This window comes from Parageobacillus sp. NEAU-HV-2, from assembly GCF_059115485.1.
In genome coordinates this window covers 115,344-173,014 of sequence record NZ_JBXUJJ010000007.1, presented here as the reverse complement: position 1 = coordinate 173,014, position 57,671 = coordinate 115,344, and the positions used below count along the sequence as shown (strand labels likewise).

At 47.5% G+C, this 57,671-nt stretch carries 58 protein-coding genes (2 of these 58 cut by a window edge); 3 read left to right on the top strand and 55 right to left on the bottom strand.

The genetic code is table 11. The features are described 5' to 3' along the window. The 34 genes from AC1WMD_RS12865 to prfA form a co-directional block, all read right to left on the bottom strand. Positions 1-319, bottom strand: partial view of a YwmB family TATA-box binding protein gene (locus AC1WMD_RS12865; protein WP_494257497.1) — the 5' end (the start) only. The gene continues 434 nt to the left of window position 1, outside the view; only the first 319 of its 753 coding nucleotides appear in the window; it begins with the start codon at positions 317-319; its stop codon lies beyond the left edge, outside the window. A 121-nt stretch (positions 320-440) separates the two neighbouring features. Continuing rightward, a complete protein-coding gene (locus AC1WMD_RS12860; RefSeq protein ID WP_043906238.1) occupies positions 441-683 on the bottom strand; it encodes a DUF1146 family protein in 243 nt (80 codons plus the stop codon). A gap of 84 nt (positions 684-767) precedes the next feature. Next, the gene (gene nuoN, locus AC1WMD_RS12855; RefSeq protein WP_494257495.1) at positions 768-2,276 is read right to left on the bottom strand and encodes an NADH-quinone oxidoreductase subunit NuoN; all 1,509 of its coding nucleotides are present in this window, start codon (positions 2,274-2,276) and stop codon (positions 768-770) included. A gap of 5 nt (positions 2,277-2,281) precedes the next feature. Next, positions 2,282-3,808 carry an NADH-quinone oxidoreductase subunit M gene (locus AC1WMD_RS12850; protein WP_494257494.1) on the bottom strand — a complete coding sequence of 509 codons (1,527 nt, stop codon included), beginning with the start codon at positions 3,806-3,808 and terminating at the stop codon, positions 2,282-2,284. Further along, the gene (gene nuoL / locus AC1WMD_RS12845; RefSeq protein WP_494257492.1) at positions 3,808-5,661 is read right to left on the bottom strand and encodes an NADH-quinone oxidoreductase subunit L; all 1,854 of its coding nucleotides are present in this window, start codon (positions 5,659-5,661) and stop codon (positions 3,808-3,810) included. Before nuoL ends, AC1WMD_RS12850 begins: the two co-directional genes overlap by 1 nt. A gap of 67 nt (positions 5,662-5,728) precedes the next feature. Then, entirely contained in the window at positions 5,729-6,043 is a 315-nt protein-coding gene (nuoK, locus tag AC1WMD_RS12840) for an NADH-quinone oxidoreductase subunit NuoK (protein ID WP_043906242.1), read from the bottom strand. Continuing rightward, the gene (locus AC1WMD_RS12835) at positions 6,040-6,558 is read right to left on the bottom strand and encodes an NADH-quinone oxidoreductase subunit J (protein WP_043906243.1); all 519 of its coding nucleotides are present in this window, start codon (positions 6,556-6,558) and stop codon (positions 6,040-6,042) included. The genes nuoK and AC1WMD_RS12835 overlap by 4 nt, the downstream gene beginning before the upstream one ends. Further along, positions 6,555-6,974, bottom strand: coding sequence for an NADH-quinone oxidoreductase subunit NuoI (nuoI, locus tag AC1WMD_RS12830; RefSeq protein ID WP_043906244.1), 420 nt, complete (start codon positions 6,972-6,974; stop codon positions 6,555-6,557). The genes AC1WMD_RS12835 and nuoI overlap by 4 nt, the downstream gene beginning before the upstream one ends. Positions 6,975-6,993: 19 nt before the next feature. Continuing rightward, positions 6,994-7,995, bottom strand: coding sequence for an NADH-quinone oxidoreductase subunit NuoH (gene nuoH, locus AC1WMD_RS12825; RefSeq protein ID WP_494257540.1), 1,002 nt, complete (start codon positions 7,993-7,995; stop codon positions 6,994-6,996). Beyond that, positions 7,992-9,092 (bottom strand): NADH-quinone oxidoreductase subunit D, encoded by a 1,101-nt coding sequence (locus AC1WMD_RS12820; protein WP_494257491.1) that lies wholly within the window; start codon positions 9,090-9,092, stop codon positions 7,992-7,994. Before AC1WMD_RS12820 ends, nuoH begins: the two co-directional genes overlap by 4 nt. 3 nt (positions 9,093-9,095) lie before the next feature. Then, entirely contained in the window at positions 9,096-10,631 is a 1,536-nt protein-coding gene (locus AC1WMD_RS12815) for an NADH-quinone oxidoreductase subunit C (protein ID WP_494257489.1), read from the bottom strand. Between the two features lie 3 nt (positions 10,632-10,634). Then, positions 10,635-11,147, bottom strand: a complete 513-nt coding sequence (locus tag AC1WMD_RS12810; protein ID WP_494257487.1) for a NuoB/complex I 20 kDa subunit family protein — start codon at positions 11,145-11,147, stop codon at positions 10,635-10,637. Next, the gene (locus tag AC1WMD_RS12805) at positions 11,138-11,506 is read right to left on the bottom strand and encodes an NADH-quinone oxidoreductase subunit A (RefSeq protein WP_043906249.1); all 369 of its coding nucleotides are present in this window, start codon (positions 11,504-11,506) and stop codon (positions 11,138-11,140) included. The genes AC1WMD_RS12810 and AC1WMD_RS12805 overlap by 10 nt, the downstream gene beginning before the upstream one ends. Positions 11,507-11,681: 175 nt before the next feature. Then, positions 11,682-12,083, bottom strand: coding sequence for a F0F1 ATP synthase subunit epsilon (locus AC1WMD_RS12800; protein WP_494257539.1), 402 nt, complete (start codon positions 12,081-12,083; stop codon positions 11,682-11,684). A gap of 25 nt (positions 12,084-12,108) precedes the next feature. Beyond that, on the bottom strand, positions 12,109-13,530 hold the full coding sequence (gene atpD, locus AC1WMD_RS12795; RefSeq protein WP_494257485.1) for a F0F1 ATP synthase subunit beta: 1,422 nt from the start codon (positions 13,528-13,530) through the stop codon (positions 12,109-12,111). Between the two features lie 283 nt (positions 13,531-13,813). Continuing rightward, positions 13,814-14,671 carry a F0F1 ATP synthase subunit gamma gene (locus tag AC1WMD_RS12790; RefSeq protein ID WP_043906252.1) on the bottom strand — a complete coding sequence of 286 codons (858 nt, stop codon included), beginning with the start codon at positions 14,669-14,671 and terminating at the stop codon, positions 13,814-13,816. 80 nt (positions 14,672-14,751) lie between these two features. Next, positions 14,752-16,260, bottom strand: coding sequence for a F0F1 ATP synthase subunit alpha (gene atpA / locus AC1WMD_RS12785; RefSeq protein ID WP_043906253.1), 1,509 nt, complete (start codon positions 16,258-16,260; stop codon positions 14,752-14,754). Positions 16,261-16,285: 25 nt separating this feature from the next. Continuing rightward, positions 16,286-16,822 (bottom strand): F0F1 ATP synthase subunit delta, encoded by a 537-nt coding sequence (locus tag AC1WMD_RS12780; protein WP_494257484.1) that lies wholly within the window; start codon positions 16,820-16,822, stop codon positions 16,286-16,288. Next, positions 16,819-17,352: a F0F1 ATP synthase subunit B gene (atpF, locus tag AC1WMD_RS12775; protein ID WP_494257482.1), complete on the bottom strand. Its 534-nt coding sequence runs from the start codon at positions 17,350-17,352 to the stop codon at positions 16,819-16,821. Before atpF ends, AC1WMD_RS12780 begins: the two co-directional genes overlap by 4 nt. 319 nt (positions 17,353-17,671) lie before the next feature. Further along, positions 17,672-17,884 (bottom strand): F0F1 ATP synthase subunit C, encoded by a 213-nt coding sequence (gene atpE, locus AC1WMD_RS12770; RefSeq protein WP_017436872.1) that lies wholly within the window; start codon positions 17,882-17,884, stop codon positions 17,672-17,674. A gap of 52 nt (positions 17,885-17,936) precedes the next feature. Then, entirely contained in the window at positions 17,937-18,650 is a 714-nt protein-coding gene (gene atpB, locus AC1WMD_RS12765; RefSeq protein ID WP_043906256.1) for a F0F1 ATP synthase subunit A, read from the bottom strand. Between the two features lie 18 nt (positions 18,651-18,668). Continuing rightward, positions 18,669-19,052: an ATP synthase subunit I gene (locus AC1WMD_RS12760; protein WP_043906257.1), complete on the bottom strand. Its 384-nt coding sequence runs from the start codon at positions 19,050-19,052 to the stop codon at positions 18,669-18,671. Between the two features lie 4 nt (positions 19,053-19,056). Then, positions 19,057-19,278 carry an AtpZ/AtpI family protein gene (locus AC1WMD_RS12755; RefSeq protein ID WP_043906258.1) on the bottom strand — a complete coding sequence of 74 codons (222 nt, stop codon included), beginning with the start codon at positions 19,276-19,278 and terminating at the stop codon, positions 19,057-19,059. A gap of 276 nt (positions 19,279-19,554) precedes the next feature. Next, positions 19,555-20,184, bottom strand: coding sequence for a uracil phosphoribosyltransferase (gene upp / locus AC1WMD_RS12750; protein WP_043906259.1), 630 nt, complete (start codon positions 20,182-20,184; stop codon positions 19,555-19,557). 122 nt (positions 20,185-20,306) lie between these two features. Then, positions 20,307-21,545 carry a serine hydroxymethyltransferase gene (gene glyA / locus AC1WMD_RS12745; RefSeq protein WP_494257481.1) on the bottom strand — a complete coding sequence of 413 codons (1,239 nt, stop codon included), beginning with the start codon at positions 21,543-21,545 and terminating at the stop codon, positions 20,307-20,309. A gap of 92 nt (positions 21,546-21,637) precedes the next feature. Further along, on the bottom strand, positions 21,638-22,216 hold the full coding sequence (locus AC1WMD_RS12740; protein ID WP_494257480.1) for a TIGR01440 family protein: 579 nt from the start codon (positions 22,214-22,216) through the stop codon (positions 21,638-21,640). An 18-nt stretch (positions 22,217-22,234) separates the two neighbouring features. Then, positions 22,235-22,681, bottom strand: coding sequence for a ribose 5-phosphate isomerase B (rpiB, locus tag AC1WMD_RS12735; protein ID WP_043906262.1), 447 nt, complete (start codon positions 22,679-22,681; stop codon positions 22,235-22,237). A gap of 94 nt (positions 22,682-22,775) precedes the next feature. Further along, positions 22,776-24,071 (bottom strand): methyl-accepting chemotaxis protein, encoded by a 1,296-nt coding sequence (locus tag AC1WMD_RS12730; RefSeq protein WP_494257478.1) that lies wholly within the window; start codon positions 24,069-24,071, stop codon positions 22,776-22,778. Positions 24,072-24,082: 11 nt separating this feature from the next. Then, complete coding sequence (locus AC1WMD_RS12725) at positions 24,083-24,529, bottom strand: low molecular weight protein arginine phosphatase (RefSeq protein ID WP_494257477.1); 447 nt, start codon at positions 24,527-24,529, stop codon at positions 24,083-24,085. Between the two features lie 141 nt (positions 24,530-24,670). Then, complete coding sequence (locus AC1WMD_RS12720) at positions 24,671-25,225, bottom strand: manganese efflux pump MntP (RefSeq protein WP_043906265.1); 555 nt, start codon at positions 25,223-25,225, stop codon at positions 24,671-24,673. A 55-nt stretch (positions 25,226-25,280) separates the two neighbouring features. Next, positions 25,281-26,357: an L-threonylcarbamoyladenylate synthase gene (locus AC1WMD_RS12715; RefSeq protein ID WP_494257476.1), complete on the bottom strand. Its 1,077-nt coding sequence runs from the start codon at positions 26,355-26,357 to the stop codon at positions 25,281-25,283. A 158-nt stretch (positions 26,358-26,515) separates the two neighbouring features. Then, complete coding sequence (gene spoIIR / locus AC1WMD_RS12710) at positions 26,516-27,289, bottom strand: stage II sporulation protein R (protein WP_043906267.1); 774 nt, start codon at positions 27,287-27,289, stop codon at positions 26,516-26,518. Between the two features lie 159 nt (positions 27,290-27,448). Next, complete coding sequence (gene prmC / locus AC1WMD_RS12705; protein WP_043906268.1) at positions 27,449-28,312, bottom strand: peptide chain release factor N(5)-glutamine methyltransferase; 864 nt, start codon at positions 28,310-28,312, stop codon at positions 27,449-27,451. After that, on the bottom strand, positions 28,302-29,378 hold the full coding sequence (gene prfA, locus AC1WMD_RS12700; protein WP_043906697.1) for a peptide chain release factor 1: 1,077 nt from the start codon (positions 29,376-29,378) through the stop codon (positions 28,302-28,304). Before prfA ends, prmC begins: the two co-directional genes overlap by 11 nt. A gap of 271 nt (positions 29,379-29,649) precedes the next feature. Here prfA and adhP point away from each other — a divergent pair, with 271 nt between their 5' ends. Together adhP and adh are read left to right on the top strand one after the other, a co-directional pair. Beyond that, positions 29,650-30,672 (top strand): alcohol dehydrogenase AdhP, encoded by a 1,023-nt coding sequence (gene adhP, locus AC1WMD_RS12695; protein ID WP_494257475.1) that lies wholly within the window; start codon positions 29,650-29,652, stop codon positions 30,670-30,672. A 77-nt stretch (positions 30,673-30,749) separates the two neighbouring features. Next, positions 30,750-32,267 (top strand): aldehyde dehydrogenase, encoded by a 1,518-nt coding sequence (adh, locus tag AC1WMD_RS12690; protein ID WP_494257474.1) that lies wholly within the window; start codon positions 30,750-30,752, stop codon positions 32,265-32,267. 27 nt (positions 32,268-32,294) lie between these two features. Here the strand turns inward: adh and AC1WMD_RS12685 are convergent, their stop codons facing one another. From AC1WMD_RS12685 to AC1WMD_RS12630, 12 genes are all read right to left on the bottom strand, one after another. Further along, the gene (locus AC1WMD_RS12685) at positions 32,295-33,749 is read right to left on the bottom strand and encodes a sigma-54-dependent transcriptional regulator (protein ID WP_494257473.1); all 1,455 of its coding nucleotides are present in this window, start codon (positions 33,747-33,749) and stop codon (positions 32,295-32,297) included. A gap of 22 nt (positions 33,750-33,771) precedes the next feature. Next, positions 33,772-35,424 (bottom strand): sensor histidine kinase, encoded by a 1,653-nt coding sequence (locus AC1WMD_RS12680; protein WP_494257471.1) that lies wholly within the window; start codon positions 35,422-35,424, stop codon positions 33,772-33,774. A gap of 2 nt (positions 35,425-35,426) precedes the next feature. Beyond that, entirely contained in the window at positions 35,427-36,575 is a 1,149-nt protein-coding gene (locus tag AC1WMD_RS12675) for an iron-containing alcohol dehydrogenase (protein WP_043906273.1), read from the bottom strand. Positions 36,576-36,772: 197 nt separating this feature from the next. Then, positions 36,773-37,213, bottom strand: coding sequence for a hypothetical protein (locus AC1WMD_RS12670; RefSeq protein ID WP_043906274.1), 441 nt, complete (start codon positions 37,211-37,213; stop codon positions 36,773-36,775). 67 nt (positions 37,214-37,280) lie between these two features. Further along, positions 37,281-37,898, bottom strand: coding sequence for a thymidine kinase (locus tag AC1WMD_RS12665; RefSeq protein ID WP_043906275.1), 618 nt, complete (start codon positions 37,896-37,898; stop codon positions 37,281-37,283). 170 nt (positions 37,899-38,068) lie between these two features. Beyond that, positions 38,069-38,269, bottom strand: a complete 201-nt coding sequence (rpmE, locus tag AC1WMD_RS12660) for a 50S ribosomal protein L31 (RefSeq protein WP_043906276.1) — start codon at positions 38,267-38,269, stop codon at positions 38,069-38,071. A 184-nt stretch (positions 38,270-38,453) separates the two neighbouring features. Beyond that, positions 38,454-39,728 carry a transcription termination factor Rho gene (gene rho, locus AC1WMD_RS12655; RefSeq protein WP_043906698.1) on the bottom strand — a complete coding sequence of 425 codons (1,275 nt, stop codon included), beginning with the start codon at positions 39,726-39,728 and terminating at the stop codon, positions 38,454-38,456. A 271-nt stretch (positions 39,729-39,999) separates the two neighbouring features. Beyond that, positions 40,000-40,962, bottom strand: a complete 963-nt coding sequence (glpX, locus tag AC1WMD_RS12650; RefSeq protein WP_043906277.1) for a class II fructose-bisphosphatase — start codon at positions 40,960-40,962, stop codon at positions 40,000-40,002. Between the two features lie 33 nt (positions 40,963-40,995). Continuing rightward, on the bottom strand, positions 40,996-42,282 hold the full coding sequence (gene murA, locus AC1WMD_RS12645; protein WP_494257468.1) for a UDP-N-acetylglucosamine 1-carboxyvinyltransferase: 1,287 nt from the start codon (positions 42,280-42,282) through the stop codon (positions 40,996-40,998). Positions 42,283-42,579: 297 nt separating this feature from the next. Then, entirely contained in the window at positions 42,580-43,227 is a 648-nt protein-coding gene (gene fsa, locus AC1WMD_RS12640) for a fructose-6-phosphate aldolase (protein WP_494257467.1), read from the bottom strand. An 85-nt stretch (positions 43,228-43,312) separates the two neighbouring features. Next, complete coding sequence (locus AC1WMD_RS12635) at positions 43,313-44,176, bottom strand: class II fructose-bisphosphate aldolase (RefSeq protein WP_494257466.1); 864 nt, start codon at positions 44,174-44,176, stop codon at positions 43,313-43,315. Between the two features lie 167 nt (positions 44,177-44,343). Further along, a complete protein-coding gene (locus tag AC1WMD_RS12630) occupies positions 44,344-44,706 on the bottom strand; it encodes a response regulator (protein WP_043906281.1) in 363 nt (120 codons plus the stop codon). Between the two features lie 149 nt (positions 44,707-44,855). Between AC1WMD_RS12630 and AC1WMD_RS12625 the strand changes: the two genes are divergently transcribed. Further along, complete coding sequence (locus AC1WMD_RS12625; RefSeq protein WP_494257465.1) at positions 44,856-45,389, top strand: DUF2529 domain-containing protein; 534 nt, start codon at positions 44,856-44,858, stop codon at positions 45,387-45,389. A gap of 53 nt (positions 45,390-45,442) precedes the next feature. Here the strand turns inward: AC1WMD_RS12625 and pyrG are convergent, their stop codons facing one another. The 9 genes from pyrG to AC1WMD_RS12580 all read right to left on the bottom strand — a co-directional run. Continuing rightward, on the bottom strand, positions 45,443-47,038 hold the full coding sequence (gene pyrG, locus AC1WMD_RS12620; RefSeq protein ID WP_494257463.1) for a CTP synthase: 1,596 nt from the start codon (positions 47,036-47,038) through the stop codon (positions 45,443-45,445). Positions 47,039-47,205: 167 nt separating this feature from the next. Then, entirely contained in the window at positions 47,206-47,769 is a 564-nt protein-coding gene (gene rpoE, locus AC1WMD_RS12615) for a DNA-directed RNA polymerase subunit delta (protein ID WP_043906284.1), read from the bottom strand. Between the two features lie 227 nt (positions 47,770-47,996). Then, positions 47,997-51,254, bottom strand: coding sequence for a fused isobutyryl-CoA mutase/GTPase IcmF (gene icmF, locus AC1WMD_RS12610; RefSeq protein WP_494257462.1), 3,258 nt, complete (start codon positions 51,252-51,254; stop codon positions 47,997-47,999). 18 nt (positions 51,255-51,272) lie between these two features. Beyond that, complete coding sequence (locus AC1WMD_RS12605; protein ID WP_494257461.1) at positions 51,273-51,905, bottom strand: TetR/AcrR family transcriptional regulator; 633 nt, start codon at positions 51,903-51,905, stop codon at positions 51,273-51,275. A 27-nt stretch (positions 51,906-51,932) separates the two neighbouring features. Continuing rightward, positions 51,933-53,072, bottom strand: a complete 1,140-nt coding sequence (locus AC1WMD_RS12600) for an acyl-CoA dehydrogenase (protein ID WP_494257459.1) — start codon at positions 53,070-53,072, stop codon at positions 51,933-51,935. Between the two features lie 175 nt (positions 53,073-53,247). Next, entirely contained in the window at positions 53,248-54,390 is a 1,143-nt protein-coding gene (locus AC1WMD_RS12595; protein WP_043906288.1) for an acyl-CoA dehydrogenase, read from the bottom strand. A gap of 21 nt (positions 54,391-54,411) precedes the next feature. Further along, positions 54,412-55,263 carry a 3-hydroxybutyryl-CoA dehydrogenase gene (locus AC1WMD_RS12590; RefSeq protein WP_043906289.1) on the bottom strand — a complete coding sequence of 284 codons (852 nt, stop codon included), beginning with the start codon at positions 55,261-55,263 and terminating at the stop codon, positions 54,412-54,414. A 120-nt stretch (positions 55,264-55,383) separates the two neighbouring features. After that, entirely contained in the window at positions 55,384-56,562 is a 1,179-nt protein-coding gene (gene mmgA, locus AC1WMD_RS12585) for an acetyl-CoA C-acetyltransferase (protein ID WP_494257457.1), read from the bottom strand. A gap of 181 nt (positions 56,563-56,743) precedes the next feature. Continuing rightward, positions 56,744-57,671, bottom strand: the 3' end of a protein-coding gene (locus tag AC1WMD_RS12580) for a heterodisulfide reductase-related iron-sulfur binding cluster (protein WP_494257456.1). 1,172 nt of this gene lie beyond the right edge of the window; the window shows 928 of its 2,100 coding nt (coding positions 1,173-2,100); its start codon lies beyond the right edge, outside the window; it ends in the stop codon at positions 56,744-56,746.

Below are 57,671 nucleotides of genomic sequence, written 5' to 3'. Positions count from 1 at the left end.
AGGGGTGTTGGTGTGTGCCAATCGCTTTTTTCAGATGGTGGTTGGTGTCGAAAGACCAGTGAAAAGCGCGGTTTTCTTTCTTCAATTCCGCTAGCTTTTTGAAAAATGCTGCATCATTTTTAATATCGTGGGCATACTCTCTTGTGTAAACGGTCCATTGTTGAATAGTAACATCATTATTCTTGAGGACGCGTGCGATCGTTTCTAACGGATGAAGCGGCCCGTTCCCCATTGCTTCTCCCGATTTGTATTGGCACATGCCGACGATGACGAACAACGCCAATAAAAAAGCGAAGGCGTAGGCTTGTCCTTTTTTCATATCCGTTTCACTTCCTCTCCTTACCTGTTATTGTTGCCAGATCGGAAGTGAACATACATAAAAAAAATCGACAAAATCAAAATTGTAAGCGTTATCAAAAGGTAAAAAAAGGCGAGTAATTTTACTCGCCTCGAAAGAGAAACGGAAGTTGTGTCGACCATGATAAATAGTCGAGAAAAAAGTTGGCGACTGTCGAACCGATCGCAATCGTCAATAAAATGTAAAGCAGACGTCCTTGAAAGACGCGGTTTGGCTTGATTATCGCCTCGAGCCGCACCCCTTGCAGCGTCCACCATGTAATGGCGATAAAAGCAAGATGGACAATAATGCTCACTAGCGCTTGCTGGCCTAGTATTGGCATCATCGCTTTTCACCTCTTTCTACCGCCAAATTAGCGGCCTAGTCGTCGATAAAAAAAGAAGGGGAAGTTTCCCCTTCTATTGTAACGTTATTGCAGGAAATCGCCAAAATGCTGGAACTGGGCGAGAACCTGGTACGCCAAGCTCGGGAAAATGCCAAGCAGCAGGGTGCCAAGCGCGCAAAGCACAACGGTGACTGTCAGCCCGACTGGCAGTTTGACCGATGCTGCTTCGTCGGCGGGACGGAAGAAAATTTGCACAAACACGCCGAAGTAGTAGACGTAGGATACGACCGTGGTCGCGATCATCACCGCAGCGAGCACGTAATGGCCGGGTTCGGTCATCAATGCGCCGAGGAAAATGTTCAGCTTGCCGATGAAACCGGCCGTACCCGGAATGCCGGCCAGCGACAGCAGAAAAATCCCCATCGCTACCGCGAGCAGCGGATTGCGTCGATACAGGCCGGCAAAATGGCTCATATCGTCGGAGTCCGCTTCATCCGACAGGCGCTGAATGACAGCAAACGCGCCAACATTCATCAGTACATAGGCGAGCAAATAAAACCAGATCGAGTCGATCATCACCCATGACATCGCGGCAAACCCGACAAGGAGATAGCCGGCGTGGGCGATGCTCGAATACGCGAACAGACGCTTCATGCTCCGCTGTCTTAATGCGACCGTATTGCCGATGATCATCGTAAGGCCGGCTAACACGGCGATATAATCTTGCATCGACAACAAAAGCGAAGACGAATCTTTTCCGTGCGAAGGCGCGGCGGCAAAAATCGTGATCATCAACCGCAGCAGGATGACAAAACCGGCTGTTTTCGAGACAACGCTTAAAAATGCGGTCACCGGCGTTGGCGCCCCTTGATAGACGTCCGGCGTCCACATATGGAACGGGACGGACGAAATTTTAAACGACAATCCGACGAGCAGCAGGAGAAAAGCAAGGGCCAGCAGGTATTGGTAGTTGCTGTCTGCCAGCTTTTGCACTTCGAGCGCAATCTCTTTCAAATTCGTCGTGCCGGTTAAACCGAAAATATAGCTCATGCCAAACAGCGTGATCGCTGTCGCAATACCGCCGTTAATGACGTATTTTAGCGCTGATTCGTTGGATTGCGCCGATGTTTTGCGGATTCCCGCCAAAATATACGAAGAAACGGATAACAGCTCCAGTCCGACAAACAACGTAATCAAATCGCCGCTTGAAGCCATGATCATCGCGCCGAGCAGCGCGCAAAGGAGCAAATAGTAAAATTCGCCGCGGTGTGAGAGCCCTTCTTTTGGACGGTAATCGAGCGCAAGCAGGAGGCAAAGCGCCCCTCCAGCCAGTATCAGCAGCTTAAACGCCTTGCTGAAGGCATCAAGGCGGAACGTATCGTACAAAATCGACACTGGTTTTGCCGGAATGAGCCCTGCGGTCGCGATAAGCGCAAGGGCGACGCCGACCACCGCGATCCATGCAAGCGGGCGCCGGTTTTTATCATTTGGCATCAATAAATCGGCCAGCGAGAGAATGAGCGCCGTGATCAAAACGATAAACTCCGGTGTCATCATGCCCCATTTGTATTGCAATAATGTATGCATGCTCATCTCTCTCACCCTCCTAACCCGTTCATCATCATTTCAATCGCCGCCTGCAACGGCTTCGCTAACATGTACGGATAAACGCCGACGGCGACAATGAGCGCGAGCAAAATGAACGCCGGAACCGCTTCGCCCGCGCTCATATCCAGCGCTTGTACGCCATCGCGCCTAGACGGGCCAAACGTCATATTCAATACGGCGCGCAGCATGTAAACGGCGGTCATAATGATGCCAAGCGTGCCAATCGCAGCGACAACCGGCCTCACTTGGAACAGCCCTAAAAAGGCAGTAAATTCGCTGATAAATCCCGACATTCCCGGCAGGCCGAGCGATGCCATCGCACCGGCAAGCAAACACCCTGCTGTCAGCGGCATCGCTTTTGCGAGTCCGCCTAAACGGTCGATCGCCGTCGTATTCGTCCGTTCGTATAAAATGCTGACGAGCAGGAACAGGAACGCGGCAATCAACCCGTGGGAAACCGCCTGGAAGATGGCGCCTTGAATACCCGCTTCATTGAGCGCACCTAATCCGATCAATATAATCCCCATATGCGAAACGCTCGAATAGGCGAGCACCATTTTGAATTCCTCTTGCACGAACGCTAAAAATGCTCCATACAATAGGTTGACGATCCCTAGCACGGCAATCCAAAAGGCAAAATGGCGAAACTGATCAGGAAACAGCCCGATGCCGAAGCGAATGAGACCGTACGCCCCTATTTTCAAGAGCACGCCGGCGTGCAGCATGACGATCGATGGCGGCGCTTCGACATGGACGCGCAGCATCCAGCGGTGGAACGGCACGATCGGCAGTTTAATGCCAAAGGCGATAAACAAAGCGACAAACAGCCATAACCGAAGTTCCTTAGAAAGCGGCGCAATCAGCTGCACCTGTGCCACCGGATTGTGCAGCATTTCTTTTAACAACACGAGATTCGACGTTCCGGCACGGGCGAATAAAACGAGGATGACGATGAGCAAAATCGCTGAACCAAGCCCATTGTACAGCAAGTAGCTGTAGGCGGCACGCTCCCGGTCAAACCCTCCCCACTTGCCGACTAAAAAGAACATCGGAACGAGCGTCATTTCCAAAAAGATAAAGAACAAAATCATATTTCCTGCCGCAAATACGCCAAGCATGCCGATCTCTAGCAAAAGAAAGAGCTGAAAATAACCTTTCCATTCCTTTTTAATGTGAATGGAAGCGGCGGCGGCAAGCGTCGCCAATAGCGATGTCAATACGATCATCACGAGCGAAAAGCCATCGATATTCAGCTCATAGCGAATCAAGTAGGTCGACTCCGTAAGAAACGGAAAATCAGCAAAGCGAACCCAGTCATGCTTTTCCGCCAAATGCTCAAGGCGATAGCCTCGCAAATATTGCGAAAAGGCAAAAAGCGATAAAAGAAGCGGCGGCAGCGTCGATAAAAAGCCGAGCAGTTTGACCGTCCGTTCTTGCGTTTTTGGCACAAACGCAAGCAAAATCATGCCAAGCAGCGGGGAGAAGATTAAGAGTGACAGAAAGTACGTTCCATTCATTATAAGTACCCCCCTGTGAACGCGAGAATGACGACGAGAAGCGCAAGGCCGACGAACGTGACAGCGCCGTACGTTTGCACTTGCCCGTTTTGCATGCGCGACCCGAGCAATGCGACCGTATGGACGGTTGCGGTGATCAAGCGGGCAACCCCTTCGACAAGAAAGCGGTCGATATACGAGAGTAATAGACTGATTGCCGTCGCCGCATAGCCAACGGTGTGCATATACAATTCATCGATGTAATACTTATTCCGCAGCAAGCTGTACGTATGCGGAACGCGCGAGCTGAGCCAATCCCGCGCAAGCGATCGTTTTCCGTACATAAGCCACGCCAGGAAAATGCCAAGCAAGGAAACGGCCGTCGCCACCACCATAATCCAGCCCGGCGCTGTTTCATGCGCATAGGCGCCGTCTGTCAGCCAATCGCCAAGAAAAGTGCCGAACCAAGGGGTATGAACGTACCCGGCGGCAACAGCGAGCACGGCGAGCACGATCATCGGCAGCGTCATCACTGCTGGCGCTTCATGAACGTCTTTTGCATCATGACGCTTTTCCCCGCCAAAGACGAGGAAAAAGAGGCGGAACATGTAAAACGCGGTGAAAAAGGCGGCTGCTACCGCGATCCAGAACAAGACGATATGCCCGTGCGTCCAGGCGGCCACCAAAATTTCATCCTTGCTGAAAAATCCGGAGAAAAGCGGGACGCCGCTAATCGCTAACGTGCCGATGAGAAACAGCGGTGCAGTAAGCGGCATTTTCCGCCAAAGCCCGCCCATTTTTTCAATGTCTTGCGTATGGACGGCATGAATGACGCTTCCCGCCGCTAAAAACAAGAGCGCTTTGAAAAACGCATGGGTCGTTAAATGGAAGATGCCTGCCACATAACTTCCCGAACCGAGCGCCAGCATCATGTAGCCGAGCTGGCTTACCGTCGAATACGCGAGCACCCGTTTAATGTCGGTTTGCACCAAACCAATCGTAGCGGCAAAGAGCGCCGTAAATCCCCCGACCACTGCCACCGTCATCATTGCCGTTTCGCTCGCTTCATATAGCGGGAACAAGGCAGCGATTAAGTAAACCCCGGCGGCAACCATCGTGGCCGCGTGGATTAATGCCGAAACCGGCGTCGGGCCTTCCATCGCGTCCGGAAGCCATGTATGGAGCGGGAACTGGCCTGATTTCCCGACGGCGCCGATGAAAATCAAAATCGCCGTTAAGGTCACCATCGTCGGCGACAACGTGCCGTTTTCTGCTGCTTGGAAAATATCATCGTATGCGAAACTGCCAACTTGCCAGAATAATAGAATCATGCCGATGAAAAAGCCGACATCGCCAATGCGTGTCATAATAAACGCTTTTTTGGCAGCTGCCTTTGCTTCCTCTTTATAGAAGTAAAATCCGATTAATAGAAACGAGCCGAGACCGACGAGTTCCCAAAACACGTATGTCTGCAGCAAATTCGGTGAAAGCACAAGGCCAAGCATCGCAAAGGTGAACAGCCCTAAATACGCATAGAAAACGGAGAAGCGCTCATCCCCATGCATGTATCCTTTCGAATAGATATGTACGAGAAAGCTAACGAGAGAAACAATGACGAGCATCCATGCGTTTAGTGCCGTCACCGCAAATCCGGCGGTTAATTTCGCGCTGCCGACGGTCAGCCATACATGTTCCGCTTTGTATGTCGAACCGCCGAGCCGGTCCAACAGCACGGCGAGCGAGACGAGGAAGGAAAAAAGCGTCATAAGGATGCCGACATGTGCACTCATTTCTTTCATTTTTTTCCCTAATGCTAACAAGAAGAAAAAGGAAAACAACGGAAAAAGCGGTACGATCCAGGCTATTTCCATCATGGTATCACAGTCCCCTTTTATGAAGAGCTTTTTTCAGCAAAAGCTCTTTTCATTTTCCACCCTATTTTTAATCCTTTAGCGAATCGATCTCATCGATATTCACTGTTTTGCGGTTGCGGTAAAGCGCCATTAACACCGCCAGGCCCACGGCCGCTTCGGCCGCCGCTACCGCGATCGTAAACAGCGCAAAAATCTGTCCGGTAATGCCGGGATGGGCCCCGTATTTGGCAAACGCCACTAAGTTAATATTGACCGCATTTAGCATTAATTCAATGCAAATAAGGACAATGACGGTATTTCGCTTCGTCAGCGCGCCGTACAGACCGATGCAAAACAAAATGAGCGCTAACGCGAGATACACGGATAAAGGAACGGAGCTCATTTCGATGCCCCCTCATCATCTTTTTTCGCCAGTATAATCGCCCCGACGAGCGCGACAAGCAAAATGACGGACGCAATTTCAAACGGGATTGTATAATGGGAATATAGCGCTATGCCGATCTGCTCTGTATTGTTTTCATGGAGGTGGGCGCCTTCCTCGCCAAAATCAAGCTGGTAAACGCCGAGATAAACGGCGATGCCAAAGGCGAAGACGGCAATGGCGGTGAGCGCTTTGCGCCAAAATCCGCCCGTTGTCGTTTTTTCTCCCTCTTCTTCCTGGTGGCGCGTCAGCATGATGCCAAACAGCATCATAATGGTGATGGCACCCGAGTAGATCAACACTTGCACGACAGCGACAAACTCCGCCGATAACAGCACATACAGCCCCGCGATGCTGATGAAGGTGAACACGAGCGCGATGACCATGTGAACGACTTTCGTTAAGTTGAGCATCAACACCCCGCCGGTAATGGCAACAAGGGCGAGTGCTAAAAAGGCGAGATATTCTCCGCTCACGGCTTATTCTCCTTTCGAATGTTTGTATCGTTCTCATCGAGCCATGCCAAATCTTTATAAAGGGCATCGCGGCTGTATTCGGCCAGTTCGAAATTGTTGGTCATGACAATCGCTTCCGTCGGACATACCTCGGTGCAAAGGTCGCATAAAATACAGATTTCAAAGTTAATGTTGTACGTATCGATGATTTTCCCTTTTTTCGTCGGATCCGGGTGCTTTTTCCCCGTTAGCTGAATACAGTCCGTCGGACAAATATTGGCACATTGGTTGCAAACAATACATTTTTCCGGATAAAACTTTTGAATGCCGCGGAACCGGTCCGGAAGCGGAAGCGGTTCGTTCGGATAGTCGTACGTCACTTTCTCGCGCGTCAAATTTTTTAACGTATACGCCAATCCTTTAGCCAACCCGATCATGCCTGTCACCCCATTTCGATTAGAAAAATAGTTCTTTCACCAGCGCCGTCACAAAGATATTGGCAAGCGCAACAGGAAACAATACTTTCCAGCCTAATTCCATAAGCTGATCGGCCCGCAGGCGCGGGAAGGTCGCGCGGAACCAAATGAGAACGAACACGACGACGCTGAATTTGAGCGCAAACCAAACCGGCCCTGGAATAAAGCCTAAAAACATGACCGGATGCCAGCCGCCTAAAAATAATATCGTTGTCAGGGCGGCCATCGCAAAAAAGTACACATACTCAGCAAGCATAAAGAACGCCCAACGGAAACCGGAATATTCGACATGAAATCCGGCGACCAGCTCAGATTCCGCTTCCGGCAAGTCGAACGGCGTGCGGTTTAACTCGGAGACGGCCGCGACGAGAAACACGATAAACGCGACTGGCTGCGTAAAAATGTACCATACGTCTTTCTGCGCTGCAACAATATCGTTTAAGTTTAAACTTCCTGTCAGCAGCACGATGCCAAGCACGGACATCACGAGCGGAATTTCATAGGAGATCATTTGCGCTGCTGCGCGCATGCCGCCGATGAGCGCGTATTTATTGTTCGATGCCCATCCGCCGGTAACGACGCCGATCGTCGTCAGTCCCGAAACGGCAATGTAATAAAGGAGGCCGACGCCGATATCGGCAAACTGAAACGCATCGGTAAACGGCAGCACCGCCAATACCATAAACGCCGGCGCAAAGGCAAGGATTGGCGCCAAAATGAACAACGGCCGGTCCGCCGCTTTCGGAATCGTGTCTTCTTTCAGCAGCAGCTTCAACACATCGGCCACCGTTTGCAAAAGCCCCCAGCGGCCGCCGACATGGTTTGGGCCGTAGCGGCCTTGCATAAAGCCCATCACTTTCCGTTCCGCCAAAATGCCGTACGTGACAAAGCCAAGCACCACCAATAGCAACGCGGCACCCAGCCCGAAAAAAATGGCCACATTCGTCCAGCTTGGGACGGAATTCAGCAATTGTTCCATTATCCGTCGACCTCCCCGAGCACAATATCGATGGAGCCAAGAATGGCAATGACGTTCGCGATATTTTCACCTTTCAGCAGCTTCGGAAGTATTTGCAAATTGTAAAACGACGGCCGACGGAATTTGAGGCGGTACGGCTCTTTTTTGCCGTCGCTGGCGATATAGCAGCCGATTTCGCCACGCGGCGATTCGATGCGGACGAACGTTTCTCCCGGCGGCGCTTTAATGATCCGCGGCACTTTCCCCATAATTTCCCCGCTTTCTGGAAATTGCTCACACGCTTGTTCAATGATGTTTAACGATTGTTCGATTTCTGCCAAACGGCACTGATAGCGGGCAAAACAGTCTCCTTCCTCCGCGACGGGGATGTCGAAATCGAAGCGGTCATAAATGGAGTACGGCTCGTTTTTCCGCAAGTCCCATTTCACGCCGGTGCAGCGCAAGTTCACACCGCTTAATGAATAGTTGAGCGCGTCCTCTTTCGTATATTTGCCGATGCCGATGACACGATGGCGGAAAATTTCATTCCCCGTCACCAGATCGTGATAGCCGGCAAGTTGTTCGCGCATATACGGGACAAACTGCTTCACTTTTTCGATCCAACCATCCGGCGCATCCCATTTCACACCGCCGACGCGCATATAGTTGAAAGTCAGGCGTGCTCCCGATAGCTCGTTTAATAGATTAATAATCATTTCCCGCTCGCGGAACGCATATAGAAATGGGCTGATGGCGCCAATATCGAGCAAATACGTCCCCCACCAGACAAGATGGCTGGCGATTCTCCCAAGCTCCATTGCCAAAACGCGTAAATATTCTGCCCTTTCCGGAACTTCAATGCCCATCATCGTTTCGACGGCATGGCAAATGACATAGTTGTTCGTCATTGCCGACAAATAGTCCATCCGGTCCGTGTACGGGATGATTTGCGTATATTGCAGACTCTCTGCCAGCTTTTCCGTTCCGCGGTGGAGGTAGCCGATGACCGGTGTCGCTTCTTGAATGATCTCGCCATCCACTTTTAAGATGAGGCGGAAAACCCCGTGTGTGCTTGGGTGCTGCGGTCCTACGTTTAAAATCATTTCTTCCGTCCGAAGCATACGCTATACCTCCACGTCGTATGGTTCATAATCTTTGCGAAGCGGATATCCGACCCAGTTTTCCCCTAAAAAGATGCGGATTAAGTTCGGATGCCCTTTAAAGCGGATGCCAAGCAGGTCGTACGCCTCGCATTCCGGCCAGTTGGCCCCTTGCCAAAGCGGAACGAGCGAATCAATTTCCGGCTGGTCCCGGTCGATTTTTACTTTCAAGGCAACCGCTTGCTGGTTTTTATAAGAATATAAGTGCACATATACTTCCATATGCGTCTGAAAATCGGTTCCGTGCAGTTCGGATAAGTAGTCAAAGCCAAGCTGTTCATTATATTTAAGGAACTCAGCGATTTTGTAGTAAGTTTCTTTTTTGGCGACCAACGTCGGAACGTCTTTGGCAAGGCGGTTGATGTACGCATCCTCTAGAACATCCTCGCCAAGATGTTCGCGGATCACCTTCACATATTTATCAAGCAACGGCTGATTTGGCGATGGGGCTTCTTCCTTTTGTGCCGTTGTTTCCGCCCCAGCCGCCTTCGCCTTCGCTGCCGCCGCCGCTTTCGCTTTTGCCGCGGCAACCGCCTTTGCTTTTGCCTTGGCGAGCTCGTCGTCGCTGTCAGCGGATCCCTCCTCGCCTGCCTGCTGCTTGGCGAGCGCTGCCGCCCTCGCCTTTGCTGCGGCTGCGGCTTTTGCTTTTGCCGCAGCGATCGCTTTTTGTTTCGCCAGCTCATCATTCGTTTCGCCGCCCGCTGCTTCCTTCGCTTTTTGTTTGGCGAGCGCTGCCGCTTTCGCTTTCGCTGCGGCCGCGGCCTTTTTCTTGGCAAGCGCGATGTCGTCTTCCCCCTCCGCGGCTTGGTTACCTGATGCTTCTTTCTGTTTCCGCAACTCCGCCGCTTTCGCCCGCGCTGCTTCCGCTGCCTTCTTCTTCGCTAAGGCGATGTCGTCTTCCGACTCCACGGCTTGATTGCCTGCTGCTGCTGCTTTCTGTTTCCGCAACTCCGCTGCTTTCGCTCGCGCTGCTTCTGCTGCCTTCTTCTTCGCTAAGGCGATGGCATCTTCCGACTCCGCAGCTTGATTGCCTGCTGCTGCTTTCTGTTTCCGCAACTCAGCCGCTTTCGCCCGCGCTGCTTCTGCCGCTTTTTTCTTCGCTAAGGCGATGTCGTCTTCCGACTCCGCGGTTTGGTTACCAGCTGCTGCTGCTTTCTGTTTCCGCAACTCCGCTGCTTTTGCCCGCGCTGCTTCTGCTGCCTTCTTCTTCGCTAAGGCGATGTCGTCTTCCGACTCCGCGGTTTGGTTACCAGCTGCTTCTTTTTGTTTCCGCAACTCTGCTGCTTTCGCTCGTGCCGCTTCCGCCGCTTTTTTCTTCGCTAAGGCGATGTCGTCCGCTGACGGCTCCGTTTTTTCTTCCGTTACATCTTTTTTCGCATCGTCAGACGGCTGTTCCGCCTGCTCGGCGGCCCGCTTCGCTGCTAGCCGTTCCCTTGCCAGCTGTTTTGCGCGCTCGGCCGCCTCTTTTTTCAGCTGCTGTAAATCTTTTTCCTCGCTCATCGATTACAGCACCTTCTTCCCTGTCTTCGCTTCATAACGAATCTTTTCTTTTAATTTATTAATCCCGTAAATCAACGCGGCGGGATTTGGCGGACAGCCAGGAATATAGACGTCGACCGGCACGATTTGATCTACTCCTTTGACGACGCTGTAGGATTTCACATACGGTCCGCCCGCCGTCGCGCATGATCCCATGGCGATCACCCATTTTGGCTCCGGCATTTGGTCATATAAGCGGCGCAGAATCGGCGCCATCTTTTTCGTCACCGTTCCCGAGACGATCATGACGTCGGACTGCCGCGGCGAGGCGCGGAAAAACGAGCCAAACCGGTCTAAATCGTAGTGGGAGCCGCCGACCGCCATCATTTCAATCGCACAACAGGCAAGACCGAACGTTAGCGGCCAGAGGGAATTGCTGCGGGCCCATGCCTTTAACTGATCAAACGTCGTCAAAAACACATTGCGCTTTATCTCTTCCATCTCCCCTTCAGGGACGTCAAGCCATTTTACATCCATTGTAACACCTTCTTTTTCCAAGCATAGATGAGCCCTAAAACAAGCATGAGCACGAAAATAAACATTTCAATGAGAGCAAATAATCCCAATTTGTTATAGGCGACAGCCCATGGATATAAAAACACGGTCTCCACATCAAAAATGACAAACAATAGAGCGAACATGTAGTAGCGGACTTGAAACTGAACGCGCGAATCATGGAACGGATTGTTACCGCTTTCATAAGTGGTTTGCTTTGCTTCGCTCGGAACGTGTGGACGCAATAACTTTCCGAGCGTCAATGCCCCGACAGGAAGCAAAACGCCGATACATAAAAACACAAACACAATCAAGTAGCTATTGGCGTATACGTTCCCCAACTGCGATACGCTCCCTTCGTATGTAGATGTTTTATTTTTTAAAAATATTTCATTATTACAATTATTTTCATCACCATTATAACATTCATATCCAGCAGTGTCGACAAAACCTGGAATTTAACTCATCAGCATCGTAACAATAAAAAAAGACGAAGGAAATATATTTCCTCCGTCTTTATTTCATTTGCGCTACGTTTAAACGGTTGATAGCGCGTTTGAGCGCCAGTTCTGCCCGTTTAAAGTCAATATCATCCTGTTTGCTTTGCAGACGGCGTTCTGCGCGTTCTTTTGCCGCTTTCGCGCGGGCCACATCAATATCTTCCGCTCTTTCCGCCGCTTGTGCCAAAATCGTTACTTTGTCAGGGCGGACTTCCAAAAATCCGCCGCTAACCGCGATATATTCTGTTTTCCCCTCTTTTTTCAGGCGAACGGCACTGATCTCCAGCGGTGCGACAAGCGGAATATGCCCTGGCAAAATTCCAAGCTCTCCGCTTTTTGCTTTCGTGCTAACCATCTCTACGTCCGCTTCATATACCGGGCCATCAGGAGTAACGACACTGACTTTGATCGTTTTCATCATGAAATCCTCCTATGCCCCTCAATTAAACTTCTACGCCCATTTGCTTCGCTCTTTCAACGACTTCTTCAATGCGCCCTACTAAGCGGAAAGCATCTTCTGGAATATGGTCGTATTTTCCTTCCAAAATTTCTTTAAAGCCGCGTACCGTTTCTTTAACAGGCACATAGGAACCTGGCTGGCCGGTAAACTGCTCCGCGACGTGGAAGTTTTGCGATAAGAAGAATTGAATGCGGCGAGCGCGAGCAACGACCAATTTATCTTCATCGGATAGCTCATCCATACCGAGAATCGCGATAATATCTTGCAATTCTCTATAGCGTTGCAACGTTTGTTGCACTTTGCGCGCTACTTGGTAATGTTCTTCGCCGACGATTTCAGGCGCAAGCGCGCGCGATGTGGACGCAAGCGGATCCACGGCCGGATAAATACCCATTTCCGCAAGTTTTCGCTCCAGGTTCGTCGTTGCGTCCAAGTGAGCGAACGTTGTTGCTGGAGCTGGGTCGGTATAGTCGTCCGCTGGGACGTAAATCGCTTGAATCGATGTGATAGAACCAACCGCTGTTGAAGTGATACGTTCTTGCAATTGACCCATTTCTGTCGCAAGTGTCGGTTGATAACCTACGGCAGAAGGCATGCGGCCTAATAGCGCCGAAACCTCGGAACCGGCCTGCGTGAAACGGAAAATGTTGTCGATAAAGAGCAACACGTCTTGTCCTTGCTCATCACGGAAATATTCCGCCATCGTTAATCCGGTCAACGCAACGCGCATCCGTGCACCAGGCGGCTCGTTCATTTGTCCGAACACCATCGCAGTTTTGCTGATAACGCCAGAATCTTTCATTTCATGGTAAAGGTCGTTTCCTTCACGAGTGCGTTCCCCTACGCCAGCGAATACGGAAATACCACCGTGCTCTTGCGCAACGTTATGAATAAGCTCTTGGATTAAAACCGTTTTTCCTACACCAGCACCGCCGAATAGACCGATTTTTCCACCTTTAATGTATGGAGCAAGCAGATCAACGACTTTAATACCTGTTTCCAAAATTTCTACTTCTGTTGCAAGTTCTTCAAACTTTGGCGCTGGGCGATGGATTGGGTCACGACGCGCATCAGCCGGAATTTCCCCTTCTAAGTCGATCGGTTCCCCTAATACGTTGAATACACGGCCAAGGGTGACTTCTCCAACTGGAACGGAAATTGGCGCACCTGTGTCAATGACTTCCATTCCACGAATCAATCCGTCTGTCGATGCCATCGCAATCGTACGGACCGTATCGTCACCAAGGTGAAGTGCTACTTCCAATGTCAAGTCGATGTCGACTTCATTTTCATTGCGCGCTTTATGTTGGATTTTCAGAGCGTTGTAGATCGCAGGAAGATGCCCGTTTTCGAACTTTACGTCTACAACCGGACCCATAACTTGAATAACGCGTCCTTTTGTCATCGTTTTCCCTCCTAACTTGCTAGTTGGACAGCAGTACCTATATAAGTTAAATTCGAAAATTCTACTTTTGTGATCCATTTTTTCGACTGTCGGTGACCGAACAACAACCCGTTATGCGGACAATGTCATTGTCCGCTACGGTGTTGTTCGGTCATCTGTCACGCTTATGCGTGACGAAGGCAAGTCATCGACTTGCCTCCGACAGTCGAAAAATCTTTCGATAAAAAGTGAAAAAGATGAAATATCAAGTTGCGTTTATATAATTGCCGCTTTCGGCTTACTGTTATTGCAACGCGTTTGCTCCCGCCACGATTTCCGTGATCTCTTGGGTAATCGCTGCTTGACGAGCACGGTTGTAGGAAAGGGTAAGCGTACGAATAAGCTCGTGCGCGTTGTCCGTCGCATTTTTCATCGCTGTCATCCTTGCTGCATGCTCGCTTGCTTTCGCATCTAACAGCGCACCATAAATAAGGCTTTCGGCATATTGCGGCAACAGCACATCTAAAATTTCTTCTTGAGAAGGTTCAAATTCGTACGTTGTCCGTTGTTTGTTATCGACTATATCCGTTAACGGCAGCAGCTTTCTTTCCGTTACTTCTTGTTGGATCGCACTGACGTAATGGTTGTAGTACATATACAACTCATCAAACGTACCATCTGTAAACAAGCCGACCGTCTTATTCGCAATTGCTTGAATATCCGCAAAAGAAGGTTGGTCCGGCAACCCAGCAATATTTAAAACGACCGGTAAATTTCTCTTTTTGAAAAAGCTTAAACCGACACGGCCAATGACAATAATTGCATATTCATCCGGCGATTGATGGCGCTGTTGAATCGTTTGGTACACGGTGCGAAGAACGTTGCTGTTATACGCTCCTGCCAAGCCGCGATCCGATGTGATCACCAAATATCCCGTCTTTTTCACCGGGCGCGAAACCAACATTGGATGGGTCGCATTGCCGGCACCGAGCGCGACGTTCGCCACGACTTCTTGCATTTTTTCCATATATGGAACAAACGATTTCGCGTTCATTTCCGCACGGTTTAGCTTCGAAGCGGAAACCATCTCCATCGCCTTTGTAATTTGGCTCGTTTTCTTTGTCGCGTTGATGCGCTTCTTAATGTCGCGTAAGGATGCCAAAGGTTTCACCACCTTTTTTCTGCACGAAATCTAAGAATAGAGGGGAACAGAAGCCGTCATTCCTTCTGTTCCGCCCTTCTTTATTGGGAAACAACAAATGTTTTCTTGAACGCTTCGATCGCTTTGTTGAAATCTTCTTCGTTTGGAAGATCTTTTGTTGTACGAATATGTTCAAGCAAGTGCTGGCCGTTTTGGTCGAGCCATAAGAAGAATTCTTTTTCAAAGCGGCGAATATCTTCAACAGGAATGTCGTCTAAGAAACCGCGAGTAAGCGCGTAAATGATCGCCACTTGTTTTTCTACTGGAATCGGTGCATGCAAGTCTTGTTTTAACACTTCTACTGTGCGGGCACCGCGCGCGAGCTTCGCTTGCGTCGCTTTATCAAGGTCTGATCCGAACTGTGCGAACGCTTCAAGTTCGCGATACGCCGCTAAGTCCAAACGAAGCGTACCCGATACTTTTTTCATCGCTTTAATTTGTGCCGCACCACCGACGCGGGATACGGAAAGACCAGCGTTAATCGCCGGGCGAACGCCGGAGAAGAACAAGTCTGATTGCAAGAAAATTTGTCCGTCTGTAATGGAGATAACGTTCGTCGGAATGTAAGCAGAAATGTCACCCGCTTGCGTTTCGACAAACGGAAGCGCTGTTAACGAACCTCCGCCTTTGGCATCGCTTAGTTTTGCCGCGCGTTCTAAAAGGCGAGAGTGTAAGTAGAATACGTCACCTGGATATGCTTCACGGCCTGGCGGACGGCGAAGCAAGAGCGACAATTCGCGGTAAGCTGCCGCTTGTTTCGATAAGTCGTCGTAAACAACAAGCACGTGCTGACCTTTATACATGAAATATTCGCCCATCGCTACACCCGCATATGGCGCAAGGAATAACAATGGCGCTGGTTGTGATGCAGATGCCGTTACAACGATCGTATAATCGAGCGCACCGTGTTTCCGCAACGTTTCGACAACCGTGCGGACCGTTGATTCCTTTTGCCCGATAGCGACATAAATACAAATCATATTTTGATCTTTTTGGTTGAGGATCGTATCAATGGCAACCGATGTTTTCCCTGTTTGACGGTCCCCGATGATAAGCTCGCGCTGACCGCGGCCGATTGGCACCAATGCGTCAATCGCTTTAATCCCTGTTTGTAGCGGTTCATGAACCGATCTCCGGTCCATAACCCCTGGCGCTGGGCTTTCAATTGGACGAGTTTCTGTCGTTTCGATTGGGCCTAAACCGTCAACTGGTTGTCCTAGAGGGTTGACAACACGGCCGATTAACGCTTCCCCGACAGGCACTTCCATAATCCGGCCTGTACGGCGCACTTCATCGCCTTCTTTAATTCCTGTATATGGACCTAAAATAACGATACCGACGTTATTTTCTTCCAAGTTTAACGCCATTCCCATCACGCCGTTGGAAAACTCAACAAGCTCCCCGGCCATGACATTGTCCAGTCCATGGGCGCGCGCAATTCCGTCACCAATTTGAATAACGGTGCCGACATCGCTTACTTGAATTTCAGACTGGTAGTTTTCAATTTGCTGCTTAATGAGCGCGCTGATTTCTTCCGCTCTGATGCTCATGCCTTTCACCCCTATCTTCAAATCTTTAGCCAATAAGCTGTCGTTGAATCCGTTCTAATTTTCCGCTGATGCTGCCATCGTAAATGCGGTTGCCGATGCGCAGCTTCACGCCGCCAATTAAGCTTGGATCGACAATATTTTCAATATGAAGCGTCGTTTTGCCGATTTTTTTCGCAAACACTTCGGAAAGCGCACGTTTTTCCTCTTCCGTTAGCGGGCGCGCCGAATACGCAGTTGCCTCAGCAACGCCGCGGGCTTCATTCACCAGCTCAATAAACTGCTCCGCCAGCTCTGGAACGAGGTCGATACGGTGGCGTTCCAAAAGCAGCAACAATGTATTTTTTAGCGGGGTTGAAACCGCCGCAAACGTTTCTTGAAGAAGCGCCTTTTTCTTTTCTAAAGATAGCTTCGGATACGTCAATAACGATAAAAATTGCTCGTTTTCCGCCAACGCTTGGCGCACGACGCGAATTTCCTCTTCTAACTGGTCTAGAAGCTGCTTTTCGAGCGCAATTTGAAAAAGAGCTAACGCATACCGCTTTGCTATAATTTCTTTGTTCATCGACCTTCTCCTACCTCTTGAATGTACTCGTTAATCAGCTTCGCTTGATCTTGTTCGGTTAACTCTTTTTCAATTACTTTGGAAGCAATTAATACAGATAGTGAAGCGACTTGCTCACGCAACGCGGCCATCGCTTGCTCTTTTTCGCGTTCGATTTCTTTTTTCGCCGCTTCTTTTAATCGCTCTGCTTCCGTACGGGCAGAAGCAATAATTTGTTCTTTTTGCTCTTCCGCCAGCTTGCGCGCATTTTCGATCAGCTCTTGCGCTTCCTGGCGCGACTGTTTCATTAATTCGCGCTGCTCCTGAAGCAGTTTTTCCGCTTCTTGGCGATGCTTTTCCGCTTGAGCGATTTCATTGGCAATGTGCTCTTCACGCTGTTTCATGATATTCATTAACGGCTGCCAAGCGAATTTGCGCAACAAGGCTAATAAAATAATAAACATTAACAACTGATAAATAATGTCGCCGCTGTTGATGCCTGTATGATGTGCGGCTTCGCCCAGCGCCAATAGTTTTGCATTGAATAACACCGCGTTTCACTCCTTTCGATAGCTATGCGCAACTACCCTGAACCTCCGCACGACGAAAACCGGCGGGTTCTGACGTATTAAAGACTTTTTCCTACACCTTCATCGAGGCACTCGCTCTTGTTCCGTCAAGTATCTTGGGCAAACACCCCACTGGTGTTTACCTGTCGGCCCGGTTCAAAACCGTTTCCCGCTTCATCCCAGTGACTGGAGCCACAGGCTTTCGTGGCTATATACTTTTGTAATTTTGAAAATACGTACATAAAGGAATGGCGAAGGTGATCGTCGACACGAACTTCGCCATCATCAAAAAAGTATTTCGTTATCTGTTCATGACGATGAAGGAAATAACGACACCAATGATCGGCAGCGCCTCAACTAACGCAACCCCGATAAACATCGTCGTTTGCAAAACAGGGCGCAATTCTGGCTGACGTGCAATCCCTTCTACTGTACGACCTACGATTAAACCGTTACCGATACCAGCACCAAGTGCTGCTAAACCTACTGCAATCGCAGCTGCAATTAAATTCATAGTTAAATATCCTCCTTCTGCTTTCGTTTATTTATTATTTTAAAATTTATAATTAATGGTCTTGGCTAACTTTATGGGCCATATAAACCATTGTTAACATCGTGAAAATGAATGCTTGGATACAGCCGACGAAAATACTGAATGCTTGCCACGCCATCATCGGAATCGCGCCGCCAATAGCGCCAAGCACCCCATGGTTTGTTCCAAGCCCTGCTAGCAATCCTAGCAAAATTTCGCCAGCAAAAATGTTTCCGTAAAGACGGAGACCTAATGTTAAGGTATTGGCAAATTCTTCAATGATTTTCAATGGGAATAAGAAAGTCATAGGCCGCGTATAATCGCGCATATATTCGGATACGCCCTTCATTTTCACGCCGTAGTAATGGGTGAGCCCCACAATCATGACGGCAAGCGTGAGCGTAATCGTGGCATCCGCCGTCGGCGACTTCCACCAAAGTTCATCGCCTACGCGTACGGAAAACGGCAAGCCGAGCATATTAGCAACGAAGATGTACATGATAAGCGTAACACCCAGCGTCAAAAAACGGCCGCCCGTTTGCCAATCCATGGTGCTATTGATGATTCCTTTAACGAAATCAAACACCCATTCAATGAAATTTTGCATCCCGGTCGGACGCAACTGCAAAGAACGCGTCGCCGCGATCGCAATGATAAATACGATCAAACTGGTGACCGTAATCATTAAAACGTTAGATAAGTTAAAAGTAAGTCCTAAAAACTCATAAATCGGTGCCCCGTGTTGCAATCGTTCCTCACCTCTCTTTCATACATGTTGCCCATTATTTTTCCATTTTCGCAAAAGAAAATCTATTATAATGACAATATAGGATGTCATTAATCCCAGCACTACAGGCACAATGGAAAAATATTGCGGATATTCGAGGGCGATCGCCGCCGCCAGCGCCGCTAAAGCCAAGCGGGAAAGCGTCCCGATCGTGCGCACTTTTTTGCGTTCCAACACGGCTTGTCCTAATTTATCGATTTTCCGCGTTAAACTCCATAGCATCAAGATGCTGATCACAGTGCCAAGAATTAAGCTTAAAAAAAAGGTTTTATACGCCGTAAACCCCCACCCTAATGTATAAAGCGAAAGCAAATACAATATGTATTTAAGCTGCCGCAAAAACATTTGCTGGAATTTCTCCATGCTGCTACTCCTCTGAGAAATATTGGCGGATTGAACGAAGCATTGCATACACTCCTGCTGCTAACCCGATCAATAGACCGACAATGAGAAAAATCGGCTCTGTATGAAATTTCTCATCAATCCATTTTCCGCCAAATACCCCTACTAAAATCGAACCAACCAGCTGGGATACGATGGCGGACATGAGTGCCATCGCTTGAAACGGGTGGCGTTGTTTCGGACGCATACGCATACATCCTTATTTTTTCTAAATTTTTTTATTTTAACAATATGAAAACCTTATCATATATCCCCTGTAAAGCATACAATACCGCATGGTCAATGTCAATGTGTTTCATGAGGAAAACTGTATTATAACAAACAAAATTTTAAGATTTTGTGACATTTATTAATTTTCTTTTCACTCCAATAGTGTATAATGATATATTTACTTTTTTAGACACAATTTTTTTAAAAAAAGACGGTATCACTTCTCGGAAATGATACCGTTTTTCATGTCGTTTTATTTTGTGCCGAACAGGCGGTCGCCAGCGTCTCCAAGCCCCGGGACGATGTAGCCGTGGTCGTTTAGTTTTTCGTCGAGCGCCGCGATGTAAATATCGACGTCCGGGTGTGCATTTTTCACTGCCTCCACCCCTTCTGGAGCAGCGATTAAACACATAAATTTAATGCTTTTCGCGCCGCGTTTTTTCAAAGCGTTGATCGCTTCTACCGCCGATCCGCCGGTGGCGAGCATCGGGTCAACGATAATAAAATCGCGTTCTTCGACATCGGTCGGGAGCTTGACATAATATTCAACCGGCTTTAACGTTTCCGGATCGCGGTACAAGCCGATATGGCCGACTTTCGCAGCCGGAATTAATTTTAAAATGCCGTCCACCATGCCCATGCCGGCGCGCAAAATCGGGATGACGCCGAGCTTTTTCCCAGCGATCACTTTCGCTTTCGCTTTGCTGACTGGAGTTTCGATTTCGACTTCTTCAAGAGGGAGGTCGCGCGTAATTTCAAACGCCATCAGCGTGGCCACTTCTTCTACTAGTTCACGGAACTCTTTCGTGCCGGTGTTTTTGTCGCGTATGTAGGTGAGTTTATGCTGGATGAGCGGATGATCGAATACATATACTTTTCCCATTTTGCACTCTCCTCTTTGTATACAGTTTACACTTCCATACATTCTACCGAAAAACGAAAGCATATTCAACCATGAACCAAAAAGCGCACCCCAAAAGACGTTCCTTTGAGGTGCGCGTCCGTTTATTCTTGGTATAACGGGAATTTTTCTGTTAAGGCTGCTACGCGTTGCCGCGCTTCTTCCAGCTTTGCTTCATCTTCATGATGTTTTAAGACAAGGCTGATGATGCTTGCGATTTCATCCATTTCTTCCAACCCAAATCCGCGCGTCGTCACCGCGGCGGTGCCGATGCGGATGCCGCTTGTCACAAACGGGCTTTCCGGATCATATGGAATGGTGTTTTTGTTCACGGTAATGCCGACTTCATCGAGCACTTTTTCCGCCACTTTTCCGGTTAATCCTTGCGGGCGCAAGTCAACGAGCAACAGGTGGTTGTCCGTGCCGCCGGAAACGAGGGTAAAGCCTTCGTTTTTCAATGCTTGGGCGAGGCGGTTCGCATTGTTGATGATATTTTGCGCATACGTTTTGAAGTCGTCTTGCAACGCTTCGCCGAGTGCGACCGCTTTAGCGGCGATGACGTGCATGAGCGGCCCGCCTTGAATGCCTGGGAAGATCGCTTTATCGATTTGTTTAGCAAATTCTTCTTTGCAAAGAATCATCCCGCCGCGAGGACCTCGGAGCGTTTTGTGCGTCGTGGTCGTCACAAAATGCGCATATGGCACCGGGTTCGGATGAAGACCTGCCGCAACAAGACCTGCAATATGCGCCATGTCTACCATCAAGTACGCTCCTACTTCATCGGCGATCTCCCGGAACCGTTTAAAATCGATGATGCGCGGATAGGCGCTCGCCCCAGCGACAATTAATTTTGGCTTATGTACGCGCGCCTTTTCGAGCACATCGTCATAATCAATGACATGGGTTTCTGGATCGACGCCATACTCCACAAAATTGTATTGAATGCCGCTGAAGTTGACCGGGCTGCCGTGCGTTAAATGCCCCCCGTGCGACAAGTTCATGCCGAGCACCGTATCCCCATGCTCTAACACGGTGAAATATACCGCCATGTTTGCCTGCGCACCGGAATGCGGCTGCACGTTGGCATGTTCGGCGCCAAACAATTTTTTCGCCCGCTCGCGCGCCAAATCCTCAACGACGTCAACGTATTCGCAGCCACCGTAGTAGCGGCGTCCCGGATAGCCTTCTGCATATTTATTCGTCAATACCGATCCTTGCGCTTCCATGACCGCACGGCTGACAAAGTTTTCCGATGCGATCAATTCAATTTTTGAATGCTGCCGTTTCCGTTCGTTTTCAATCGCAGCAAATACTTGCGGATCTTGTTGTGGCAAGTAGTTCATCACTAGCTCCCCCTTATTCGAAATATAAGAATATTCCTTTCTATTTTACCAGCTTTTTGCGGGTTGATTCAAAGAAAAAATGAACAAAATCATTAGAAAGTGCAGGAAGCATTCGGATTTTCTAAAGAATAGACGGCGCGGGCGCCGCCGATCAGCTTTGGTCGCGTTTTCGCCAATGTTACATGGGCGTGTCCAATTCGTTTCAGCGAAACGCGCACCGGAACGGCGACATGTTTTAAATGCATGCCGATCAGCGTATCGCCGATATCGATTCCAGCGTCGGCTTGAATAAATTCGACGACAACCGGATCGACCAGATGGCGGTACGCATAGGCGGCCATCGCCCCGCCTGCCGACGGAACAGGGATGACCGAGACGATGTCGAGCTGGCGAGATAAAGCGGTTTTTCTTTCGACAACGAGGGCACGGTTTAAATGTTCGCAGCATTGAAACGCAAGCTGGACACCGGTTTCGTCATGCCATTTTTTTAGTTCAGCAAACAGCATTGCCGCGACTTCCGTCGAGCCAGCCGTACCGATTTTTTCGCCAATCACTTCGCTCGTGCTACATCCGATGACAAGGATGTGCTCGGATGTCAGCGCAACGTTTTGGCGAAATTCGCGCAAAATCGTCTGCCATTGTTGCTGCCATTCGGTTAGTAGGGTAGACATGGATGAGATTCCTCCATTTTACAAATGCTTGTTTTCGTATTCGCTAATTTTCTCGATCCGCCGCGCGTGGCGACCGCCTTCAAACTCCGTCGTCAGCCATGCTTTGGCGATTTCGCGCGCCAACCCCGGTCCAATGACGCGCTCGCCCATCGCTAAAATATTGCTGTCATTATGCTGGCGCGTAAGTTTGGCGCTGTATACATCGTGGCAAAGCGCACAGCGAATTCCTTTCACTTTGTTGGCGGCAATCGTCATGCCAATTCCGGTACCACAAATTAAAATGCCGCGGTCCACTTCCCCGTTTGCGACTTTTTCCGCAACCGGAATCGCATAATCCGGATAGTCGACCGACGTTTCGCAGTTACAACCGAGATCGATGTATTCAATTCCCATTTCATCCATTAATTTTTTAATTTCTTCACGAATGTGAATTCCGCCATGGTCTGAGGCAATCGCTACTTTCATGTTTTGCTTCCTCCTTTGTTTCGTCATCATGCAAAAAGGCCGCCTTTTTTATTCATTTTACCTCTTTCCACTAAAGAAGGCGACCTTTCTTCGTTTATTTTGTGCTAAATTGGGCAATTGTTGCTTTTAATTTTTCCGCTTGTTCCGCCAGTTCACGGGCGAGTTCATTGACATGATCAATGGCGGAAGTTTGCTCCTGCGTTGCCGCTGTTACTTCCATCGCTCCAGCCGATGTTTGTTCGGCAATCGCCGCGACTTCTTGCGATTGAGCCGCCGCTTTTTCGATATAGGTCATCTGGTCTTTGACTAAATCGGCAATTTCATGGACGGCGCGGACAACTTCGTGAATCGATTTCGTCATTTCCGCAATCGCGTCGTTCGTATTGGCACCTTTTGCGGCTTCTTCATTCGCTGATTTTACTTGCTCATGAATTTGTGCTACCACATGTGCGACTTCTTTTTGAATGTTTTGAATCAGTTCGGAAATTCCTTGAACCGCTTTCGCGCTTGCATCCGCAAGTTTGCGAACTTCTTCTGCGACAACGGCAAACCCTTTTCCATGCTCCCCGGCACGCGCCGCTTCAATCGAGGCGTTTAAAGCAAGCAAATTCGTTTGCCCGGCAATATCACCGACAAGCGAGATAATGTTTTCCACTTCTTTTGCATGCTGTTCTAGTCGTTGGACTGCACTTAAAGACGTTTGATGATTACGCGCCAATTGTTCGATGCCGCTGACAAGCGAACCAATGACTTCACGGCTTTTATGCAATGCTGTCACCATTTCTTTCGCTAATTGTTCGGACTGGTTCGCCTTTTGCTGTACTTGATTCGCAATGTGCAACACATCTTCCACCGACTCCGCGGCTGTTTGCATCGATACAGCAGCGTCATTCGCACCTTTAGAAATTTCTTCAATCGTGTAAGCAATATCTTTCGAACGTTCTGCCGCCACAAGGGAAGCATTCGTAATTTCGACGACTTTCTCATTCGTACGGGAGAAATTATCATCAATGTTCTGCACGATTGTTCGCAAACTTCGCAACATTTCATTGAAAGCGAGCCCTAACGAACGAATTTCATCGTCTGATTTGGACAGTGGAACGTCTTCGTTAATTTGTCCGCTTGCCGCTTTCATCGCTGCCTGTTCTAGACGCTGCAGCGGCTTCGTAATAAATCCGGATGCCATGTAGGCGAGCACGCCGGACCAAAAAATCCCGAGCATCAGGATCAAAATGGTGAACACGTTTTTGGCAATCGAGGAGAAAAAGACATCATACAAAACATAAAGAAAAAACGCGCTGGTCGAGTAGGTGATCAGTGCCAATGCGGTAGTAAATACAACGAGCTTGAGGCGCAAACTAAAACGATATCGCTTTTTTCTCTTTTCCATATCCCTTCCCCCTATGAATTTCCCCCTAATTTCTTGATAAGGCCGTCAATCAAGGCGGCGAGCTCGTCTCTCGTCTGGCGGTATATTTCTACCGATCCACCAAACGGGTCGGATACATCGCCCTGCTTCCCGGAAACAAATTCTTTCAGCGTAAACGTTTTTGCTTTTGCTTCGGGAAACTGTTTAATAATGAGCTGCTTATGCCCCGCGGTCATCGCCAAAATATGTGTCGCCCACTCGATGTCTTCTTTCTTTAATAGTGAAGAACGGTGATTGGCGTCAATCCCTTTTTCTTTCAACACCGCTTTCGCGTAGGGCGAGGCATCGCTCCCTTCTGCGGCAAATACTCCTGCTGATTTTACCTCTACATCCGGCAGCCGCTTATGCGCCAAAAGCGCGGCCGCCATCGGGCTTCGGCATGTGTTTCCTGTGCAGACAAATAAAATGCGGTATGACATAGCAACACCTCTTATTTTGTTTATCACTTCCATCCGCGATAAGATGATAAGATAATTATATAATATAGCATAGCATCAAAAAAGCTTTCCCAAAAAGTCGAACTCCATCTTTTTGGGAAAGCTTTTTTGTTTTTCCGCTTATCAAAAGGAAAGCAACAGCTTTAAACCGAACGCGAGCAAAATGCTGCCGCCAAGCGCCTCGCTGTAAGCGCCAAGCCATTGCTGAAAATGGCGGCCCATCATCAGTCCACCCCATGTCAGCATCATGCTAAAAAAGCCGAACAATAAGATCGTCAGCATCGTTCTTGCTCCGAAAATGCCGAGGCTAAGCCCGACGGAAAAGCTGTCTAAACTCACGCTGAACGCAAAAAAAATAAGTCCCATCCCTCTTGGTGAAATCAACGCATCGCTTTCCTTTTTAAAAGACGCCACAATCATTTGAATTCCTAATATTAATAGTAACGCCCCACCGATATACGAGGCGATGCTGCCAAATTGGCGGGATAAAAAACGGCCGACGACCATGCCGAAAAGCGGCATGAGAATGTGAAAAAGACCGATCATAACACCTATATAAAAAATTTGTTTTAAGCGCAGACGAAGCAAACCCATTCCTAAGGCGACGGAGAATGCGTCCATTCCCAACGCAAACGCCATCATCGATAGCGCTACAATTTCGCCGATGAACATGCTCATTTGATTTCCCTCCCCGGACTGGCCTTATTGCTAACATATGCACATCCGGGAATATTTAGAATTGGGTTTCCTTCTCCACGACCACTTGATGGCCGGCCGCTTTTTGCAACCGGTTCATAATCGCTGCCCCGATTCCTTCTGCCGGAAATGATTCGCTGTAAATAATGTCGACATCCGTTTCATCAAATTTGCGCAGCGTGTCATATAAATGGCCGGCAACCGTATGTAAATCGCGCCGCGACCCGCACGCCAATACGGCATCGGCGCGGTAAAATGCAACGTTTTCTTCCGTGGTAAGTACACCGACTTTTTTGCCGAGCGCCCGCTGTTTGTCGACAAGCGTCTGTAAAAAAGAAGGGGAACCATACACAATCATCATTGGCGCTTTTGGCGCGTAATGTGTATATTTCATTCCCGGCGATTTCGGCGCCTCCTGTTCATCCGTAACGGTGCTGCCATCGGCGACCGCGCCGATCGCTTCGGCGAGCGCTTCTTTTGTAATGCCGCCCGGACGCAAAATCACCGGCACTTCCGTCGTACAGTCAAGCACCGTCGATTCCACGCCGATCCCTGTTTCCCCTCCATCAACCACACCGGCGATGCGTCCGTCTAAATCGGCGAGTACATGCGCTGCTGTTGTCGGGCTCGGACGGCCGGATCGATTGGCGCTTGGGGCTGCCAGCGGCAGGCCGCTTTCCTCGATGAGCGCGAGCGCCACTGGGTGTGCCGGCATGCGCACGGCTACGGTTGATAAGCCAGCGGTGACTCGATCGGAAAGAGCCCCTTCTTTTTTCGGCAAAATAAGCGTCAGCGGTCCCGGCCAAAATCGTTCGATCAGCACAGCAGCGATGTCGGGAACGTAAGAAACGACGGACTCTAACTGTTCGCGACGGGCGATATGGACAATCAACGGATTGTCGCTTGGACGGCCTTTAGCCGCAAAAATTTTCTCCACTGCTGCAGTATTGGTGGCATCCGCTCCTAGTCCATAGACGGTTTCCGTCGGAAAGGCGACAACTTCTCCACATTGCAGCAGACGAGCAGCCTCTTTTATTTGTGGATAAATATGTTGTTTATCAACAACATTATCCACAACCCAAACATTTGTTTTCACTTTGTTCACCTCTACCATGTCCTTGCTTTCTAGCAAATTTCTTAAAACATTCTAATCTTACAAAGAAAAAAGAAAAGATTTCATTAAATTTATCAACAATATGTGAATAACTATGTTATTTTTGTGGACAACTTTGTGGATATATATATTATTTTTCCCCACTTATTCACAATTCGTTACGAAAAGAGATAATCGATAAGTTCTTTGAAGAAAAACTTTACTTTCACCGGCTGTTCCTGTTCCGCGACAAATGGGGAAGCCGTTGGTGCAACACCTGCTTGTTTGACTTCCTTGTGGACTGCTTCACTGCTGGCATCTTGTTGTTCATTTGTTTCCTTCGTTTTCTTGTCCGCTTCGTCTGTTACAGAAACAGCTGCCCGGCTTTGTCCGCCTTCCGAATTCTTTTTCACTTTCTTAGCGGATGGCGCCTCGCTCATTTGCACCGCATCGCTATTGGAAAAATCGAGGAAACAAAGCGGCGGGAATAACACGCACCACCAGTTGGCTCCTTTTCCTTTGCCGAGTGTAATCAAAATGGCATCATATTTTCCAGCTGGATATACAAAATTGCCGTAAATTTTCGTCGGGAAATCGACTCGGCCAAACTCGACTCGATACGACTGATCGCTATGTTCTTTCCGCAGTACGTCCGCAACCGTTTGTTCAATCTCAGGAAGATGGGATTGAATGACTTGCTTTGCCTCTGCGAAAGACGTCAAATCGCCAACCCATTTCGTAATTTTGGCGTTGACTGCATCACGGACTTTATGTTTCAGCTCTTGGTCTTCGGCGGAGTCGCTGTTAGCTAAAATGCGCAGGCGGATAGCTTCATCCGGGATCGCCACCATGGCGTTTGCCCCCGCCTTTGTTTGCTGGCCGTATATATTAACAAGTACACCAATCATTAATAGTAGTATATATAAAACAATGGCAAGCTTATTTTGGCTCATTGGTTGACACCGTCCTTTCACTCTTCATTGTGGACAGTGTGAGCCAATTTTAAACTCTATCAATCTAAAAAAATTACTTTTCGTCAATCGGCATCCAAGTTCTAGCATTACAAAAACAAATTGATCGCACTCAAACAAGAAGGCAAGTCGATGACTTGCCTATTGTAACGTCGCATATACCATGCGGTCTTTTCCATTGATGTCGAAAGCTACTTCGACGTCCGCCAGCGGAAATGCCCCTTTCAGCAACGCGGCGACCGCCTCCCCTTGCCCAGCTCCCACTTCAAACGCCACAAGCGCCCGTTCTTTTAGCACAAGAGGCAAGTCGCGGGCAAAGCGGCGGTAAAACGCAAGACCGTCCTCACCACCGGCAAGCGCCGCAAAAGGTTCATGATTCTTTACAATCGGAGAAAGCGAAGCGATGTCGCCTTCTGGAATATAAGGTGGATTGGACACAACAACATCGACTTTGCGGTTCGCTTCGATAAGCGGCTGCAACAAGTCTCCGCGTAAAAAAGCGACCTTGGCGCCAAGACGTTCCGCATTTTGCGCTGCCATTTGCAGGGCTTCCGAAGAAATGTCGATGGCCGTCACGCGCAGCGCCGGATTTTCTAAGGCAAGTGTCACCGCAATTGCCCCGCTTCCCGTGCCGACGTCGACGACGTCCAATCGCTGATTTCTTGGAAATAAACGTGAAATTCTTATTAATACGCCTTGCACCAATTCTTCCGTTTCCGGCCGTGGAATGAGCACGTGGCGATTGACAAGAAACGGACGGCCATAAAAATGTTCGTAACCGATTAAGTGCTGAACTGGAACATGTTCGTATACATGCTTATGAACATCCGCCGCAAACGATTGACGCACACTTTCCTCGATCGGATCGCGCAGCCGCGCCAACAGCTGGGCTCTTGTCAGCCGCAAATGATGGCAAAGCAGCAGTTCCGCCACCCGTTCCTCTTTTCCGTGCTGCTTTAAAAAAGACGAAGCCCATGTGAGGACTTCGTAAATGTTACGATGCATGATTAGCCTGCTCCAATTTTTTCGCTTGATCATCTAAGATCAGCGCTTCAATGATTTCATCAAGGTTCCCATCGAGCACTTGGTCAAGCTTTTGAATCGTCAGCCCGATGCGATGGTCGGTGACGCGGTTTTGCGGAAAGTTATACGTACGGATTCGCTCGGAACGATCTCCTGTTCCGACCGCCTGTTTGCGCGTCTGATCATATTCGGCGCGCGCTTCCTGCTGATATTTGTCATAAATGCGGGCGCGCAATACTTTCATCGCTTTTTCTTTGTTTTTAATTTGCGATTTTTCATCCTGGCAGGTGACAACAATGCCCGTTGGAATATGGGTCAGGCGGACGGCCGACATCGTCGTGTTGACGCTTTGTCCGCCCGGCCCGCTTGAGGCGAACGTATCGACGCGAATATCTTTTTCGTTGATTTCCACTTCGATTTCTTCCATTTCCGGCAAGCAAGCGACCGTAGCCGTGGAGGTGTGAATACGTCCGCCCGATTCGGTTTCCGGGACGCGCTGTACGCGGTGCGCGCCGTTTTCATATTTCAGCTTTGAATAGGCTCCTTTTCCGATAATGGTAAAAATAATTTCTTTATATCCGCCAAGCCCGGTCGAACTCGCTTCAATGACTTCCGTCTTCCAGCCTTGCGATTCCGCGTAGCGCGTATACATCCGGTATAAATCGCCGGCGAACAGCGCTGCCTCTTCGCCGCCCGCCGCCGCGCGAATTTCCATAATGACGTTTTTCTCATCGTTCGGATCTTTCGGCAACAGAAGCACTTTTAACTTATTGACCAGCTCTTCTTCGCGCTGCTCCAGTTCATCAATTTCTTCCTTCACCATTTCGCGCAGCTCTGGATCGAGTTTTTCCTCCAGCATCGCTTTTGCATCCGCCAGCTGTTTACGAACCGATTTGTATTCGCGGTACGTCTGCACCGTTTCTTGTAAATCCGCCTGCTCTTTCGAATAGTCGCGGAGTTTTTTCGGATCATTGATGACTTCCGGATCCATCAGGAGTTGATTTAATTTTTCATAACGTTCTTCTACCGCTTCAAGACGATCAAACACGTTTTTCACCTCTGTTTTCCTTGCACAGTCTAATTTATTATTATATCCCAAATATATGGAACAGAAAAGTGTATATATACGAGAGTGGAACAAACAAAACAAAACGAATATTACGAAAATTAGAAAAAAATTACCGAGATTTTGTTCAATTTTAACAAAAATTCGGCAAAACCATGTGGATTTGTCACAGAAAATTCATTTTTTCTATTGGCACAGTTTTTGCAGGATAAACTAGTGAAACTTTTTTGAAATTTGGAAAGGGGTAGGGAGAATGAAAGCAGCAGTCGTCAATGAATTTAAGCAAAAATTAGAAATTAAAGAGGTGGAAAAACCGAAGCTAAACTACGGAGAAGTACTTATCAAAATTGAAGCTTGCGGGGTTTGCCACACCGATTTGCATGCGGCGCACGGAGACTGGCCAGTCAAGCCAAAATTGCCTTTAATTCCTGGACACGAAGGGGTAGGGATTGTTGTCGAAGTAGCAGAAGGAGTAAAATCCGTTAAAGTAGGTGACCGTGTCGGTGTTCCATGGCTATACTCCGCTTGCGGAGAATGTGAATATTGCTTGAGCGGACAAGAAACACTTTGCCCACATCAATTAAACGGTGGATATTCCGTCGATGGGGGATATGCGGAATACTGCAAAGCACCTGCCGATTATGTCGCAAAAATCCCAGAAAATTTAGATCCAGTAGAAGTCGCGCCGATTCTCTGTGCAGGAGTAACGACATACAAAGCGCTAAAGGTGTCTAACGCCAAACCAGGAGAATGGGTAGCCATTTACGGAATCGGAGGATTAGGGCATATTGCCCTTCAATACGCAAAAGCAATGGGATTCAACGTTGTCGCGGTCGATATTAGTGACGAAAAAATCGATCTTGCCAAACAATTAGGAGCTGATATTGCCATTAATGGACTAAAAGAGGATCCAGTCGAAGCTATTCAGCAAAAAGTAGGCGGAGTGCATGCTGCCATTAGTGTTGCCGTAACGAAAAAAGCGTTCGAACAAGCCTATAAATCCGTAAGACGCGGCGGATGCCTTGTTGTTGTTGGATTGCCTCATGATGAACTGCCGATTCCTATTTTCGATACGGTATTAAATGGGATTACGGTGAAAGGATCCATCGTCGGTACGAGAAAAGATATGCAAGAAGCGTTGGATTTCGCTGCGAGAGGAAAAGTACGCCCTATTGTAGAAACCGCTCCATTAGAAAAAATCAATGAAGTATTTGAGAGAATGGAAAAAGGAAAAATTAACGGCCGGGTCGTTTTAACAATCGGTGTAAACCGTTAATGAAACATATGATCCACACGGGAGACGGTCTTTTTGACCGCTCCCTATTCAAAATGACATTATAGGAGGGAAAAAGTATGATTTATAGCCGTCCAGGAGAAAAAGACGCAAAAGTACAATTTAAAACAAGATATGATAATTATATTAATGGTGAATGGGTTCCGCCTATTGGAGGACAATATTTCGAAAATGTCACCCCTGTAACTGGCGAAGTGTTTTGTGAAGTCGCCCGCTCTCAAGCAGAAGATATTGAGTTAGCGTTAGACGCTGCCCATGCTGCAAAAGAATCATGGGGAAAAACGTCTCCAGCGGAAAGAGCGTTAATTTTAAATAAAATTGCCGATCGCATTGAGGCTAATCTAGAAATGTTGGCGGTAGCTGAAACGTGGGACAATGGTAAACCTATTCGAGAAACGTTGAATGCTGACTTACCTTTATGTATTGATCATTTTCGTTACTTTGCCGGAGCTATCCGCGCCCAGGAAGGCACGATCAGCCAAATTGATGATGATACAGTAGCTTATCATTTCCATGAACCGTTAGGCGTTGTTGGACAAATTATTCCTTGGAACTTTCCGTTATTAATGGCCGCATGGAAAATCGCTCCCGCACTGGCAGCCGGCAATTGTATTGTGTTAAAACCAGCAGAGCAAACGCCTGCTTCCATTATGGTGCTAATGGAACTTATCGGTGATCTATTGCCGCCAGGGGTACTAAATGTCGTTAATGGATTTGGTCTTGAAGCTGGAAAACCTCTAGCTTCGAATTCACGTATCGCCAAAATTGCCTTTACTGGAGAAACGACAACAGGTCGCCTTATTATGCAATATGCTTCCCAAAACATCATCCCTGTTACTCTTGAGCTAGGCGGCAAATCTCCAAACATATTTTTCCCTGACGTAATGGATCAAGAAGACGAATTTTTAGACAAAGCTATTGAAGGATTTGCGATGTTTGCTCTCAATCAAGGAGAAGTATGTACATGTCCATCTCGAGCGCTCATTCATGAATCCATTTATGATGATTTTATGGAACGGGCGTTAGAGAGAGTAAAAAATATTAAAACGGGAAACCCATTAGACACGGAAACAATGATGGGTGCACAAGCTTCATCCGAACAAATGGAAAAAATCCTTTCTTACATTGAAATTGGTAAACAAGAAGGAGCAGAATGCCTCATCGGTGGAGAAAGAAACATTATTGAAGGGTTCGAAAATGGATATTATATTAAGCCGACTGTATTTAAAGGCCATAATAAAATGAGAATCTTTCAAGAAGAAATTTTTGGACCGGTTGTATCTGTTACTACATTTAAAGATGAAAAGGAAGCATTAGAAATTGCCAATGATACATTATATGGCCTGGGCGCAGGAGTTTGGACACGAAATATTCATCTTGCCTATCGTTTTGGCAGAGGCATTCAAGCCGGTCGGGTTTGGACGAATTGTTATCACTCGTATCCAGCCCATGCTGCGTTTGGCGGTTATAAACTATCTGGATTTGGGCGGGAAACACATAAAATGATGCTATCTCATTATCAACAAACAAAGAACTTATTGGTAAGTTACAGCCCAAAAGCCCAAGGATTTTTCTAAAAATAGTTCATTAAAAAGGGACTGCTTTTATTCCTTCGAAGCAGTCCCTTTTTCTTTCAATAAATAGCGAAGCTGGCGCACCGTAATGTTTAATCGTTCTGCCGCTTCTTTTTTATCTCCTAATGTTTCCTTTAACGTTTTCCTGACGAAAAATCGTCCGATCTGCATTTCTAAATCTTTAACGGCATCTAAAACATGTTTAAGATCGAGCCGCTGATTGCCTTCTTTCCATAATGATAAAATATAGCCGGTCCAGTTTTGTAAGTAAGATTCTAAATCCATCTCTTTGTTGTTTTTCGTTTCATTCAATGGAATAGAAAGCATATTCGTTTTCGTTTTTATTTTTTCTGGAAGATAATGAGGAGTGATTACCGTCGTTTCGCCTTCAGCCAACGTCACCGCTCTTTTTACTACGTTAAAAAGCTCTCTTACGTTTCCCGGCCATTGATATTGTTTCATTAGCAAAATGGCATCATCGGAAAAAGTAAGAGTAGAATTTAGCTTTTTCAAAAAATGTTCTATCAAAACAGGTAAATCCTCTATTCGTTCTCTTAAAGGAGGGAGCGTTAATTTTACTACATCTAACCGATATAATAAGTCTTCACGAAAAGTTTTCTCTTTTACCGCTTGGCTGAGATTGACATGAGAAGCAGCGATAATTCTAGTATTTGTTTTGCGGACTGTTTCACCGCCCACACGAATATACTCTCCTGTTTCCAACACACGCAATAATTTTACTTGTGTAGCTAAGGATGCTTCCCCTATTTCGTCCAAAAATAATGTTCCTCTGTTCGCTATCTCAAAAATTCCTTTCTTTTCTTTCAACGCTCCAGTAAACGCCCCTTTTTCATGGCCAAACAATTCACTTTCAAGCAGTGTTTCCGACAGCGCTCCGCAGTTAATTCCAATAAAAGGCTGATCATAGCGCATGCTTGCTTGATGAATAAAATGGGCGAGCACTTCTTTGCCCGTTCCGGTCTCTCCTTCAATTAACACGTTGACGTTTTTTTTCGCGATTTTATAAGCCAGCTTGAGCAAATCGTTCATTTCTTTATTCGTTCCGATAATAAAACCGAGCGCTTCCGCTAATTTATACATATCATGTTGTGACGAATGGATTTCACTATCGAGCAATTCTTCAATCGTTTTTTCTAGCTCATCAATATCATCGAATGGCTTCTCAATATAATCACTTGCACCATACTTAATTGCTTCTACCGCGGTCTTCACGGTGCTATATCCTGTCATAATAATCGCCTTACATGATGGTTGGACGGCTTTTAACTGTTTTAATAGCTCCAAACCATTTGTGTCCGGCAACTTAACATCAATTAAGGCAAGGTCAAATGAATATTGCTGAATTAATGTTAAAAAGTCTTTTCCGTTCCATCCTAACTTGACACGATATCCTTTTCCTTCTAACAAATGAAGAAAAAAGGTGCCTACTTCTCGTTCATCGTCAATAATTAACACATTGGTCATTGATTATTCACTCCCACGTTTATTACTTTGCCGGCAGCTTTAATGTAAATGTACTTCCTTTTCCAGGATCGCTTACGACCTCGATAGTCCCTCCGTGAGCTTGCGCGATTCCTAAGCTGACGGATAATCCAAGTCCCGTTCCTTTTCCGGGTCTTTTCGTCGTAAAGAAAGGGTTGAAAATCTCTTGCAAGTATTGTTCTTCAATTCCTTTGCCGTTATCTTGAACCGATAAAAGAACCCACTTCTTTTCGTCTTCCGTCATCGATTTTGTTTCAATAGAAATTACTTTTTTTGGAACATCCATCTCTTCCAATGCATCTTTTGCATTAATTAAGAGATTTAAAACAATTTGTCCGATTTGCTGAATATTTCCTTCAACCAATTCCAGTGAACGATCTAATTTTTTCTGAATGATGATATTTTGTTTCTTAATTTGGTCGCCTATCAACCCTAGCACTTGTTCCACCGCTTCATTGACAGAGCAATCTTCAAACAGATATTCATCTTGCCTTGAGAAAGTCAATAAATTTTGGATGATCGTTTTGCATCTCTTTCCACACGAATAAATATCGGAAAGCAATTTGTAGGAGCTATCATCTTTTGATGCCGTTCTTAACAACAATTGGGCATTGCCTAAAATAGCCGTTAATGGATTATTTAATTCATGGGCGATTCCCGCTGCCATCTCTCCGATCGCAGCTAACTTTCCTGATTGAACTAATTGCGCTTCAATCCGGCGTTTTTCCGTAATGTCATTAATATAAATAATAATGGCATAGATGTGTTGACTTTCATTTGATACTGGATAAGCACGCAATTCGCATATTCGCTTTTGAAAATGAATCTCTTGATACACAGGCTTTTTGGTTTGAACAATTTCCAGCACGGGACTATTATGGACATCTATCGACAAAAGTTGATGAAAGTTTCGTTTCTCACTTTTATATAAATGCAGCTGGAAAAAATCTTCTGCCGCGTCATTATATTTCAAAATATTTCCTTCTAAATCAACGATTAAAATCATCTCTGAAACCGAACGAAACGTCTCCTCCCACTCCTTTTTACTAGTGAAAACCTCGTTATAAAGACGAGCGTTTTCGATGCACACGGCTAACTGGTCACAAAACTGTTGAAAGAAGGTCAGATCATCTTCGTCATATTCTATGATTTCTTTGCTTCCTATGCAGAGCACACCGATTACTTTCCCTTTGTGAATAAGCGGGACTAACAATACACTGCGAATTCCTAAAGATTCATATATCTTATTTTCTATATAGTCTTCTTTATTGGAATCTACTTGATAAAAGATTTTTTCAAGCGATTCAACTACTTTCCAATAAAGGGAATGTTCTTTTGACAAGTCAAATCCAATCGGAAAATACAATGAGTGGGGAGGATAAACATTGGTTAAAATCAATTTTTCGTTTTCGTACATAGATAAACTGATTCTTTCGATTGGAAAAATCGTTTGCAGCTTATCAAGAACGTTTTTCAACATTTCATCGATAGACATATCAATATTAAAACTTTTTGTTACATCATTAATAATTTCGAGCTGCATATTTTTCTTTTTGAGCTCAATCACCGTTTTCTTTAATTCGTTATAGTAACTTTTTTTCGAAGACTGGACACCCGTTAATAAGTTAATCATTTGTTGTCGATCTTCTACTTTCATCTCTACCATGCCCTTCTAAATATTTCTTCAATATCCTCTACTGTGACATCGCGGGGATTGGTGATCATACAAGCATCATGGAGGGCGGTTAAACTCATATGCGATATTTCGTCTTTTTCTAACCCTATATCAGATAATCGTTGCGGAGCGTCAATCTCCATTGATAATTGTTTTACATACTCAATGGCTTTTTTTCCCGCTTCCATGTACGACAACCCTCGAATATCAATACCAAGAAACGTCGCAATATCAGCAAATTTTTTCGGATTGGCCAATAGATTATATTCCATGACATATGGAAGTAAAATAGAATTGATATCACCATGGAGAACGGGATACTTTCCTCCCACCGCATGCGACATCGCATGTACCGCACCTAAAATGGCGTTAGAAAATGCAAGACCAGCCTGTAAACTAGCCATTGCCATATGTGTCTTCGCTTCTTTGTTTATTTTTGAAGCGACAGATGGGCGCAAATATTTGGATACTAAAGAAATAGCGTTTTTTGCCTGAACATCAGTTAATGGGGTTGCGGCCAAACTTACGTATGATTCAATACCATGTGTTAAAACATCTAAGCCGGTTGAAGCAGTTAATCGGGCGCTTTTTGTCGATAATGTTTCTGGATCGATAATTGCAATATCTGGAATAAGGGATTTTGAAATAATCGTCATCTTTTTTTGTCCCAATGTATCTACGATTACTGAAAATTGTGACACTTCAGAGCCTGATCCAGCCGTTGTAGGAATCATGACTTGCGGAGGCAATGGGTTTCTGATTTTGTCTATCCCTTCATAATCGTGAATCTTTCCTCCATTTGTGACCAAAATGGCAATGGCCTTCGCCACATCTAAAGGACTTCCTCCCCCAATTCCAATGATCGCATCACATTCATTTTCTACGTAAACTTTGCTTCCTTTTTCCACTTCGATATCTTTTGGATTAATTGTTACATCGCTAAATATCGTGTATTTTAAATTGGCCTGTTTGCAACTTTTTACGACAACATCTAACCATCCGGCTTCGATCACTCCTGGGTCGCTGACAATTAAAACGTTAGTTGCTCCAAGTCGCAAACAGCTTTCCCCTACATGCTCAATAGCACCATTTCCAAAAATGACCTCTGGCATCACAAATTTATGAATATTCATATTATCCACCTAACCAAAAAATTGTCAAAGTCATTCTAAAGGACATTTTATTCGACACCATTATGTACATTCCTTTTGCATTCGGTATAAATTTAGGTGTGTTCTTAACATATCGTGAATTGAGATTCCCTTTTCTTCCAAAGTTATCACTTTTTTACTGATAAAAAAGATTCACCTTCTTCTCAGAAGATGAATCTTTAATCTAAGCGTACATGAATATCGTAAGTCGGAATGGCTTTTGTAAGCAGTTTATGAATCCGTCTTTGCTCTTTTTGCCGTTTTTCCTCTGGCATCGTGGAAGGAACGTGGACGGTCACATACATATCGTTTCCGTTCATCCAGATGGATCCTGGTTCGTAATCGGTATATGTCTCAATGACTTGGGCAGCTTTACGGACATCCGCGCGATTATTTTCGCTGCCTTCTGTGATGCTAATGAAATTCGGATTTTGCCGCGTTTTTTCCGGATCGTCAAAGTTATTATATAAATAGCGGTCATAATCGCTTTGCGCTTTATCATCCGTAATCAGCCTTGTCCCGTTGCGATCTTCGCTTTGCTGATGGTATGAAGGATGATCCGGATTTAATGAGCAAGCGGAGAGCAAAAGAACAAAACCTAACAGCAGTGTGCTTCTCATTTTTTTCGCCTCCCTGCTGTTAGGTTTTCCCGTACGCTTCAAAATATAGATGGTAGGATTCACCGTTTTATCGCGCGAAATGATGGTTTGTTTTATCCATTTTCACCGGTTTGCCAGGAACTTCATGGTGATGGCGGCAGCGCGGTTCATATGACTCGCTGGCGCCTACTAAAATCACCGGATCATCATAAGAGGCGGGAACGCCGTTAATGAGCCGCTGCGTCCGGCTTGCCGGAGAGCCGCATACAGTGCAGACGGCTTGCAGTTTCGTGACCGATTCAGCAACCGCCATTAATGTTGGCACCGGCCCAAACGGCTCGCCGCGGAAATCTTGGTCCAACCCCGCGACAATGACGCGATAGCCGCGGTCCGCCAACGTTTGCACGACATCGACAATGTCGGCGGAAAAAAACTGCACTTCATCGATGGCAATGACATCGGTTTTTTCGGAAATATGAGAAAATATTTCCTTTGGTGAGGAAACAGGAATAGCGATGACCGAATTGCCGTTATGCGATACGACCGCTTCTTCGCTGTAACGGTTGTCGATCGTCGGCTTGAACACTTTCACTTCCTGCTTAGCAAACTGGGCGCGGCGCACGCGGCGGATTAATTCTTCCGATTTTCCGGAAAACATGCTTCCGCAAATGACTTCCAACCAGCCGGACTGTTTCATAATATACATGAAAAATGCCTCTCCCTTCGTTCTCGTCTGCCGGCGTATGTATGTTTTATTGTACCTTGTTTTCACATAAAAAAACAGGCAAGTAGCAAGTCGCTTGCCTGTTTTTTTATTTTATTGCGCTAGGACGTGATGGCTTCTGCCGATGGGCAGGCGCCCTCCGCTTTTCTTTCTTATTTCAAGCCGTATTTTTTGTTGAATTTATCAACACGTCCTGCTGCAGAAACAAATTTTTGACGTCCTGTATAGAATGGATGGCATTCTGAGCAGATTTCTACACGCACTTCATCTTTTACAGAACCGCTTTCGAATTCGTTTCCGCACGCGCAGCGTACGATAACTTTTTTGTACTCTGGATGAATTCCTGGTTTCATTCTTTTCATCTCCTTCCGCCCTGTATCATTTCGAAACAGAGTTGATATATCAATTAAATGAATTGGCGTTTATCAAAACACACATGCTAACATTATAACAACTTTCCTGTTTCTTTGCAACTAGTGATTTACTCCAGCTTCTTCCTTCCTCATAAGAGCAGAAAGGAAAATCCAGCACTTTTATTTATATACGGGTGATTCCTCCATTTTTCCATTCTTCATCCAACATGGCAAAAAACTCTTCGTTGGATTGGGTGCGGCGGAGTTTATTTAAAAACCGCTCGATGAAATCAGGGGAATCGGACATCGTTTTGCGAATCGCCCATAGTTTTTCCAAATGTTCTTTCGGAATGAGCAGCTCTTCTTTGCGCGTGCCCGAACGACGGATATCGATGGCTGGGAAAATGCGGCGCTCTGCCAGCGAGCGATCGAGATGCAGCTCCATATTTCCTGTGCCTTTAAATTCTTCGTAAATGACGTCGTCCATGCGTGACCCCGTATCAATGAGCGCGGTCGCTAAAATCGTCAGGCTGCCGCCCTCTTCGATATTGCGGGCTGCCCCGAAAAACCGCTTCGGGCGATGGAACGCTGCCGGGTCAATTCCTCCTGACAGCGTGCGGCCGCTCGGCGGGATGACTAAGTTATAGGCGCGCGCCAGCCGCGTGATGCTGTCCATAAGAATGACGACATCGCGCTTATGCTCGACAAGGCGCATCGCGCGTTCTAGCACTAATTCAGCCACTTTAATATGGTTTTCCGGCACTTCATCAAATGTCGAACTGACGACATCGCCTTGCACGGACCGTTCAATATCGGTTACTTCTTCTGGCCGTTCGTCAATGAGGAGGACGATCAGCTCTACTTCTGGATGATTCGTGGTAATGCTGTTGGCGATTTCTTTTAACAGCATCGTTTTCCCTGCTTTTGGCGGAGCGACAATGAGCCCGCGCTGTCCGAATCCGACCGGGGCAATTAAATCGATGATTCTCGTGGAAAGCTTGTCCGGAGTCGTTTCCAACTTCATTTGCCGGTTTGGATATAGCGGCGTCAGCGCCGGAAAGTGGACGCGTTCTTTTGCGACTTCCGGATCTTCGCCGTTGACTGCCTCGACATGAAGCAATCCGAAATAACGCTCATTTTCTTTTGGCGGGCGCACTTTTCCCGATACTTTATCCCCATTGCGCAAGTCAAAACGGCGGATTTGTGACGCGGAAATATAAATGTCTTCCGAACTTGGGGAATAGTTGATAGGACGCAAAAAGCCAAATCCTTCTGATGGAATGATTTCCAGTACGCCTTCCATAAAAAATAATCCGTCTTGTTCCGCACGCGCTTTCAAAATAGCAAAAATAAGCTCTTTTTTTGTCAGTTTACTGTAATACGAAATTTTATATTGACGAGCGAGCTCATAAAGCTCTTTCAATTTCATGTTTTCTAATGTAGCAAGCGTTAACTCCATTTCGACACCACACTTTTGCAATTTTTCGTTTTCTCCCATATTTCACACCGAACGTTTCTTCATTTTACGAAATTCAAACGGATGGGATAAAAGGAAGATGATGAAGGCTAAAAAATTAAGGAAGTAGAATGGCAGAGCTTATTTTTATGCACATGCAGCATGACTATTTTACCCTTTTTGCCGTTTTTTAATCAATAGTTTTTTTATTACGCAATAAAGACAAACGGGGGAGGGGCGATAGATCGTCCTTTCTCCCCCGCTGACAGTGCGTTTACTTAATGACTAAGTTCGGCTTTTTCTTTAAGCTGTGCCGGCCTTCAATAAAGCGAACCGTTCCCGATTTAGCCCGCATGACAACGGAATGGGTGAGGCCGTATGCTCCTTTAAATTGCACACCGCGCAACAGCTCTCCGTCGGTTACACCAGTGGCGGCAAAAATCGCATCGTCCCCTTTAACTAAGTCTTCCATACGGAGCACTTTGTTGACGTCAATGCCCATTTTTTTGCATCGTTCCACTTCTGCGTCATTTTGTGGCAATAGCTTGCCTTGAATTTCGCCACCGAGGCATTTCAAGGCGACCGCCGCCAATACCCCTTCCGGTGCCCCGCCAGAACCGAATAAAATATCGACACCGGTATGGTCGAATGCCGTGTTAATGGCAGCGGCAACATCGCCGTCATTAATCAGCTTGATGCGTGCCCCTGCTTCGCGTAGCTCAGCGATGAGCCGCTCGTGGCGCGGACGATTTAATACGATGGCGACAACATCTTCAATGTCTTTATTTTTCGCTTTCGCCACCGCTTTTAAATTGTCGATGACCGGAGCTTCAATATCAATCATCCCTACTGCTTCCGGACCGACGGCAATTTTATTCATGTACATGTCAGGAGCATGCAGCAAATTGCCGTGATCCGCGACAGCGACGACGGCCAAGGCGTTCCATCCGCCGGATGCAACGATATTCGTGCCTTCGAGCGGATCAACAGCGACATCGACGCGCGGACCGTAACCGTTGCCAAGTTTTTCACCAATATACAGCATCGGCGCTTCGTCCATTTCTCCTTCTCCGATCACTACGGTTCCTTTCATCGGAATCGTATCAAACACATCGCGCATCGCCGATGTGGCGGCATCATCCGCTTCGTTCTTTTTGCCCCGCCCCATCCATCTAGCGGAAGCGAGGGCAGCTGCTTCGGTGACACGAACAAGCTCCATCGATAAACTTCTTTCCATGAAAACTTCTCCCCTTCCCTTTGTTGCCTGGATTTATGCGTTTTTGATCTGTTCGATTTCTTCGTCCGTCATTTTTTCCCGCCAAATTGTCGCCCCAATATTAGTCAACTTTTCGACAAGATTGCTGTAACCGCGGTCAATATGCTCGACTCCGGTAATTTCTGTAAGCCCTTCTGCCATCAAGCCGGCAATGACCAGCGCTGCGCCTGCGCGCAAATCGCTCGCTTTTACTTTTGCCCCTTGCAGTTGAACAGGACCGGTGATGATCGCCGAACGGCCTTCGACCTTGATGTTGGCATTCATGCGACGAAGCTCATCAACATGTTTAAAGCGGGCGCTATAAATCGTATCCGTAACAACGCTTGTGCCATGCGCTTTGCATAAAAGTGCGGTAAGCGGCTGCTGTAAATCAGTTGGAAAACCTGGATATACAAGCGTTTTCACATCGACGGCTTTTAATTCCGGCATACCTGCGATGAGAATTTGATCATCGCTTGTTTCTACACGAACACCCATTTCGCGCAATTTCGCGGTCAACGATTCGACGTGCTGCGGAATGACGTTATCGACGATTACTTCTTTTCCCATTGCCGCAGCGGCAATCATATACGTGCCGGCTTCAATGCGGTCAGGAATAATGGAATGGCGGCAGCCCGATAATTTTTCGACGCCATCGATGCGAATGACGTCCGTTCCGGCGCCTTTAATTTTGGCGCCCATATTGGAAAGCAATGTCGCCACATCAATAATTTCCGGCTCTTTTGCAGCGTTTTCAATAATCGTCCGACCTTTGGCGAGCACTGCCGCCAACATGATGTTGATCGTCGCACCAACGCTGACAACATCCAAAAAAATACGGGCGCCGCGCAATTCTTCGGCACGCAAATAGATTGCGCCTTGCTCGTTCGTTACTTTCGCCCCTAACGCCTCAAAGCCTTTAATATGCTGGTCAATCGGGCGCGGACCTAAATGGCAGCCGCCCGGCAAGCCGACAACCGCTTTTTTGAAGCGGCCGAGCATCGCTCCCATTAAATAATACGAGGCGCGTAATTTTTTTACTTTTCCATTTGGCAGCGGCATCGACACCATATTTGTCGGATCGATGACCGCCTCTTTGCCGTCAAAATGAAACGATCCGCCAATTTCTTCAATTAAGCTTCCTAAAATGCGCACATCAGAAATGTCCGGCAGTCCTTCGATCGTAACCGGTGAATCAGCGAGAATCGTCGCGGGAATCAAAGCGACGGCGCTGTTTTTCGCGCCGCTTACCTTAATGGTTCCTTGCAGCGGATCCCCGCCAATAATTTTGATTTTTTCCATTATAGTCTCCCTTCTTTGATGAGAAGTTGACTGCTATTTATGCTGATTGCCGTTCGCTATCCAAAAACGGCGATAAAATAAATATAGTAGGTTTCACTTGAAGACTGGACTTCTGATGGATTTTTCATATCATTTTTTGCTGAAGGCAAGTCAGCGACTTGCCTCCATCACGTTATGCGTCACTAGTGGCTTGCAGACAAATTGTCGGCAAGGCGGGCTGCTGTTCGGTTGCCGACAGCCGAAAATTCTTTGGATACAAGGCAGACGAAACATCAAGTTACAGTTATCGCTATCTGTTCACTGCTGTTTTTGCCGGTTCCAGTCAGCCAAAAATTTTTCAATCCCTTGATCTGTCAACGGATGGTTAAACAATTGCATCAATACCTTGTACGGAACCGTCGCGATATGTGCCCCTCTTAACGCTGCTTCTGTCACATGAAGCGGATGGCGAATCGATGCTGCGATAATTTCTGTGTCAATTCCGTGGATATTGAAAATGTCGGCGATCGTGGAAATCAGCTCGAAACCGTTATGACCGATATCGTCTAAACGGCCGAGAAACGGGGATACGTATGTTGCTCCAGCACGTGCTGCCAGCAGCGCTTGGTTGGCGGTGAACACTAGTGTCACGTTCGTCTTAATGCCTTTTTCGCTAAACACTTTTACCGCTTTTAGCCCTTCTGGCGTCATCGGCACTTTAATCGTAATGTTTGGCGCAATTTTCGCCAATTCTTCGCCTTCTTCAATCATTCCTTCCGCATCGGTGGAAATGACTTCCGCGCTTACCGATCCCGATACAATGGACGTAATTTCGCGAAGGCGGTCATGAAACGAAACGTTTTCTTTGGCAACAAGGCTCGGGTTGGTCGTCACTCCGGCTAAAATGCCAAGCTCATTCGCCTTTTTAATTTCTTCTAAATTGGCTGTATCGATAAAAAATTTCATGGCGATATCCTCCCTTATCCTTGATGGAGCAAGAAAGAGAAACCGCAGTGACGTCACCCGTCAAGCGGTTTTTCTTTTTTGCCGTTTATTGTACTGCTTTTCCAGAAGAACCAAATTCGCGAATTTTCCCAATGACCGTCGCTTTAATCGCGTCGCGGCCTGGACCGATAATTTTGCGCGGATCATATACTTTTTCGTCTTTCGCCAACAGTTCGCGGACGACTTTTGTAAACGCGATTTGGTTTTCCGTATTGACGTTAATTTTTGATGTGCCAAGGGAAATGGCGCGTTGAATTTGTTCGGTCGGGATGCCTGTACCGCCATGCAGCACGAGCGGAATGCCGGTTAAATCGCGAATTTGCTCCATTTCGGCGAATCCCAGCTTTGGCTCTCCTTTGTATGGACCGTGCACCGAACCTAAAGCAGGGGCTAAACAGTCAATGCCTGTCCGTTTGACTAATTCTTCACATTCTTTCGGATCCGCATAAATAATGCTCTCACCAATGACATCGTCTTCCTGTCCGCCGACTGTTCCTAGCTCCGCTTCTACCGATACGCCGCGCGCATGTGCGTATTCGACGACTTGCGAAGTGATTTTGACATTTTCTTCAAACGGATGATGGGAAGCGTCAATCATAACGGAAGTAAAACCGGCGTCAATAGCTTCCTTACATTTTTCAAAGCTGGAGCCATGATCGAGGTGGATCGCCACCGGAACAGTAATATTCATGTCTTCCATCAAACCTTTAACCATATTGACGACCGTTTTAAAACCGCTCATGTAACGTGCCGCACCTTCAGACACGCCAAGGATGACCGGCGATTTTTCTTCTTCCGCCGCCGCTAAAATCGCCTGTGTCCACTCCAAGTTGTTAATGTTAAATTGGCCGACAGCGTACTTTTCGCGCAACGCTTTGTTCAGCATTTCTGTCATTGATACTAAAGGCATTGCAAAATCCTCCTTATGCTCTAACGTCATCGCCTTTCCCAAACATAGCTATGCGTCATTCTAACGGGAATATGTACGAAAGGCGTAAAATTGTCCTACGTTATAAGCATACCAACTTACAAAGAAAACAGCAACATTGTCACTCTTTAGACAAACAACTGTACTTTTTATGACACTAAATGTTTCTTGACCGCCGCGCGCAAATCGTCAATATCAAACGGTTTGGCAAAATGCATAATCGCTCCTAATTCCTTTGTTTCCTGAATCATATCAAGCTCTCCGTAAGCGGTCATAATAATGACTTTAATATCGGAATCAATTTCTTTTAACCGCTTTAATATTTCAATGCCGTCCATGCCAGGTATTTTCATATCCAATAACACTAGATCAGGCCGGTGTTTGCGGACAATTTCGAGCGCCTGCATCCCGTTTGCCGCTTGGTATGTCGTATAGCCTTCCCGCTGAAACACTTCGTTTAATAAAATGCGGATTCCGTATTGGTCATCGACAATTAAAATTTTGTTACTCATTCTATTATGCACCTCAATTCATCGTTTTTTTCTTCCACGTTAATAGTTTCGCATTTCCCTACTATTTTCCTTCCGCTTTTTTCGCGATTTCGCCAAATTCCCATCCGTTTAATGTTTTTATATAATAGGCAACGAAGGGAGGAAAAACAGTGAAAATTTTCGCCACACAAATGATTGGCTTTTTGCAAAAGATTGCCGCGGAAGAAGAGCTGGCGCTCGAAGACGGAGCGCGTCTGCTCGCGCAGGCGGTGATCGGCGACGGGCGCATTTTGCTCCACGGCGTTGGAGAAATGGAGGCGGTCGTGATCGAGGCGCTTTACGGACCGGATCCGCTGCCAAAAGCAGCCCGCTTAATGGAAAACGGCCGCTTGCGCGATGACATTGATGAAACGGACCGCGTTTTATTGATTGCGCGATTTTCTAATGATAAAGACGCCATCAGTCTTGCCGAACGCTTAAAAGAACAAGGTCTTGAAATTGCCGCTATTTCCGCTGTTGTCAAAGACGAGCAACCGTCACTAGTTGACATTGTCGATGTCCATATCGACAGTAAACTGCTGAAGCCGATCGTGCCGAAGGAAGATGGCAGCCGCATCGGCATGCCGACGGTGATTGCCGCTTCGTTTGCCTACTATTGCCTGCTGCTTACGATGGACGACATTTTAGAAGAATATGAACAGTAAACAAACAGGACTATCTCGCCGTATGCAAGATAGTCCTGTTTCGCTTTGCGCCGTTATTGCTTTAGTGACGCTTTAACGAATTCGCGGAACAATGGCTGCGGTCTTGTCGGCCGTGATGTAAATTCCGGATGGAATTGGGCGGCGACAAACCATGGATGGTCTTTTAGCTCAATGATTTCAACAAGTCGGCCGTCCGGACTTGTACCCGAAAAGACAAAGCCGTGCTGTTCCATCATTTGCCGGTAATGATTGTTGAACTCATAACGGTGACGATGGCGTTCGTAAATCACTTCATCTTGATACGCTGCATAAGCAAGCGTTCCTTCTTGAAGCTTGCAAGGATATAAACCGAGACGCAGCGTACCGCCTAAATCTTCGATATCCTTTTGTTCTGGCAGCAAATCGATGATCGGATGTGGCGTATTCGGGTCAAATTCCGCGGAATGCGCCTCTTTTAGCCCGACGACATTGCGGGCAAATTCGATCGAAGCAAGCTGCATGCCGAGGCAAATGCCAAGGAACGGCACTTTTTGTTCGCGCGCGTAGCGGATCGCTTCAATTTTTCCTTCAATGCCGCGGTCGCCGAATCCGCCCGGCACGAGAATGCCGTCCGCATCGCCTAACAATTCGGCGACGTTTTCCTGATTGACATGTTCAGAGTTAATCCATTTAATCTCGATATCGGTGTCAAATACATAGCCGGCATGGCGCAGCGCTTCGACGACGGAAATGTATGCGTCTTGCAATTCGACATATTTTCCGACCAGCGCAATTTTCGTTGTCCGCGACAAATTGCGCACTTTTTCCACCAGCGCCTTCCATTCCGTCATGTCCGCTTCCTTGCAGTCGAGCTTCAAATGTTCGCAAACGATTTGGTCGAGTTTTTGCTCCTGAAGCATCAATGGAACCGCGTACAGGGTATCGGCGTCGCGCGCTTCAATGACCGCTTTCGGATCAATATCGCAAAATAGCGCGATTTTCTCTTTCATTTCTTGCGGCATTGGCATTTCCGTGCGGACGACGATGACGTTTGGCTGAATGCCGAGGCTGCGCAGTTCTTTGACACTATGCTGCGTCGGTTTTGTTTTCATTTCGCCAGCCGCTTTAATATACGGAACAAGCGTGCAATGAATGTACATGACGTTTTCGCGACCAATGTCGCTTTTTATTTGGCGGATCGCTTCTAAAAACGGCAACGACTCGATATCGCCGACCGTGCCGCCGATTTCCGTAATGACGACATCAGCGTTCGTTTCGCGGCCGGCACGGAAGACCCGTTCTTTAATTTCGTTCGTGATGTGCGGAATGACTTGCACCGTCCCGCCCAAGTAGTCGCCGCGGCGCTCTTTTCTGATCACAGCAGAATAAATTTTTCCAGTCGTGACATTGCTGTATTTGTTTAAATTAATATCGATAAAACGTTCGTAGTGCCCTAAATCTAGGTCCGTTTCCGCGCCGTCGTCCGTCACAAACACCTCACCGTGCTGATACGGACTCATCGTTCCCGGGTCGACGTTAATATACGGGTCAAACTTCTGGATTGTGACATTTAATCCGCGGTTTTTTAACAACCGGCCTAACGATGCCGCGGTAATCCCTTTTCCTAACGAGGATACGACACCGCCAGTCACAAAAATATATTTTGTCATCTTGTCTTCCCCCTTGAGCAAATTACATGTAACAGTTTCAGTGTGTGCCAATGACACAAATAAAAAACGCTCCGCTTACAAGTATGTAAGGGAGCGGTATAGTTTTTCCTGTTTTTAAGAGCCCAAATAAAATTCTATCTAGTTCTATTGGTAAAGTCAAGAGAATATTATTCTTCTTCTTCAGGGTCATCGATCTCGAGCTCTTCGTCTAGCTCATCATCTTCTAAGTCAAACTCGTCATTGTCAAGAATCTCATCGTCAAATGCAACATCATCGTCGAGATCGAATTCGTCGTCCTCAAGAAGCTCATCTTCATCCAAATCGAGATCGTCCTCGTCATATTCATCGAGATCATCGTAATCGATATCTTCTTCATCAAGAAGATCATCGTAATCATCATACTCATCATCAAGCGCTTTTTTCTTCTTCTTCGGCTTCGACACCATGACCGTTTCGTCTTCCGTTTGATCAAACGGATACCAAGCACGCAGCCCCCAGAGATTTTCCCCGACACAAATAAAACGGCCGTCAATATTTAAATCTGTATAATACTGAGCAAGCCGCTGTTTCACTTCCTGCTCCGATAAACCAACTAGCGCAGCAACTTCGTCTACAAGCTGTTGGAACGACAACGCTTCCCTTTTTTCTAATAAAATGAGACTAGCCAGTTCCACAAATGCCATTTCCTGCAATTCCTCTTGAGAGTATTGCTGCAGAATCAAATTCAGCACTCCCCTTCTATGTAATAAACTAACGAATGAATGCGAGTTGAATACATACCATTCATTATAAACAAATTCTCGCTGTTTATGCTAGATATTTGCAGAAAAAAATGCACATTTTCGGCTTGGATGTTTTATAGGGCTACGGATCATTGCCCTCACGTACATTTTCCGCGGCCGGTTCTCGTTTTCTGGCACGAAAAAAGGAAATCGGCAAGCGATTTCCTTTTTTCGCATTACATGTTGCGGCGGTATTGCCCGCCCACTTCATAAAGGGCGCGCGTAATTTGTCCGAGGCTGGCAACTTTTACTGTTTCCATTAACTCTTCAAAAATATTGCCGCCGCTTACCGCTACCTGTTTAAGGCGCTCTAGCGCCGCCTCTACCTTATCTTTATTTCTCTCTTGGAATTCACGCAAGTTTTTAATTTGCAATTCTTTTTCTTCATATGTTGCGCGCGCGAGTTGTATATTGTTCAACTCCTCTTCCGATGGCGGATTCGGATTGAGGAACGTATTGACGCCGATGATCGGAAGTTCGCCGCTATGTTTTTTCATTTCGTAATACATCGATTCTTCTTGAATTTTTCCGCGCTGATACTGCATTTCCATCGCGCCGAGCACGCCGCCGCGGTCGTTGATACGCTCAAATTCCCGTAATACTGCTTCTTCGACTAAATCGGTCAGCTCCTCGATAATGAATGAACCTTGGAGCGGATTTTCGTTTTTCGCCAAGCCAAACTCTTTCGTGATGATGAGCTGGATCGCCATCGCGCGACGGACCGACTCCTCGGTCGGTGTGGTGATCGCTTCGTCATAGGCGTTTGTATGGAGCGAGTTACAGTTATCGTAAATCGCTATTAACGCCTGCAGCGTCGTGCGGATATCGTTAAAATCGATTTCTTGCGCGTGGAGCGAACGTCCGGATGTTTGGATATGGTATTTTAATTTTTGGCTTCGTTCATTTGCTCCGTATTTTTCGCGCATGACGATCGCCCAAATGCGGCGCGCCACACGGCCGATCACCGAATATTCCGGATCTAGACCGTTGCTGAAGAAGAAGGAAAGGTTTGGCGCGAAATCATCGATTTTCATGCCGCGGCTTAAATAATATTCGACGTACGTAAAGCCGTTGGCGAGCGTAAACGCGAGCTGGGTAATCGGATTGGCGCCCGCTTCGGCGATATGATAGCCGGAGATCGATACGGAATAATAGTTGCGAACTTTATGTTTAATAAAATATTCTTGAATGTCGCCCATCATTTTCAAAGCGAAATCGGTCGAGAAAATACACGTATTTTGCCCTTGGTCTTCTTTTAAAATATCGGCCTGGACCGTGCCACGCACCGTTTGCAGCGTGTATGCTTTTACTTCTTCGTATTCTTCTTTCGTCAGCGGACGTCCCAGCTCTTTTTCCCGCTTTTCGACTTGCTGGTCGATCGCCGTGTTCATAAACATCGCTAAAATAATCGGCGCCGGACCGTTGATCGTCATCGATACCGATGTCAGCGGGTCGCACAAGTCAAAGCCTTTATACAGCTTTTTCATATCATCGAGCGTACAGACGCTGACTCCGCTTTCGCCAACTTTGCCGAAAATGTCTGGGCGGTAGTCCGGGTCTTGGCCATACAGTGTAACGGAATCGAACGCGGTGCTTAACCGCTTTGCTTTATCTTCTTTGCAGAGGTAATGGAAGCGGCGATTCGTCCGCTCTGGTGTGCCTTCACCGGCAAACTGCCGTTTCGGATCTTCGCCTTGCCGCTTAAACGGAAAGACGCCGGCTGTATATGGGAACGAGCCTGGGACGTTTTCTTTGTACACCCAACGCAAAATTTCACCGTAATCTTTAAATTTCGGCAGCACCACTTTCGGAATATCAAGCCCAGACAAGCTTTTTGTCGTTAAGTCAGTGACAATTTCCTTATCGCGCACTTTTATCACAAACTGTTTCCCTGCATATTTCACTTTCAAATCTTCCCACGAGGCAAGGATTCGTTTCGATTCCGGCGTGAGTTCGTTTTCGTAATGCTGCTTGAGCGTCTCGAGCGCCGCGATCACTTCTTCGCTTTCGCCGCGTTCTTTTGCCGCTTCGATCGCCCCTTCAATTTGGAAAAGACGGCGCGCGATTTCGGACTGTTGTTCGACGCGCTTATGATAGTTGCGGACCGTTTCCGTAATTTCCCGCAAGTAATGGCGCCGCTCACTTGGAATGATGACGTTATGCTTTTCGACGTTCGCTACCGTTTTCAAGTCCGTTTTCCAGTTCGTTCCCGCTTTTTGATTGATCAGGTCAACTAGTGCGACAAACAGCGTGTTTGTTCCCGGATCGTTAAATTGGCTGGCGATCGTGCCGTAGACCGGCATTTCCGAAAGGTCTTTATCAAATAGCTGGTGGCTGCGCTGATATTGTTTTTGCACTTGACGTTTCGCGTCTTCCGACCCTTCGCGTTCAAATTTGTTGATGACGATTAAATCGGCGTAGTCAATCATATCGATTTTCTCGAGCTGCGTCGGCGCGCCGAACTCGCTCGTCATCACATACATCGAGATATCGCATACTTCCGTAATCGCCGCATCGCCTTGGCCGATTCCGCTCGTTTCGACGATAATTAAATCAAAGCCCGCCGCTTTGACGACAGAAATGGCATCGCGAATCGCAAGCGATAGCTCCGAGCGGGAATTGCGCGTCGCCAGGCTGCGCATATAGACGCGCGGCGAGTTAATCGCATTCATGCGGATACGGTCGCCAAGCAGGGCGCCACCCGTTTTTTGTTTCGTCGGATCAATCGATAAAATCGCGATTTTGATATCCGGAATTTCGTTTAAGAAACGGCGCACTAACTCATCGGTCAGCGAGCTTTTCCCCGCTCCGCCCGTGCCGGTAATGCCGAGAACCGGCACCGCTTTGGTCATCTCTTTCACTTTTTCTAGCGCCGCCTCCGCTGCTGCCGCTGCTTCGCTCGAAGCATCGACGCGGCTTTCGCATAACGTGATTAACCGCGCAACCGCTTGAACATCTCCATTTGGCAGCCGTTCTAATTCGTCGGTAATTTCGGTAACGGTCGGAAAATCGCATTCTTCGAGCATAATGTTAATCATGCCTTGCAGCCCGAAACGGCGGCCGTCTTCCGGTGAAAAGATGCGGGCGATGCCGTATTCATGCAGTTCCTTGATTTCGCGTGGAATAATGACGCCACCTCCGCCGCCGTAAATGCGGATATGGGAAGCGCCGCGCTCTTGCAACAGGTCGTACATATATTTGAAAAATTCCATATGCCCGCCTTGATAAGAAGAGACAGCAATTCCTTGCACATCCTCCTGGATCGCGGCATTGACAATTTCATCAACGGAACGGTTGTGCCCTAAATGAATGACTTCCGCGCCGCTTGCCTGCAAAATGCGGCGCATGATGTTAATCGACGCGTCGTGGCCATCAAATAAGCTTGATGCCGTCACAAAGCGAACGTGATGTTTCGGACGATAAATATGTGCCATCCTTTCCTCCCCCTCTAATCATGATGACCGTTTCTCCATAATTCCCCTTAATAAGAGCTCGGTTTGCAATTCAATATATTCATCAAGCGTACACATTTTTTTCAGCGCCCAGCGGCGAAACGCCCACATTTGTCCCAGCACGAAAATGTCATGAGCGAACAGTTTGATTTCTTCCTCCGTCAGCTGAAATACACCGTTGTCGACGCATGTCTGCAAAATGTTTTCAAACATGCCGACCATTTGGATTTCCTTGTTGAGCACGTATATCAACGATTCTTTGCTGAGCGATTTCACTTCCTGATACATAACGAGCACTTCATCTTGCAAATCGTCGATGACTTTGAAATAGCGGGCGATCGCTAGCTTAAAGCTTTCGATCGTGCCGTGGTGGGTGCCGATATCTTTTTCCATCCGTTCGCGCACTTCATCATAAATGCGGTCGCAAACGAGATAGAGGATGTCTTCTTTTTTACGAATGTATTCATAGAGCGTGCCGATGCTAAATCCCGACGCTTTGGCGATTTCCCTTGTTGTCGTCTGGTGAAATCCTTTTTGTTTAAACAGGGAAATCGCTCCTTTAATCATTTGGTTGCGGCGTTTTTTAACAAGTTTTTCATCTTTGACGGATGCGATCACTTCCCGTTTTTTCATCTTGACCACCTGTAATGACGCGGATGCTTATTTTGTAAGCATCCGCGAAATAACAAGACGTTGGATTTCTTGCGTCCCTTCGTAAATTTGCGTAATTTTCGCATCGCGCATAAACCGTTCAACCGGATAGTCTTTCGTATAGCCGTAGCCGCCGAAAATTTGTACAGCATCGACCGTTACTTTCATCGCCGTATCGCCGGCAAACAGTTTCGCCATCGCCGATGCTTTGCCGTACGGCAGGCCGTTGGATTCGAGCCATGCCGCTTGATACGTCAGCAGGCGCGCCGCTTCAATCGCCGTTGCCATGTCGGCCAATTTAAAGGACACGCCTTGTTGCTCGGCGATCGGCTTGCCGAATTGCACCCGTTGTTTGGCGTATTCAACCGCTGCGTCTAACGCTCCTTGGGCGATGCCGACCGCTTGCGCCGCAATGCCGTTGCGGCCGCCGTCAAGCGTCATCATCGCGATTTTAAAGCCTTCCCCTTCTTGTCCGAGAAGATTTTCTTTCGGAATGCGGCAGTCTTCAAAAATAAGCTCGGTTGTCGGCGAGGAACGAATGCCGAGCTTTTTCTCTTTTTTGCCGATCGAAAATCCCGGCGTACCTTTTTCAACAATAAACGCGCTGATGCCTTTATGGCGTTTTTCCGGATCGGTAACGGCAAAGACGACGTAAATTTCCGCTTCACCGCCGTTAGTGATCCATACTTTTGAACCGTTTAATACATAGTAATCGCCGTCGCGCACCGCTCTCGTTTTCATCGAGGAGACGTCCGACCCGGCGCCCGGCTCAGAAAGGCCGTACGCGCCAAGCTTTTCCCCTGTCGCGAGGGCGCGCAAGTATTTTTGCTTTTGTTCTTCCGTGCCGAATTTGTAGATCGGCCAGCTCGCAAGGGAAATATGTGCCGATAGCGTAACTCCAGTAGAAGCGCATACTTTTGACAATTCTTCCACCGCAATGACATATGCTAAATAGTCGCTGCCGATGCCGCCGTACTCTTCCGGCCACGGAATTCCGGTAAGGCCTAATTCCGCCATTTTATTAAAAATTTCTCGGTCAAACCGTTCTTCTTCATCCCGTTCCGCTGCTGTCGGCGCCACTTCGTTTTCGGCAAACTCGCGTACCATTTTTCGTATCATTTCATGTTCTTCGCTTAATTGAAAATTCATAATCCCGATCCCCCATTTGTATATGCTGATGGTTAGCAATTGTCTGCTAGCCTGCGTTCCGCCGCGCTGCGCGGCAAGAACGGCCCGAGGCTATCGATTGCCCGCAATTTTTCTCCGTTTTTGGCATGTGTATCACCCGTGCAGGTGGCAAAGCGGTTCGAACCGCTTGTTTTCCTTACTCTTTCGTCAAGTATTTGCTAATGACCAAACGTTGAATTTCGCTTGTTCCTTCATAAATTTCGCAAATTTTCGCATCGCGGAAAAGCCGCTCAACCGGATAATCTTTCGTATAGCCGTTGCCTCCGAAAATTTGCACCGCTTCGATCGCGTTTTCCATCGCCGTTCTTGAGGCAAACAATTTCGCCATCGAAGCCTCTTTTCCGCATGGCAAGCCTTGCGCCCGCAAAAATGCCGCGCGATAGACAAGCAGTTTTGCCGCTTCGACCGCTGTCGCCATATCAGCGAGCTTAAAAGCAACGCCTTGCTGTTCGGCGATCGGCTTGCCAAACTGGATGCGTTCTTTCGCATAAGCGGTCGCATGTTCTAGCGCCGCTTCGGCAATGCCAAGCGATTGCGCGGCGATGCCAATGCGTCCGACATCGAGGTTCGCCATCGCGATTTTAAAGCCTTGCCCTTCTTCGCCAAGCAAGTTTTCTGCCGGCACTTTCGCGTCTTCGAGAGTAATTTGTACCGTCCGTGAACCGTGCAGCCCCATTTTTTTCTCGTCTTTGCCGATGATAAATCCCGGCGTATCTTTTTCGACGATAAAGGCGGAAATGCCGCGGCTGCCTTTTTCATTTGGATCCGTGCGGGCAAAGACGATGTACGTATCCGCCTCGCCGCCGTTGGTGATGAAAATTTTCGAACCGTTTAAAATGTAATGGTCGCCCTGGCGGACCGCTTTCGTTTTTAAACTTTTCGCGTCCGAGCCGGCGCTCGGTTCGGTGAGGCAAAACGCCCCTAGGTACTCGCCGCTGGCCAGCTTCGGCACATATTTTTTCTTTTGCTCCTCCGTTCCGAAGTATAAAATCGGATTGGTGCCGACTGACGTATGCACCGATAAAATGACGCCGACTGTGGCGCTGACTTTGGAAATTTCATGGATGGCGATAATGTAGGAAACAAAGTCCATACCCGCGCCGCCGTACTCTTCCGGAACGGTAATGCCCATCAGCCCTAACTCGGCCATTTTGTTTAAAATCGGGCGCGGAAACTCGCCTTGCTCCATGCGTTCCACAAACGGCGCGATTTCCGTTTGCGCGAATTCTTGTACCATTTTCCGCATCATTTCTTGCTCTTCAGTAAAGTGTAAATTCATGTATGCCACCTTCTTTGCTGATTATTCGTATGTGTAAAATCCTCTTCCTGTCTTACGGCCGAGCCAGCCGGCTTTCACGTATTTGCGCAATAACGGGCATGGGCGGTATTTATCATCGCCAAACCCTTCATGAAGCGTTTCCATAATGTACAAGCACGTGTCTAGCCCGATAAAATCAGCTAATGTTAATGGACCCATCGGATGGTTCATGCCAAGCTTCATTACTTCATCAATCGCTTCTTTCGTCGCAACACCTTCATACAACGCATAAATCGCTTCATTAATCATCGGCATCAAGACACGGTTGGAGATAAAGCCTGGGAAGTCGTTGACTTCAACGGGAACTTTATTGAGCTTGCGCGTAATCGCTTCAATCGTCTCATACACCTCATCCGCTGTCGCCAGCCCGCGGATAATTTCGACTAACTTCATGACCGGAACCGGATTCATAAAGTGCATGCCGATTACTTTTTCTGGACGTTTTGTCGCCGCCGCGATTTCCGTAATTGGCAGCGAAGACGTGTTTGTTGCCAAAATCGTATGCGGCGGAGCGATTTGATCGAGCTCGGCAAACAATTTTGTTTTCACATCCATGTTTTCGACGACCGCTTCAATGACTAAATCAGCTTTCGCCGCGTTTTGTAAATCGGTGGAAGGAGTGAGGCGCTCCAATGTCGCCGCTTTTTCCTCTTCCGTCATTTTCCCTTTTTCTACTTGACGGGATAATAATTTTTCAATATTGGTAAGCCCTTTATCGATTTGCGCCTGACTGATGTCATGCAGGAAAACATCATATCCCGCCATCGCGCATACTTGAGCAATACCCGAGCCCATTTGCCCGGCACCGATAACCATAATCGTTTTTACATCCATAGTTTCCACATCCCCTGTCTTTCGTTGTTTCAAAATCAAGTACAATGATTTATCTGACGGAAATAGCGCGCCGCCTCGGCTTTTCTTGATTGTCCAACTCCGGCGGCGCCCTACGCTTTTCTATACTTGTACCATAATGGCGTCGCCTTGGCCGCCGCCGCTGCAAATCGCGGCAATGCCGATGCCGCCGCCACGGCGTTTCAATTCGTGGATCAGGGTAATGATAATACGCGCGCCGCTGGCGCCGATCGGATGGCCTAATGCGACCGCGCCGCCGTTGACGTTCACTTTTTCCGGATCGATGTCTGCGATTTGGATGCTCGCAAGCGCTACAGCAGCAAACGCTTCGTTAATTTCAAATAAATCGATGTCATGGACTGTTTTTCCGGTTTTGCGCAGCAATTCGTTAATGACAAGCCCCGGCGTTTTCGGAAAATCTTTTGCCTCTACGGCAATCGCCGTATGCGCCAAAATCGTCGCAAGCGGTTGAATTCCTTCGCGGGCAGCGCGCTCTTCGCTCATCAGGACAAGCGCGGCGGCTCCATCATTGACGCCTGGTGCGTTTCCGGCTGTCACCGTTCCTTGCGGATCAAAAACTGGTGGAAGTTTGGCCAGCTTTTCGAGCGACGTATCTTTTCTTGGCGACTCATCGTGCTCGACAAGTATTGGTTCGCCTTTTCGCTGCGGTACTGCGACCGGTACGATTTCTTCGGCTAATAATCCCGCTTCCATCGCAGCGATGGCTCGCTGATGGCTGCGGTACGCCCATTTGTCTTGTTCCTCGCGGGAAATGCCTAATTCTTTCGCCGTTTCACCGCCGTAAATACCCATGTGCACACCGGTGAAACTACATGTTAATCCGTCATAAACCATTAAATCTTTGACAGCGCCGTCGCCCATCCGCAGGCCCCAGCGCGCTTTCGGCAATATATAAGGCGCGTTGCTCATCGATTCCATACCGCCGGCGACAACTACTCCCGCTTCGCCGAGGCGGATGATTTGATCGCCAAGCGTTACCGCCCGCATGCCGGAAGCACATACTTTATTAATCGTTTCCGTGCGCACTTCCCACGGAATTCCGGCATGGCGCATCGCTTGGCGGGATGGCAGCTGCCCTTGTCCGCCTTGCAGGACGGTCCCTAAAATGACTTGATCGACTTGTTCTCCGCTAATGTTGGCGCGCGCCAGCGCTTCTTTCACTGCAATGCCGCCAAGTTCGGCAGCCGTAAGCGACTGCAAGGCGCCGCCAAATTTGCCAAACGGTGTCCGTACACCGCTTACAATCACTGTTTTTCCCATGAAACCTCTCCCCCTCTGTGATCTTCCACCTTAACAAGAAAGCGATTACAACAATACAGACTGAACGCTCGCTCGATAAAGGTGGTAAAGAGAAGGTGTACACGAACGCACACCCTCTCTATCTATTATACTAATTATTTTAAAAAATAGGAATTATATATTCAATTTTTTTAAGAGATTTTTAAGAGACAGCTTCTTTCTCTTCGCCAAAGACCGATTTCGCCAGCAATTCTGCCACATCGTAAGTCGAAACTTTGTCCTCGACTTCTTTTGCTTTTGTGCCGTCCGTGAGCATCGTCAAGCAGTACGGACAGCCAGCGCTGATGACCGTTGGGTTGACGGCAAGCGCCTGTTCGGTGCGGGCTACGTTGATGCGGTTGCCTGTCGTTTCTTCCATCCACATCAAGCCACCGCCGGCGCCGCAACACATGCCGCGCTCGCGGTTGCGTTCCATTTCGACGACCTCGACGCCCGGAATCGCCTGCAAAATTTTGCGCGGCGCGTCATACACGTCGTTGTAGCGTCCTAAATAACAGGAATCATGGAACGTCACTCGTTCTTTTACTTCATATTTCGGTACCAATCGGCCTTCGTCAATCAGCTTCGCGAGCAGTTCGGTATGATGGTATACTTCCGCTTCAAAGCCGAAATCCGGATATTCGTTTTTAAACGTGTTGTACGCGTGCGGGTCGATCGTCACAATCTTTTTCACACCCGCTTTTTCAAATTCCGCGATATTGTTGGCCGCGAGTTCCTGGAATAAAAACTCGTTTCCTAAGCGGCGCGGCGTATCGCCCGAGTTTTTCTCTTTATTTCCTAAAATCGCAAACTTCACTCCTGCTTCATTTAACAATTTCGCAAATGCCAAGGCGATTTTTTGGCTGCGGTTGTCAAACGAGCCCATTGAGCCAACCCAGAATAAATATTCAAACTCCTCACCAGCTTTGTTCATTTCTTTGACGGTCGGAACTTGCACATCATCGCGAAGCTCGCGCCAGTTTTCTCTCTCTTTGCGGTTGAGTCCCCATGGGTTTCCTTGGCGTTCAATGTTGGTCATCGCCCGCTGCGCATCCGGGTTCATTCTTCCTTCCGTCAGCACAAGATAGCGG

What these genes read in the sequence shown, in the direction of transcription:
- AC1WMD_RS12740 (WP_494257480.1), bottom strand. Translation starts at nt 22,216, where the DNA reads ATGTCTACCCTACTAACCGAATGGCAGCAACAATGGCAGACGATTTTG.
- atpA (WP_043906253.1), bottom strand. Translation starts at nt 16,260, where the DNA reads ATGAGCATCAGAGCGGAAGAAATCAGCGCGCTCATTAAGCAGCAAATT.
- AC1WMD_RS12715 (WP_494257476.1), bottom strand. Translation starts at nt 26,357, where the DNA reads ATGGTAGAGGTGAACAAAGTGAAAACAAATGTTTGGGTTGTGGATAAT.
- AC1WMD_RS12860 (WP_043906238.1), bottom strand. Translation starts at nt 683, where the DNA reads ATGATGCCAATACTAGGCCAGCAAGCGCTAGTGAGCATTATTGTCCAT.
- nuoN (WP_494257495.1), bottom strand. Translation starts at nt 2,276, where the DNA reads ATGAGCATGCATACATTATTGCAATACAAATGGGGCATGATGACACCG.
- AC1WMD_RS12670 (WP_043906274.1), bottom strand. Translation starts at nt 37,213, where the DNA reads ATGAGAAGCACACTGCTGTTAGGTTTTGTTCTTTTGCTCTCCGCTTGC.
- pyrG (WP_494257463.1), bottom strand. Translation starts at nt 47,038, where the DNA reads ATGACAAAATATATTTTTGTGACTGGCGGTGTCGTATCCTCGTTAGGA.
- AC1WMD_RS12780 (WP_494257484.1), bottom strand. Translation starts at nt 16,822, where the DNA reads ATGAACAAAGAAATTATAGCAAAGCGGTATGCGTTAGCTCTTTTTCAA.
- nuoL (WP_494257492.1), bottom strand. Translation starts at nt 5,661, where the DNA reads ATGATGGAAATAGCCTGGATCGTACCGCTTTTTCCGTTGTTTTCCTTT.
- fsa (WP_494257467.1), bottom strand. Translation starts at nt 43,227, where the DNA reads ATGAAATTTTTTATCGATACAGCCAATTTAGAAGAAATTAAAAAGGCG.
- AC1WMD_RS12755 (WP_043906258.1), bottom strand. Translation starts at nt 19,278, where the DNA reads ATGCGTCCGAAACAACGCCACCCGTTTCAAGCGATGGCACTCATGTCC.
- AC1WMD_RS12680 (WP_494257471.1), bottom strand. Translation starts at nt 35,424, where the DNA reads ATGAAAGTAGAAGATCGACAACAAATGATTAACTTATTAACGGGTGTC.
- AC1WMD_RS12665 (WP_043906275.1), bottom strand. Translation starts at nt 37,898, where the DNA reads ATGTATATTATGAAACAGTCCGGCTGGTTGGAAGTCATTTGCGGAAGC.
- AC1WMD_RS12685 (WP_494257473.1), bottom strand. Translation starts at nt 33,749, where the DNA reads ATGACCAATGTGTTAATTATTGACGATGAACGAGAAGTAGGCACCTTT.
- AC1WMD_RS12590 (WP_043906289.1), bottom strand. Translation starts at nt 55,263, where the DNA reads ATGGATGTAAAAACGATTATGGTTATCGGTGCCGGGCAAATGGGCTCG.
- prmC (WP_043906268.1), bottom strand. Translation starts at nt 28,312, where the DNA reads ATGCATCGTAACATTTACGAAGTCCTCACATGGGCTTCGTCTTTTTTA.
- AC1WMD_RS12600 (WP_494257459.1), bottom strand. Translation starts at nt 53,072, where the DNA reads ATGAATTTTCAATTAAGCGAAGAACATGAAATGATACGAAAAATGGTA.
- rho (WP_043906698.1), bottom strand. Translation starts at nt 39,728, where the DNA reads ATGGAGTTAACGCTTGCTACATTAGAAAACATGAAATTGAAAGAGCTT.
- mmgA (WP_494257457.1), bottom strand. Translation starts at nt 56,562, where the DNA reads ATGGGAAAAACAGTGATTGTAAGCGGTGTACGGACACCGTTTGGCAAA.
- AC1WMD_RS12800 (WP_494257539.1), bottom strand. Translation starts at nt 12,083, where the DNA reads ATGAAAACGATCAAAGTCAGTGTCGTTACTCCTGATGGCCCGGTATAT.
- AC1WMD_RS12630 (WP_043906281.1), bottom strand. Translation starts at nt 44,706, where the DNA reads ATGAGTAACAAAATTTTAATTGTCGATGACCAATACGGAATCCGCATT.
- AC1WMD_RS12675 (WP_043906273.1), bottom strand. Translation starts at nt 36,575, where the DNA reads ATGAATATTCATAAATTTGTGATGCCAGAGGTCATTTTTGGAAATGGT.
- spoIIR (WP_043906267.1), bottom strand. Translation starts at nt 27,289, where the DNA reads ATGAGCCAAAATAAGCTTGCCATTGTTTTATATATACTACTATTAATG.
- AC1WMD_RS12595 (WP_043906288.1), bottom strand. Translation starts at nt 54,390, where the DNA reads ATGAATTTACACTTTACTGAAGAGCAAGAAATGATGCGGAAAATGGTA.
- rpmE (WP_043906276.1), bottom strand. Translation starts at nt 38,269, where the DNA reads ATGAAACCAGGAATTCATCCAGAGTACAAAAAAGTTATCGTACGCTGC.
- icmF (WP_494257462.1), bottom strand. Translation starts at nt 51,254, where the DNA reads ATGGCACATATTTATCGTCCGAAACATCACGTTCGCTTTGTGACGGCA.
- adh (WP_494257474.1), top strand. Translation starts at nt 30,750, where the DNA reads ATGATTTATAGCCGTCCAGGAGAAAAAGACGCAAAAGTACAATTTAAA.
- AC1WMD_RS12820 (WP_494257491.1), bottom strand. Translation starts at nt 9,092, where the DNA reads ATGCTTCGGACGGAAGAAATGATTTTAAACGTAGGACCGCAGCACCCA.
- nuoI (WP_043906244.1), bottom strand. Translation starts at nt 6,974, where the DNA reads ATGATCGGGTTGGCTAAAGGATTGGCGTATACGTTAAAAAATTTGACG.
- atpD (WP_494257485.1), bottom strand. Translation starts at nt 13,530, where the DNA reads ATGACAAAAGGACGCGTTATTCAAGTTATGGGTCCGGTTGTAGACGTA.
- rpiB (WP_043906262.1), bottom strand. Translation starts at nt 22,681, where the DNA reads ATGAAAGTAGCGATTGCCTCAGACCATGGCGGAATTCACATTCGTGAA.
- murA (WP_494257468.1), bottom strand. Translation starts at nt 42,282, where the DNA reads ATGGAAAAAATCAAAATTATTGGCGGGGATCCGCTGCAAGGAACCATT.
- AC1WMD_RS12815 (WP_494257489.1), bottom strand. Translation starts at nt 10,631, where the DNA reads ATGAGCGAGGAAAAAGATTTACAGCAGCTGAAAAAAGAGGCGGCCGAG.
- AC1WMD_RS12725 (WP_494257477.1), bottom strand. Translation starts at nt 24,529, where the DNA reads ATGTCATACCGCATTTTATTTGTCTGCACAGGAAACACATGCCGAAGC.
- atpE (WP_017436872.1), bottom strand. Translation starts at nt 17,884, where the DNA reads ATGAATTTAATTGCAGCTGCGATTGCAGTAGGTTTAGCAGCACTTGGT.
- AC1WMD_RS12720 (WP_043906265.1), bottom strand. Translation starts at nt 25,225, where the DNA reads ATGAGCATGTTCATCGGCGAAATTGTAGCGCTATCGATGATGGCGTTT.
- nuoK (WP_043906242.1), bottom strand. Translation starts at nt 6,043, where the DNA reads ATGAGCTCCGTTCCTTTATCCGTGTATCTCGCGTTAGCGCTCATTTTG.
- AC1WMD_RS12760 (WP_043906257.1), bottom strand. Translation starts at nt 19,052, where the DNA reads ATGGAGAAATTCCAGCAAATGTTTTTGCGGCAGCTTAAATACATATTG.
- glpX (WP_043906277.1), bottom strand. Translation starts at nt 40,962, where the DNA reads ATGGAAAGAAGTTTATCGATGGAGCTTGTTCGTGTCACCGAAGCAGCT.
- AC1WMD_RS12730 (WP_494257478.1), bottom strand. Translation starts at nt 24,071, where the DNA reads ATGGAAAAGAGAAAAAAGCGATATCGTTTTAGTTTGCGCCTCAAGCTC.
- glyA (WP_494257481.1), bottom strand. Translation starts at nt 21,545, where the DNA reads ATGAACTACTTGCCACAACAAGATCCGCAAGTATTTGCTGCGATTGAA.
- AC1WMD_RS12850 (WP_494257494.1), bottom strand. Translation starts at nt 3,808, where the DNA reads ATGAATGGAACGTACTTTCTGTCACTCTTAATCTTCTCCCCGCTGCTT.
- AC1WMD_RS12635 (WP_494257466.1), bottom strand. Translation starts at nt 44,176, where the DNA reads ATGCCTTTAGTATCAATGACAGAAATGCTGAACAAAGCGTTGCGCGAA.
- AC1WMD_RS12810 (WP_494257487.1), bottom strand. Translation starts at nt 11,147, where the DNA reads ATGGATGTAAAATGGCTTGACGTCCCTGAAGGGGAGATGGAAGAGATA.
- AC1WMD_RS12605 (WP_494257461.1), bottom strand. Translation starts at nt 51,905, where the DNA reads ATGAAAAAACGGGAAGTGATCGCATCCGTCAAAGATGAAAAACTTGTT.
- upp (WP_043906259.1), bottom strand. Translation starts at nt 20,184, where the DNA reads ATGGGAAAAGTATATGTATTCGATCATCCGCTCATCCAGCATAAACTC.
- adhP (WP_494257475.1), top strand. Translation starts at nt 29,650, where the DNA reads ATGAAAGCAGCAGTCGTCAATGAATTTAAGCAAAAATTAGAAATTAAA.